This window comes from Candidatus Palauibacter polyketidifaciens (assembly GCF_947581785.1).
Taxonomy (GTDB): Bacteria; Gemmatimonadota; Gemmatimonadetes; order Palauibacterales; family Palauibacteraceae; genus Palauibacter; species Palauibacter polyketidifaciens.
The window spans coordinates 1-56988 of record NZ_CANPVO010000036.1 but is presented as its reverse complement, the minus strand read 5'-3'; the positions used below and the strand labels follow the sequence as shown (position 1 = coordinate 56988).

Sequence of the window (56988 nt, the reverse complement as noted above, 5' to 3'; positions counted from 1 at the left end):
GCCGCGGGATCTTCGCCGGCTCGGCGTTCACGCCATCGTCCTCCTTCAGGCCTTGGTGTTCGCCATTCTGCCAGCGGTGGATGCGGTGCTTGAAGCCGAAGCGCCGAGCGCCGTCGTGCACGTTGAAGGGGAGCACGAAGAGGGCGACTCCGGGCACAACCACCTGCTGTGCCAGTTGGCCCGTACCGTGTCGCCGGGGTTTCCTCCCCTGATACCGATCGAGCTGTCGGCGGTATCCGAGACCAGCCCCGACACCCCGACCGCGAACGTCTGGCAACGCCGCCCGACACCGCCCGGCGGGAGCGGTCCCCGAGCCCCTCCTCGAGCCTGACCCGCTTCCGGGCCGTCGTCCCGGAAGCCCCCCGATCGTCCCGTGGGAGGCGGATCGCAAGTCTCCCGAAACACCCGTTACCCGCAGAAGCGTTTTCAGCGAGATGCACCGCGCCGCTCCAGCAGAAGCGGTTGCCGTTGCGTCTCGAAGAAGGCTGTCCATGGTGACAAGGCGTCTGGCCGGTCTGATCCCGGCCGCATTGGCAATGGCTGTTGGAGCCACCGACTCGTCCGCGCAGGTGGAACACGCGGGTGAGATCGAGGGCATCGTGCGCGATGCCGACTCCAACGAGCCTCTCGCCGGCGCCATGGTCTCCATCGCTGCTTCGGGTGGCCGGGCGGTCTCGCACGGTGACGGCACGTTCCACCTCCCGGTGCCGGGCCCGCGAACCTACACGGTGCGGGTCGAACGGCTGGGCTACCGCACGGTCGCGCTGGAAGTCGATGCATCGGCGGAAGAGATCGTACTGGTGACGATGGAGGCCAATCCCATCCCGCTGCCGGACCTCGTGGTCACGGGGTCGGTCGTGGCCCGCGCGGCGAACGAAGTGCTGCGCCCGACCAGCGTATTCGCGGGAGAGGATCTGCAGCGTCGTCTGGCCGGAACCCTGGCGGAGACGTTGTCCTCCGAGCCGGGGCTGGCGGTGAGCACCATGGGGCCGGCCTCTGCGCACCCGGTGATCCGGGGGCTCAGCGGTGACCGCATCCTGATGCTCGAGGATGGGGAACGGGTCGGCGACGAGTTTGCGAGCGGCCCCGACCACGCCACGGCGATCGATCCATCGTCGGCGCGCCGCGTCGAGGTGATCCGCGGACCGGGTGCGATTCTGTACGGAAGCAACGCGCTGGGGGGCGTCATCAACGTGGTTCGCGACGATGTGCCCTCATCCGTGCCGCACCACCTTACGGGCGCCTTCACCCTCCAGGGACAGAGCGTCAGCAACGCGGCGAGCGGAAGCCTGAATCTCACGTATGGCGTGACGGACCATATCCCGGTGCGGTTGGAGCTCTCCCGTCGCAGCAGCGGCGATCTGGAGACCCCGGTCGGACCCCTGCAGAATACGAGTACGGATATCCGGGAGATTTCCGGCGGAACCTCGTGGGTGGACGACTGGGGACATGCCGGCGCGACCTTCCGCTACTACGGCAACGACTACGGCATCCCCGGAGGATTCGTCGGGGGTCACGACGCCGGGGTGCGCGTCGAGATGGAGCGGACCGCGACCAGGCTGCGCAGCGTACTCCGGCCCGCCGAGGTTTTCGAGAGCATCGAGGTCGACGCGGGACACACGTGGTACGAGCACCGGGAGATCGAACCCCCGGACATCCTGGGAACGCTCTTCGAGCGCCAGACGGTGAGCGGCGAGGTCCTCGCCCGCCACAGCGGCTGGGGCCCCTTCTCCTCGGGAGGGGTGGGAACGCGGGGTTCCCGGGAAGACTTCGGATTCGGAGGCGCCCTCTTCACGCCGAACTCGACGCAGACCTCCTTTGCCGTGTTCGTGCTGGAGGAGGTCGATCTGAATCCGATACGCGTGGAGGCGGGCCTCCGCTACGACTGGGTGCGCGTGCGGCCCGACCGGGAGGATCCCTCCTCCGACATCGGCCACATCCGCGAGAGATCGTTCGGTGCGGCATCCGGGTCCCTTGGGGCCCTGGCGCAGCTCACGCCGAGCTTCACGGTGGGTGCTTCCGTCGCCAGGGCGTTCCGCACCCCCAGCGTCAACGAACTCTTCTCGGAGGGTCCCCATCTGGCGGCCTACGCCTTCGAGGTCGGGAACCCGTCGCTCGAGGTGGAGCGCGGGACAGGGATCGACGTGTTCATGCGTCTTGTGGGTGACCGGCTGAACGCCGAGGTGACGTGGTTCCATAACGCCATCGCGGACTACGTGTTCCCGCTCGAGACGGGAGAGTTGAGCCGCGTGCGGTTGCCGATCTTCCAGTTCCAGGGAGAAGACGCGGTGCTCACGGGATTCGAGAGCGCGCTCGAGTGGGCGCTGGTCGGGGACCTGACCGTAGAGGCCGTGGCTTCGTACACCCGGGGCAGGATCGTGGAGACAGACGAACCGCTTCCGCTGATCCCGCCGCTGCAGGGGCACTTCGCCGTCGGCTACGCGCCTCGCAACTGGTTCGTCGAAGCGGAAACGCGGGTTGCGGCTGGCCAGGACCGGACGGGTCCCTTTGAGAGCGCAACTGACGGATATACAGTGTTCGATCTCTCCGCCGGCATCCGGATCACGGTTCTTGGGCGGCTGAACGTGATCACCGTACGGGGGGAGAACCTTGGCAACGCAGTGTACAGAAACCACTTGTCGCGCGTGAAGGAGATCATGCCCGAGGCCGGGAGATCTGTTAGCGTGGCTTATCGCGTCGTCTTCTAGAGCGAGCCATACGAAGCCGCAAGCGGAGATGCTTCGTGACGGGAGCGACCGGAACATCAACACAACGAGGTGAAGAAAGATGAGACATTTTCAGCCGAAACGGCCATTCGCCCTGCTGACCGCGGGACTGCTCGTCCTTGCCGCCTGCGGCGACAGCGCCATGGAACCCCACGATCATGACGATGAGGAAGATCATGCCGAAGAAGTCGAGGGCGTGATCCTGTCGCTGAGCGGCCAGAACATCGCCGCCTACAACGGAGACACCGGACAGTGGACGGGAGAACTCGAGGTCGAGCCCGGCGAGGAAACCGCCCATATCCAGGTCATGTTCGTAGATCACAACGCGCAGGCGGTCACGCTCGGCAGCGACTTCTACCTGATGGTCGAGGTCGAGGACGAATCCGTCGCGGAGTTCGAGCAGGACACCCCCGGCGAGTTCGGAGGACACCTGCACGGAGTGGCGGAGGGCGATACGGACGTGACCTTCAGCCTGATGCACGGTGCGGTCGGGTCGGGGCACGCGGACTTCGTGACCGCGCCGCTCCACGTTCACGTCCACGAGCACTAACGACGGCTAGCCGGGCTCGGTCGTTCGCAGCAGTCCCGCAAGCCCTCCCCGGATCGATTTCTCGGGGAGGGCTTGCCTTTGCCCGCAAGGCGGGCGGCTCCAACGCAGGAATCTCCGTGCGGCCGCAGCGTCGCAGGAGGGGATCGGAGCTTGACCACCGAATTGGGGGCGGCTCATGTTCAGCGCCCGCCAGCCGCCGCCCGTCGGCGGCCGCGTCGATCATCTCCCCCGTTCAAGAGGTCTCGATGAGCAGAGTGCGCTCTACATCCCATGCGCCGCCATCCATGTGGCGCCGCATCTCCGTCCTGCTCGCGTTCGGCGTCGCCGCCGCGGGCTGCGCCGAAGGTGGCGGGGGCGCGGCCGACGGCGCCGAGTGGAGGAACATCGCGGGCAACGACATGGGCCAGCGCTACTCGTCCCTCGACCAGATCGACGCGGAGAACTTCGGGGATCTCGAGATCGCGTGGGTCTGGGACGGGTCGGACTACCCGGCCGTTAACGCGCGCGCCACGCCGATCTACGTCGACGGGATGCTGATCTCCGTGGCGGGCGAGAAGCGGCACACGTACGCGATCGACGCGGGCACCGGGGAGAAGATCTGGGAGTACGTCGAGCCCGAAACCTTCCGCTGGGAATACTCGATGCGGAAGAACCACGGGAAGGGCGTCGCGTACGGGGAGATCGACGGTCGCGCGGTCGTCTACATGGTGAGTCCGGCCTTCTTCCTGCACGCGCTGTGGGCCGACACGGGCGAGCATGTGGAGGGCTTCGGCGGGCCCGTCAGCGTCCCGGGCTTCCCCGAGTCGGGGGTCGTCGACCTGCTCGCGGGGCTGGGGCACGAGTTCGACCCGTACCACGGCATCCCGCTCGAGACCGGCTACATCACGAGTTCGTCCCCCCCGATCGTCGTCAACGGCGTGATCGTGGTCGGGAACTCCGCCGAGCAGGGCTACAACCAGTCACGGCGCGAGAACGTGCCGGGCGACATCCTCGGCTACGACGCCCGCACGGGCGACTTCATGTGGAAGTTCAACGTCCTCCCCGGCCCGGGCGAGTTCGGACACGAGACCTGGGAAAACGACGCCTGGGAATGGACGGGCGACATCTCGTCGTGGGCGCCGCTCTCGGCGGACGAGGAGCGGGGCATCGTCTACATCCCTACCAACGGGGCCACGATGGACTTCTGGGGGGGCTTCCGGCCGGGAGACAACCTGTTCTCCACAAGCTTGATCGCGCTCGATGTGCAGACGGGAGAACGGGTTTGGCACTATCAGCTCGTGCACCACGACATATGGAATTACGACACGCCGCAGATCCCCGTGCTGATGGACGTGACCGTCGATGGCAAGGACATCCCAGCGGTCGTGCAGGTCACGAAGCAGGCCTTCGCGTACACGTTCAACCGGGAGACGGGCGAGCCGATCTGGCCCATCGAGGAGCGGCCGGTGCCGGAGGGTCTCATGCCGGGCGAGGCGCTCTCGCCGACGCAGCCGTTCCCGACCTGGCCGGCGCCGTACGACATGCAGGGGCTGACGCACGACGACCTGATCGACTTCACGCCGGAACTGCGGGAAGCCGCGATCGAGGCGCTCGACGACTATGTGATCGGGCCGCTGTTCACGCCGCCGCTGCACCGGGACAACGATCTCGGCAAGATGGCGTCGATGTGGTGTCCGGGAGACGTGGGCGGCACGAACATCGACGGGACGCCGGCGGCGGATCCGGAGACGGGCATCCTCTACGTGACGTCGCAGAAGGGGTGCGGGTCGCGGATCATGGTGCCGGGCGAGGAGCGTGACGCCCGGGAGCCCGCGCAGACGGGGACGACGATCACGAAGTTCGCGGTCGGCGGGTTCGCGGGGGTTCGGCGGGTGCAGGGGCTGCCGCTCTTCAAGCCCCCGTACAGCCGGATCACGGCGATCGACATGAACACGGGCGAGCACCTGTGGTGGATTCCGGTGGGAGACACGCCGAACAGCGTGCTCGAGCATGACGCGCTCCAGGGCATGGACATCCCGAACACGGGCACGGGACGGCAAGCCGCGCAGATCGTCACGAGCACCCTGCTCATGTACACGGGGGAGGGAAGTGACGGGACCTCCTACCTCTTCGCCGTGGACAAGGCGACGGGCGAGCGGCTCGGACAGGTGGAGCTGCCGGCGCTGCCGCGGTACGGGATGATGACGTACATGCACGAGGGACGTCAGCACGTCGTCATCCAGGCGCCGAACACGCTGATCGCGCTGCGCCTCGCCGATTGACCGCCGGCCTCCGGCGGTCCGGATTGGCGCCGATGGCGGCGCCTCGCGACATTTTGGCATGAGGCTGCTACTGCTCGCGATGGCCATCATCGCCCCGGCGGTCGCTTCGCCCGCTGCCGCCCAGCGGATCAACGGCACGGTACGCGAAGCCGAGGGCGGACCGCTCATTTCGGGCGGTTTCGTCAGCCTTCTGGACGCGGCCGGCGAGGCCGGGCAGGCCGATTTCACGGCTGCGGACGGCCTCTTTTCGCTGACGGCGCCCGGCCCTGGGCAGTACCGCATCCGCGTGCAGCGCATCGGATACGCGAACTGGGTCACCGAGGCCTACGAAGTGACGGCGGGGCAGACGCTGACGGTCACTGTCGAAGTCCCGCCGCGACCGGTGCGGCTCGTGGACCTCCGCGTCGAAGTCACCGCGGCCTGCCTCGACGATCCGAGCGAGGGAGCGGCGCTCGCCACCGTCTGGGAAGAGGCTCGCAAGGCGCTCGAGACTGCGGTGTGGGCCGAAGACCGGGGCGAGGTGACGTTCACGGTCACGGAATACGAGCGCACGCTGGATCCCGAATATCTCTCGACGCTGGAGTCCGAGAGCCGCGTCCGCCGACATGTGCGTCTGCCGCCGTTTCGGAGCCTGCCGGCGCGCCGGCTGACGACGTCGGGCTACGCGCTCGTGGACCCGGATTCCTCGGTCTTCTACGCGCCGGACGCGAACGTGCTGCTGTCCCGGGAGTTCAGGAACACGCACTGCTTCGGGCTCCGCCGCGATGAGGTGGATGACGAACCGATGCTCGGCGTCACGTTTCGCCCGAGGGATGATCGGGACGTCATCGATATCGAGGGTACGCTCTGGCTCGACGAGGAGAGCGCGGAACTCCGTCGCGTGCAGATCCGGTACCGCAACGTCCCCCTGCCGCAGGGTGCGCGGCGTCAACTCGTCGGCGCGGACCTCACTTTCGACCGTCTGCCGGAAGGCCCCTTCTACGTCCGCGACTGGTGGCTGCGCTTCCCGGTCGGGGGCTACTCCCGGCGCATCGGGACCGCGGGCCTCTCGACTCGTCGGCGGGCCGTGCTCGTGGCGTACCGGCAGACCGGCGGAACGGTGTCCGACGCGTTCGTCGGAGGCGTCTCGTTCGAGGTGGGAGAAGGCGTCGTGGCGGGCGTCCTCGGAGACAGCGCGAGCGGCGAGCCGCTCGGCGGCGCGGACGTCGTGCTTCGGGACTGGGATGACGCGGCAGCGTTCGTGCCCCGGCCCAATGCGGCCGACGCCCCGTTCAGCGCCGTCACCGATCACGCCGGCCGGTTCCAGGTGGGCGGGCTCCCGGACGGCGCATACGCGCTGGGCGTGGACCATCCGAGACTGCGTGCCGCCGGCGTGCGGATGAACGAGATCCGCGTCGTGGTCGACGACCGGGTCAGCGAGCCCCTCGAGCTGTGGACGCCGTCCGCCGACGCCCTCTTCGCGCGCATCTGTCCCCGTTCGTCGCCCCGGGGGAGTACGGGTGCCGTGGTCGGGATCGCACGCGATGCGGACACCGGGCTCCCGGTGCCGGATATCGAGATCGAGGTCGTGTGGCGGGTGCGCCGGCTTCAGGGCGCGGCGCGGACCGCCTCGGTGTCCGAGCAGTCGGAATACGCCGGCGGGGCGTCCGACGAGCGAGGCCGATTCGCGATCTGCGGCGTCCCTCTCGGCGAACCGGTCCTCCTGCGGCCGCGGGGCGTGGACGAGGGCGTGGAACTCGAACTTGCGACGCGCCTCGCGTGGCGCGACGTGTTCGTAGAGCCGTAGCCCCTGGCCGCGGCTCCCGCGGCTCCGACGGTCAGTCGGTGGACGGGCGTCGCGACTTCAGGTAGTCGAGGAGCAGGTTCGACATCGCGCGCATCCCGATTGAAATCGAGGCGTCGTCGGCGCGGAAGTCCGGCGTGTGGTGGCCGCCCGAGCCGAGTTCGGGGTTCACCGAGCCGAGCCGGTAGTAGAAGCCCGGCACCTCGTTCGCGAAGTAGGCGAAGTCCTCGCCGCCCATCGTGGGATCGATGACGTGCACGTTCGCCTCGCCCACGATCTTCGCCAGCGTCGGCGCCATCTCGGCGGTGAGACCGCGGTCGTTGATCGTGGCCGGCGTGCCGCGGTCGTAGTCGAGCACGTAGCTCCCGCCGCCCGCGCGGGTGATGCCCTCGAGGATCTCATCCATCCGCCGTTCGACCGCGTCCCGGACATCGGGGTTGTACGTGCGGACCGTGCCTTCGAGCCACATCTCCTGCGGGATGATGTTGAAGCGCTCGCCGCCCCTCATCACGCCGACCGTGATCACGCTGGGTTCGAGGGGCGACAGGTTCCGCGAGCGGATGGTCTGGAAGGCCGTCACCGCCTGCGACGCCATCACGACCGGGTCGATGCCGCTGTGCGGCTGCGCGCCGTGCGCCTGTTGCCCGATGATCCGGATCTTGAAGTGGTCGACCGCCGCGAAGGCGGGGCCGGGCGTGTAGCCGAGCGTCCCGACGTCCATCGAGGAGAAGGTGTGGAGTCCGAAGATGGCGGAGGGCACGACGCCTTCCAGCGCGCCTTCGCGAACCATGAGATCCGCGCCGCCCTCCTCGCCCGGAGGCGGTCCTTCCTCCGCCGGCTGGAAGATGAACTTGATCGTGCCCGGGATCTGGTCGCGCATCGCGGCGAGGACCGAGGCCACGCCGAGTTGCACGGCGGTGTGCACGTCGTGGCCGCACGCGTGCGACACGCCGACTTCCTGTCCGCCGTACTCGGTGCGGACCGTGGAGGCGAAGGAATACCCCGTGTTCTCGGTGACGGGGAGCGCGTCCATGTCCGCCCGCACGGCGACGACATCGCCGGGCAATCCGCCCTTGAGGATCCCGATCACGCCGGTGTGCGCGACGCCCTCGGTGACTTCGTCGAACCCCAGTTCCCGAAGGTGCGCCGCCACCATCGCGGCGGTCTCGAACTCGCGGTTGCCGAGTTCGGGGAACTGGTGGATCCGATGGCGCATGTCGACGATCCGGTCGATCACGCGGTCTACCGCGGCATCCACGGCGGGATCCTGCCCCGCCAGCGGCGTGACGAGCGTTCCGGCGAGCCATGCGAGGGCAAACGGAGTTCGTCGAGTACGCATGCTTCTTCCTGGTCGCGGATTCACACGAGGGACCGTTGCGGCGAACGGTCTCGACTGGGCACGAAACGTGGGCCGCCGGGGTCCGTGCAGGCAACGGTGCTGGGGCCGGCGATAGCGGCTGGCGGCGGCGGCCGGTTGAGGCGAGACTTCGACTCGTTGCGTCCTTTCGCCGTCTCGTTCGTCTAACAGGATGAGAAGAAGAAGTGGAGGAACGACGAGCCACGAAACCGGAGAGAAGGATCCATGCGACTACAACTTGCCCTGAACGTGAGGGACATCGACGAAGCGGTGGACTACTACCGCAAGCTCTTCAACGCGGCGCCCCACAAGCGCCGCGCGGGCTACGCCAACTTCGCCATCGACGAGCCGCCTCTGAAACTCGTGCTGTTCGAGAACCCGGACGCGGCGGAACGCGTGAACCACCTGGGCGTGGAAGTGTTCGACGACGCGCGGGTCCGCGAGGCCGGCCACCGGCTGGAGGCCGCCGGAATCCTCAGCGAGGTGGAAGAAGAGACGGTGTGCTGTCACGCGACCCAGACGAAGGTCTGGTCCGACGAGCCGCAGGGTCTGCGTTGGGAGTGGTACCGCGTCACCGACGATACGCCGGACGGCGAGAAGCTGATCGCACCGTCCGCGACCGCGCCGTCGGCGGCCGCGTGTCTCGACGAGTCCGAGACCTGCTGTGCCTGATCGCTCGGCGCGGGCCATGCCGGCATGGTCCGAGTTTCAACGACGCATGCGGCGCTACGTGAGCGGGCGCGTCGAATCGGCGTGGGCCGATGACGTGACCGGCGACATCTTCCTGCGGCTGCTGCAACGTCAGGACAGTCTCGCCGAGGCGCGGGATCCGCTCGCGTGGACCTACCGGGTCGCGGCCAACGTGATCGCCGACCATCACCGGCGCCGGTCTGTCGAACGGCGGACCCTGGAGCAGCTGGGTGCCGAAGCCCAGGCGCCGGATCCGGGCCTGAACGGCAGCGACCATGAAGCGCTGCGCCGGGATCTGGAGGCCTGTCTGCTGCCGTTCGCGCTCGACCTGCCGCCGAAGTACGCCGAGGCGCTGCTGCTGACGTACTTCCGGGGATTGAGCCAGGTCGAGGCGGCGCAGCGGCTGGGACTGAGCGTCTCCGGCATGAAATCGCGGGTGCAGCGGGCGCGAGCGATGCTTAGGCGACAGCTCATGGACTGCTGCGACTTCGAGATGGACCGGCGGGGCGGGGTGATCGACATGCGGCCCCGCGAAGCGGGCCGCGACGGAAACGCTGCCCGCGGGAGAGCCGCCGGGTGAGAGTCGCGGTCATCGGCGGTGGCGTCATCGGGTTGTGCGTCGCGCACTATCTCGAGCGTCGTGGAGCCGAGGTCGTGCTCGTGGAACGAGACGAGATCGGCGGCGGGTGTTCAAGAGGAAACGGCGGTTGGGTATGTCCCTCGATCTCCCGCCCCCTCCCGGCCCCCGGGCTGACGCTGACCTCGCTCTGCTGGATGCTCCGCTCCGACAGCCCCCTCTACATCAAGCCGTCGGCCATGCCCAGGCTCATGGGCTGGCTGTGGGCCTTCCGCCGTCACTGCAACGCCGAGAACTACCGGGCGGGGGTCGCCGCGCTGGCGGCGCTCAACGCGGCGACGAACCGGCTCTACCGCGGTCTCGCGAACGAGGGCATGGCATTCGAGCGCGCGGCGAGCGGGACCATCCTTGCCTACGACGATGAGAGCGAACTCCGACAGACCGAGGAGTTGCTGGCACGGCTGGGAGAGGACCGGGTGGGGCCGGTGGACGTTCTCGACCGCGAGGCCCTCGCGGAGGCGGAGCCGGATCTCGGTGGCAGCCTGATCGGCCTGCGGGTGCGCGGGGACACGCATGTGCGCCCCGAGTCCCTGTGCGCCGAGATTGCGGCGAGCCTGGAGGCACGCGGCGTCGAAATCAGGACCGGAGAGCGTGTCGTCGGCTTCACGCCCGCGCACGGCCGCGTCCAGATGGCGCTCACGTCGACGGCGGGGAACGACGCCGCAGCGAACGGGGAACCGGCGAGGGTGGGCGCGGATGCTTTCGTGCTTGCCGCCGGGGCCGAGACCGCTGCCCTTGCGGCGACGCTCGGGCGGAAGCTTCCCGTGGAGGCGGGGAAGGGCTACAGCATCACCGTCAGGAACGCGCGGGTCCGGCTCTCGCAGCCCCTGCACGTGACTCCCGCGAGAATCGGCTTCACCCCGTTTCGCGGGGCGGTGCGCACGATCGGCACGATGGAGTTCTCCGGCGTCAACCTGCGCCTTGACCGCCGCCGCATAGCGATCCTTGAGCGGGCCGCGCGGCGTTACCTGCCCGGGGCGCTGGAGGGAGCGGAGCGCGTCGACTGGGTGGGCATGCGGCCCGTGACGCCGGACGGCCTCCCCGCCGTTGGCTGGCTGCCCGGTCTCCCCAACGTGTGCGTCGCCACGGGACACCAGATGCTCGGCGTCACGCTGGCCCCCTCGACCGGCCACGCGCTCGCGCAACTCGTGCTCGACGGTCGCTCGGACATCGATCTCGCGCCCTTCGATCCCGCGCGCTTCACCTGACGCCTCGGGCCTCCGGGGTGTCCGGATTCGTTGCGGCCGGGAACCGGCGGGCGCATCCTGGGGCGCGTCGCCCATGGTGGTCGACGATACGGGGCTGGATGAGCGATGGCACCTTTTCGACTCCGCACACAACCCGGGCCGCGAGCGCCGCATCCTCGCCGTTGTCGGGTCCTGCTCGTCGCTCCGCTGCTGGTTCTGGGGTGCGGAGATGGCGACCCCGGAACCGCACCGCCGGGCGCGCCCGTACCCACCACACTCGCCATCACCCCCTCGTCCGCGGTCTTGGCCGCATTGGGACAGACCGTACAACTGACGGCGACCGTTCGCGATCAGACCGGCACGGTCATGTCCGGCGTCGGTGTGAACTGGGCGAGCAGCGACGGCGGAATCGTGACGGTCGATCCCGCCGGGCTGGTTACGGCGGTAGGCAACGGAGCCACGAACGTCACGGCCACCGTCCAGGGCGGCGGCGCCTCTGGAGGCGCGGCCATCACTGTTTCCCAGACGGTCACCGCGCTGACGGTGTCGCCCGATCAGGCCGCGATTGACGCGCTGGAAACGCTTCAACTGACCGCACAGGCTCTGGACGCGAACGAAAACCCGGTCGCCGGCGTGGACTTCTCGTGGCTCTCGCATAACGAGTCGGTGGCTACGGTAAGCACCGCTGGCCTGGTGACCGCGGTGGCACCGGGATCGGTAGTGATATCCGTGCAGGCGTCCGGAACCGGCCTCAACGCGACCGCGCGGATCGTAGTGAACGTGTCCGAAAGGTTTGCCTTGGTGACGCTCTACAACGCGACCGGCGGCCCGCGCTGGACGATGAGCGACAACTGGCTGACGGACGCGCCGACCGGCCAATGGCACGGAGTGACGACCGACGCGGAGGGCCGGGTAACCGGACTGGAGCTCCCAGGCGTCGGGCTTGAGGGCCGCTTGCCGCAGGAGTTTGCGCACCTCACGAATCTTCGGCGTCTCAACCTGTCATACAACCAGTTGACCGGTGACATTCCGGCATATCTGGCGGAGTTCACGGAGCTTGAAGAACTCAGCCTCGCCGTGAATGCGCTCGCGGGCCCGATCCCGGTCGAGCTGTCCGGTCTCACCCAGCTGAAAGTACTGGACCTCTCCAACGATCTGTTCGCGGGTCGGAACCGGCTCACCGGGCAGATTCCGCCCGAACTCGTCCAACTGGGCCATCTCGAGGTGCTGAACCTCGCCTTCAACAGCTTGACGGGACCGATTCCGGCTGAGCTCGCAAGCCTGCGCAGCCTCACCGTTCTCGACATTGAGCAGAATGACCTGAGCGGCACTATTCCACCGGGTCTGGTCAACCTCTCGGGTCTTGAAGTTCTCTCGCTCGCCGGTAATCGAATCACCGGCGCCATTCCTTCGGGAGTCGGAGACCTTTCCAATCTCCGCGACCTGAAGCTCCACATGAATCAGCTGTCCGGGCCGATCCCGCCCAGTCTGGGGAGACTGGGCAGGCTGGCCCGGTTGTCCCTGTGCTGTAATGCATTTACGGGTCCGATTCCGCCCGAGTTGGGCAACCTTTCGTCCGTTGAGTTTCTCGGACTTCAGGTAAACGAACTCTCCGGGTCCGTGCCTTCCGAGCTTGGAAGGCTTTCCGCGCTCCGGCACCTGTACCTTTTTACCAATGCGGATCTGCGCGGGCCGCTTCCGCAGGAACTCGTGAATTTGCGACTCACCACGTTCAACTGGATCCTCACCGGCCTGTGTTCTCCGCCCAACGCCGGATTTCAGAATTGGCTCCGGAGCATTCCGCGCTACGACGGCGGAGGCGTGTGTTCGGAATGAGCAAACTCGACGATCTTCGCGCCCACCTGCGGGCGATCCGCACGCTCACCAAGGGCGTGACGCACGGCCTACCGGTACTCGAGGCGGCGGAGGACCCCTATGATTTGTTCAGCGACTGGTTCCGGGATGCCGAGGCCTCGGGATTGCTCCTGCCTGAATCGATGGCGCTCGCCACGGCGACCGCTGACGGCCGGCCTTCGGTGCGGATGGTCCTCCTGAAGGGAGTCGGCCCCGCCGGCTTCCGTTTCTTCACCAACTTCGGCAGCCGCAAAGCCGCGGAACTGGACGACAATCCGCGGGCGTCGCTCTGCTTCCACTGGTCGGTGCTCGAGCGGCAGGTACGCGTTGAAGGACGTGTCGAGCGTCTCTCCGCGGAAGACTCGACGGCGTACTTCGCGACGCGCGACCGCGGGAGCCGGATCGGCGCGTGGGCGTCGGCGCAGAGCCGGCCGATCGCCGATCGCGCGGCGCTCGAAGCCCAGGTGGTGGAGGCGGAGTCCCGTTTCAGGGGGAGGGATGTCCCGCTCCCCGACTTCTGGGGCGGTTATCGCCTGGTTCCGGATCGCTTCGAGTTCTGGCAGGGCCGCGCCAACCGGCTGCACGACCGCCTCGAATACACGCCGCGCGCCCGGAGCCTCGACGGGGGCCGCGAAGCCGACGACCATTGGGAGGTCACCCGCCTCCAGCCCTGATCGAGCGGTCTCGCGATCGCCGCCCGCACGCAGCTGGAGGTTTGCCGCTAGCTCAGAAGGCCGAGTCCCGCGAGGACGACGAGACCCACGGCGACCGGGACGAGGAAGCGCATGACCGGGCCCCAGGCCGCCGTCACGCGGAAGCGGCCCGCGCCGGCGTTCGTTTCCGTGCGGAAGCGTTCGAACCCCCAGACGGTCGCGACGTAGAGGGAGATCGTGAGCCCGCTCACCGTGAGGAAGATGTTCCCCGATACGTAGTCGGCGAGTTCGAACAGCCCGCGGCCTCCAACCTGTACCGCGGCCCATGGCCCGCCGCCGAGCGCGAGCGGGACCCCCGCGAGGATGGTGACGCCGAGCACGACCCAGAGCGATCGCCGGCGGCTCCAGCCCAGCGAGTCCATGGCGCTCGCCGTGAGAGCTTCGAGCAGCGCGAGGCACGACGTGAGTCCCGCAATGAACACGAAGAAGAAGAAGAACGCGGCGGCCACCTCGCCCGCCGGCAAACGGCCGAAGAGCCCCGCCATCGTGATGAAGAGGAGGCCCGCGCCCTGGTCGGGCTCCATGCCGAAGGCGAAGAGGGCGGGGAACATGACGAACCCGGCAAGGACGGCGGCGAGCGTGTCGCAGGCCACGATGGAGGCGGCGCTCCCGGGGACGTCGCTCCGGCGCGGATGCAGAAAGCTCCCGAACACGAAGGCCCCCATCATCCCGACCCCGATGGAATAGAAGGCCTGCCCGAGCGCCGCGAGCCACGTCTCGGGACCGATGGCCGAGAAGTCGGGCGCCAGATACCAGCGAACGCCCTCCCACGCCCCGTCCAACTGGAGCGAGACTATTCCGAGTCCGATGAGGAAGAAGAAGAGGATGGGAATCAGGAGTCGTGCCGCGCGCTCGATCCCCCGCCGCAACCCGCGGGTGATGATGAGTCCCGCCAACAGCATTACGGGAATCGTGTATGCGAGAACCTCCCCGGGGCGCGCGGTGAAGGCCGCGAACGACTCCGCCGCGGCCTGCACGCTTCCGGCATCGTAGCCTCCACGGAACGCGCGGACGAAATAGGCGGCGATCCAGCCCATGATGAGTTGGTAGTAGGACATGATGAGGAATGCGGCGCCCGCGCCGAGCCAGCCGATCGCGCGGAAGGGGCTTGGTCCCGCGAGCTTTCGCATCCCGGCCAGCGGCGTCGCCTGCGCCCTCCGCCCGAGGCTGATCTCGGCGGTGAAGAGCGGGATTCCGATCAGGACCGCAAGCAGGATGTAGATGAGGAGGAACGCGCCTCCCCCGTTCTCGCCCGCTAGGTAGGGGAACCTCCAGATGTTGCCGAGCCCCACCGAAAACCCGGTGGTGGCGAGGATGAAGCCCAGCGGGCTCCCCCAGCGTTCGCGCGGCGTGCTCATCCTCCAAGAGTTGCCGGGGGACGCAGCGCCGTCCAGAGTAGGGCACCGAGGAGGGAGGTGAGGATGCCGGAACGGCTCAGTCAGTGAACTACGATCTGAAGACCTTCCGCGGCGACGTTTTCGGCGGCGTCACGTCGGCCGTCATCGCGCTCCCGGTCTCGCTGGCCTTCGGCGTGGCCTCGGGCCTCGGAGCCGAGGCTGGCCTGTACGGCGCGATCGCGGTCGGCTTCTTCGCCTCCGTATTCGGCGGCAACCGGTTCCAGATATCGGGTCCCACGCCGGCCATGACCGTCGCCATGTCGGTCATCGTCACGACGCACGCTTCGACGCTGGGCGAAGCTTTCACGGTGGTCGTGCTGGCCGGGCTTCTGCAGATCGCGCTGGGCCTGTTGAGGACGGGCCGGTTCGTCGTGTACACGCCTTACGCCGTGATCTCCGGGTTCATGTCGGGGATCGGCGTCATCGTCATGCTGATCCAGATCCTGCCCTTCCTCGGCGCGCCCGCGGCGGAGGGCGGCCCCATGGCCGCGGTGCGGGCGGTCCCGGAAGCGCTGGCGAACCTGAACGGCAGTGCGTTCGCCATCGGCGCGGCGACACTCGCGGTGAGCATCTTCTGGCCGCAGCGGCTTTCCCGGCTGCTCCCCGGTCCTCTCGTCGCCCTGATCGCGGGAACCGCGCTGGGCGTGTTCTGGCTGACCGACGCGCCGATCATCGGCGCGATCCCCGCCGGTCTGCCGGAACTGCAGCTGAGTCTGCCCTCCGCCAGCTTCCTCGCCCGCGCCTTCCATCCGGCGCTCGTTCTCGCCCTCCTCGGCTCCGTCGACAGCCTGCTCACGTCGCTCGTGGCGGATTCGCTGACCGGTACGCAGCACGACTCGAACCGCGAACTCGTCGGCCAGGGCCTCGGCAACACGATTGCGGGCCTGTTCGGGGGATTGCCCGGGGCGGGGGCCACGATGGGGACGGTCGTCAACATCCGCGCCGGCGGTCTCACGCGGATGTCCGGCGCCCTCCGTGCGATCCTGCTGCTGGGCGTCCTGCTGGGCCTGGGCCGGTTCCTGGAACCGATCCCCCATGCCGTGCTCGCCGGCATCCTGATCAAGGTCGGGTGGGACATCATCGACTGGCCCCTCCTGGCCCACCTTCACCGCATTCGGCGCGACCACCTCTTCGTGCTGGTGCTGACGCTCGCCCTCACGGTGTTCGTCGACCTCGTGACGGCCGTGGCCATCGGGCTCATCGTCGCGGGCATGGCGCACGCGCGGCAGATCGAGAGCCTCGAACTCGACAACGTGCTCTCGGTGCCGCTGCTGGACCGGGTGTTCTTCGAGGGTGTCGAGGATACGGCCACGATGGACGACTATTCGGCGCGCGTAGGCCTCGTCGCGCTCCGCGGGGCGTTCACCGTCGCGTCGTCCCACAAGCTGGTGAACGTGATCGGGAAGGATATCAAGGACCACGAAATCGTCATCTTCGACTTCTCCGACGCCACGTACCTGGACGACAGCGCCGCCATGCTCATTCGGCAACTCCTGGATGTCGCCGCAAAGAGCCGCACGCACGTCATCGTGATGGCGGTGTCCGGCTCCGTCGAGAAGACGCTGCTCACGCTCGACATCCTCGCCAGGCTGCCCGCGGAGCATGTCGTCGAGACCATGGATCAGGCGAGAGAAGTCGCGCTGGACCTCCTGAAAGACTGATCGGGATGTCGAAGTTCGGTGAGGCGGGACGCGGGCCGGGTCAGTGGGGCGGGGCCACCCCGACGGAGAGCGTGACGGCGCTGGCGGAGTACCCGTAGTCGAGGAGGACGCCGGGTATCTCTACCGTCCACTCCGTGAGGGAACGCGAGTAGCCGATGCGCACATCTACGCTCCAGCCGCGGTCGAGCAGCAACCCGACGCCGACCGTCGCCGGGCGTCGGCTGCGTTGCTCTCGCCGCTCTCCGCGTTCGCCGTCTGCCGGGTTGACGCCGCTCGTCGCGAATTCGCTCCACATCCGACGGATCCCGCCGAACACATAGCCCTGTGTCGATCGGTCTGCGGAACCGAGGCCGAGGAGCAGGTTGACGCCGACTCCGAACCGGTCGCGGAGGTCCCACTCGCCGGGCCACACGTCGTGTGGTTCGCCGTTCGGCGTGGGCTCGATCGTGCCCTCGATCATCCCCCGATTGGCGAGAACCCCCTCGAACTCCACCCCCGCGAGCACGCCGCCGAGGACGTGTGTGCGGAGCCCTAGAGAAGGGTTGACCGCGAACGTCGGACCCGAGGCCGTCGTGGCGCTCTCGCTCGACCCGCCGCCCGCCGTCACACGCTTGGAGTGTTCCGCCGAGAGCCAGCTCGCCTCGGGCGCCAGCCGAAGGGTTAACTCGGACTGGGCGCGGGCCGGCGGCGTGGCCGGTAGGGAGAGGCAGACGAAGAGGGTTGTGCGTACGGCGAAGCGGATCACCGAGGCGCCGATCCTCCGGTCGACGCGACCACGCCGCAGTTGGTGAGCAGACGCTGCGCGTCCGCCTTGCCGGAGTCGGAGGGGCCGAGCTGGTTCTGGCCCTGCTCCTCGTCGTCGTCGAGCCCGGCGATCAGGCCGATGTCGTGGTCCGCGACCCTCGAGGCGACGACCCTGATGTGCGTGTTGCCCGTCGCGGGATTGTCGAACACGCTCGCCGTGAGCACGTCGTGATGGGCGGCCCCGGTGATGAGTTCCTGTACGACGCCGGAAGTCTGCCGGCGACCGCGCACGAACCCGGCCTCGAGGTTGCCGTCCTCGATCGTATAATCCATCAGGTTCAGCTGCGCGACCGCGCATTGGTAGGCCGTTTCCAGCTCGGACGGCGCGACGCCCTGGAAGGAGACGGGGGCCGTGGAGCACCCGGCGAGCAGTACGGTGAGGACGACCGGTGCGATTCTGTTCATGGCATCCAATCTTCGACGCTTGCGGGTCTGCCGCCAGTTATTGACCCTTCGTTCCCATGGCCGACCTCATGACGACTCGAATGCGGGCGCGGTCACGCGAGGTCCCGGCCGCCCTGCTGCTGCCGCTGGTCTGCTCGATCGCGCTGGGGCGGAGGGGCGTGCTCGCCATCCCCGGACACGACCACCTGGGCGTCCCGGCCGGCCCCGGCGCGGGACTCGACGGGGAGCCGCTCTCCCGTGTCGGCGACGACCCGTAGACGAGAGCCTCCGCTCCCTCGGCGCGGACGTGTGCCGGGCACCCGCTCGAACGCTGGCGGGAGGCACCGCTGTCGCGACAGTTTGAGTGCCAGGAAGACTCACACCAGCCTACGGGGGTCGAGATGTCGGAGATGAATCGTCGTGGTTTCATCGGTCGGGGATTGAGCCTGGGTGCCGCGGCGGCGGTTGCAGGTGCCGTGCCCGCGCGCGCTTCGGTCCGCGAGGGACGGCCGGCGCTGGCGTCGAGCGGGCGAGCGATGACGCCGATGATGATCACGAGCCATACGAACGACACGGGACGCCGGGCCGCCACCGCGGCGTGGCAGATCCTGTCGGGCGGCGGCGCGGCGATGGACGCCGTCGAGCGCGGCGCGAACATCATCGAACTCGACCCGGACGGGACGAGCGTCGGCTGGGGCGGCCTGCCCAACGCCGACGGCGTCGTGCAGCTCGACGCGTCCGTGATGGACGGAGCCACCTACAACGCTGGCTCGGTCGCCGGGATCGAGGGCATCCGCACTCCCGCCTCGGTGGCCAGGCTCGTGATGGAGCGCACGGATCACGTGATGCTCGTCGGCAAGTACGCGCAGGAATTTGCGATCGGCTTCGGCTTCGAGGTTCAGGATCTGATGACGCCGAAGTCGCGGGAGATCTGGCTCCGCTGGCGCGAGGGTCTGTCCGACACGGACGATTGGGGTCCCCCGGACCACCTGCGGCGCCCGCGCGGCGGCTCCGACGGCGGCTCCGACGGCGGCGGACTCTCCCGCGCCGGATCCGGCGAGGACGCCGTGAGGCGCGAGGCCGAGGAGTGGGCCGAACTGCTCGACCTGCCCGGCCGGGACGGCCCCGACCGCGACTACGTGCTGGCCGAGGCCCTCATCCACCGCTACGGAACGACGAACGTGCTCGCGGTCGACGCGCAGGGGAACGTCTCGGGCATCACGACGACGAGCGGACTCGCCTGGAAGGTTCCCGGCCGCGTGGGCGACTCGCCGATCATCGGCGCGGGCCTGTACGTGGACAACGACATCGGCGCCGCCGCGGTGACCGGACGGGGCGAGGACGTGATCAAGTCGTGCGCGGGGTATTTCATCGTCTCGCGGATGGGCGCGGGGCGCACGCCGCAGGAGGCCTGCGAGGACGCCGTGGCGATGATCCGCCACAAGTACCGGAACGTGAATCCGGAGTTCATCCCGTCTGAGAAGTTCGTCGCGATCAACAAGGACGGGGACCATGGCTGCGCCTGGATGCCCTTCCGCGATACCCCGCCGCGCATGACGGTGGCGAACGCGGACGGGATCCACACGTACGAGGGGGTGAGCGTCGCCGACTGACGGCGCGCCCGACCCGGACTTCGCGTCCGCCGTGTCCGAAGTGACCGTGGTCGTCAGGGAAGCGGGTCTCGAAGATGTCGACCGCCTCGCGCCCCTGTTCGACGGGTACCGGCAGTTCTACCGCCAGTCGGCGGATCCGGAGGGGGCCCGCCGGTTCCTGGCCGCACGTCTCGGAGCCGGCGAATCGCGCGTCTTCGTGGCGGAGACCGAGGACGGATGGCCCCTGGGGTTCGTGCAACTCTTCCCGTCCTTCTCCTCCGTATCGCTGAGACGGCTCTGGATCCTCAACGACCTCTTCGTCGCGCCGGACGCCCGTCGGTCCGGGGTCGCGCGCGCCCTCATGGACCGCGCGCGGGCACTCGCGATCGAGACCGGCGCCAAGGGCCTCATCCTGGAGACCGAGACCCACAACGCGCCCGCCAAGAGACTGTACGAAGAGCTGGGCTGGGCGCTCGACGGTACCGACCACTACGAGTTGCTCGTGTGAGCCCCCGCGTGAACGCGTCGGTGCGCGCGGTGGCTCCAGCGGTATTGCCGCTCGCGCTGGCGGCCTTCGCGTGCGCTTCCGGATCGGCGGAGGGACCCGCGGCAGGGGAGTCCGGCCGGGAGTTGCGACTGTCGCTGTCGACCGGCGAAGCGTCGCCGGAGGCCGCCACGCCCGTCGTCCTCGAACTGACGGGCACGAACGACGGACCGGCCACGCTCATCCTCGATTTCCCCGACGGCCAGCGCTACGACTTCGAGGTGATCTCGGAGGATGGGGCCGTCGTCTGGCACTGGGCGGAGGGCAGGTTCTTCGCCCAGGTGCTGGGACGCGAGACGCTCGAACCCGGCGCCTCGCTGCGCTGGACCGGGAGGATCGAAGCCGGGCTGCCGGCCGGCGTCTACCGCGTCATTGCCACACTCACCACGGTGGAGCCTCACGCCATCGAGGCCACCCTCACCGTCCTTCCCCGGAGCTAGCGACCATTGAACAATATGATTCCGGCGGGGCTCGCCACGGGCCCCGACGCCCTTGAACCCGACCTCCTGCGCGCCGTTTCCTTCGATGCCGGGTGGTCCCTCCTCGAACGCTTCTCGACGCTCGTGCGCGAGTCCGGGAGCGACGACGAACACGTCGCGGCCGAGTACATCGCCGCCGAACTGAGCCGGATGGGCGTGCCGTTCGAGATGCACGAGCCCGATCTCTACCTCTCGCTGCCCCGCGAGTCCTCGGTGGAGTGGAACGGCGGGTCGATACGGGCCAAACCGCCGTCCTTCGCGGTGCCGACGGCGGAGGGCGGGCTCGAAGGAGAACTCGTCTTCGTTCCGGCCGCGGCGGCGACGGGGCAGCGAGACCTGTTCGCGAGGCGGCTCGGCGACGACCTGCCGGACATGGCCGGCAAGATCGTGCTCAGCGAGGGATTCGCGATGCCGGGCATGGTTTCCGCCTTCGAGGCGGCGGGGGCGGCGGGGCAGGTCTTCATCAACCCGGGAGGGAACATCCACTGGGGGATCTGCACGTCGATCTGGGGCACACCGACGACCGCGAACCTTGCCACGAAGCCCCGGACACCCGTGGTCGCGGTCAACAACCCCGACGGAGAGCGACTGAAGGAGGCGGTGGGCGAGTCCGTCCGGCTGGAAGTTCGACTGGAGGAAGGCTGGTACCCGTGCAAGCTGCCCGTCGCGCACATCGCCGGCGCGTCGGAGAAGTTCATGCTCGTGCACGGACACTACGACTCGTGGGATGTAGGGATCGGCGACAACGCGGTCGGCGATGCGACGCTGCTGGAACTCGCCCGGATCTTCCATGCAGAGGCGGGGCGGCTGCAGCGCTCGCTACGGATCGCCTGGTGGCCGGCGCACTCCACCGGGCGCTACGGCGGCTCCACCTGGTATGCCGACACGCACGCGCTGGAACTCCGCCGGCGTTGCGTGGGCGCGATCAACATCGACTCGCCGGGCTGCTGGCATGCGACGGAGTACGACGACGTGATGTGGATGGCGGAGGCGGGGCCGCTCTGCGCGCGTGCGATCGCGGACGTCACGGGGAAGACCGCGAAACGGCTGCGGCCGCTGCGGGCCGGCGACTATTCCTTCAACCAGATCGGGCTCACCTCGTTCTACATGCTGCTCTCGAACATCCCGGCGGACGAGCGCGCGGCGCTCGGCTTCTACGCCACGGGCGGCTGCGGAGGCAACATCGCGTGGCACACCGAGGACGACGTCATGGCCGTCGCCGAACGGGAGAACCTCGAGCGCGACCTGGGCGTCTACGTCGCCTCGATCGCGCGGGTGCTCAACTCGCGCATCCTGCCGTACGACTTCCGCGAGACCGTCTCGGAACTCGCGGGATTCATCGACGGTTACGTGGAGGCGGCCGGGGGCCTGCTCGACCTCGGCGCGCTCCGTGCCGAACTCGAAGCGCTGGGAGCCGCGCTGAACGACCTGTACGCCGTGCTCGGGCGGAGTCTGCCGGATGCGGCGGCGGTCGGAGCCGTGAACGAGTTGTTCCTCGAGTTGTCGCGGATCCTGGTGCCGATCGGCTACGCGGAGGGAGGGCCGTTCGACCACGACCCGGCGTTGCCCAGGACACCGATCCCGCGGCTGGCCCGGGTGGCCGAGTTGCCGGGCCTCGCGGAAGCCGGCGCCGACATGCTGCCCTTCCTCGTGAACGAAGTGCGTCGCGAGGCGAACCACGTGGCGAACGGGTTCCACGAGGCGGCCCGGGCGGTGCGACGCGTGCTGGCGCAGTTGACGGCTTCGGCACCGGCGGGCTGACGGCCGTGCGACGCGCGAGGCGAGAGCCGGGGCGTGCGTCCGCGCCGGGGGCACCGGCGCTGTTGGCGGCGCTGGCCGGCCTGTCCGTCGCGGCGCCGGTGCAGGCGCAGACGACGGACACGGTGTTCGTCCGGCTGGACGCCGATGGCGCGGCCCACGTTCGACAGAGTCTCCAGCCGGAGGACGGCGCGGTTCGGGCCTTCGCCATCCGGATCGAGCACCAGACGCTGTCGCTGGCGGAGATGGAAAGGGGCGGCGCGCCGCTGCCCGTCGCCGATGCCGCGCTGACCCCGGTCGACGGGGCGTACCGCATCGATGTCGCCTCCGACGCGCCGGTCGTCGTGTCCTACACCGTCCGGAACACGGTGCGCGGGCGGCTGGACCGGGTCCCCTTTTTCGTGGCCGGCCGGGAGGCCGAGGAGACCGTGGTACAGGACGTCACGGCGCCGTGGCTGATCCGGCTGGAAGGGGATCCCGACGTGCTCGATGCGCTGGATCTGTCGACCAGCCTGCCGCGCTTCGTCCGGGCCGGCGATGATGTCGTGACGGCCACGCTGTCGAGCGTGCCGGGGATGCTCCGGCTATCCCGCGGGGGTGCGCTCTCGTTCGCGCGCATCGCCGACTTCGCCGTCCTCGCACTCCTGCTGGCCGGCGCGATCTGGACGTGGCGGAACGCGCGGGTCCGCCGCGAGGGCGGGAGGGCCGCCCCATGACACCGGTGGCGATCCTCCTGATCGCGGCGGGCTTCTTCGCCCTCGGCATCACCATGGTCCTTCTCTTCCGGAAGACTATCAGCGCCGACGACGAACTGGACCGCCGCTGGGCCGAGGTCGTCGCACCGCGCTCCCGGCGCGGCGCCTCACCCTCTGCGCCCTCCGCGCGCGCGGAGACCGAGGAACCCGACGGCGCCGAACCACCCGGTGCGCGGACATGAGCGACGTCTTCTTCGTCGTCCTCGGCGTCTACGTGGCCATCATCATGGGCATCGCGATCTGGAGCTACTTCCGGACCGAGACCGAGGTCGACTTCCTCGCCGCCGGCCGCTCGATCGGCCCCATCGTCGGCGGCGCCGTCCTTGCGGCCACGCAGATCTCCGCCGGCACCTTCGTCGGCACCGCGGGCCGCCACTATCTGGCCGGCGTCTCCTGGGTCTTCCCGTGGCTCGGCCTGTGGACGGGGTGGCTCGTCTGCGCCTTCTTCGTCGCCCCGAAACTGCGGCGGCTCGGCGCGCTCACCGTCCCCGACTACATCTCCGCCCGCTACGGCAGCCCGAAGGCCGGCGCCCTCGCGGGCATCCTCATCGTCGTCGCCTACACGATCTATCTCGTGGCCCAGTTCCAGGCGGGCGGCGAGATTGCGGAGGTCGTGTTCGGGATCCGTCCGCTCACGGCGATGCTCATCATCGTCGCCTCGACCGCGCTCTACACGCTTCTCGGCGGCGTCCGGTCCAGTTCCTACATCGATTTCCTGCAGACGCTGATCATGGTCGCGGCGCTGATCGTCGCGGTTCCCGTCCTCCTCAACCAGGTGGGCGGCGGCAGTCCGGTGGCGGCGGTCGAGCGGTCGCTCGACTTCCTCGACACGCTCGACGACCGTCTTGTGGGCTGGTACTACTCGCCGCGTGAACTCCTTGCCTTCGCGATCGCGTTCGGACTCTCCATCGCGGCGGCGCCGTACGAACTCACCCGCTTCTACTCGATGCGGGACGAGCGCACGGTGCGGAAGGCGATCTTCGTGGCGATCGGCTTCCAGGTCGTGATCGCTACGAGCATCATGTCCATCGGCATGCTCATGCGGGTGCTGTTCCCGAACCTTCCCTCACAGGATCAGGCCACCGCCACCATGGCGCTGCACGTCCTGCCGCCCGTGGTCGGCGCGCTGCTGCTCGTCGCCATGCTGTCGGCGATCATGTCGACCGTGAACTCGATCCTCCTCGTCACCGGTGCGGGCGTCGCCCACGACCTCTACGGGAAGTTCATCCGGCCCGACGCGAGCCAGAAGCACCTCGTGAACGCGAACCGGGTGGCGATCGTCGTCCTCTCTCTCATCCCCCTCTTCTTCGCGCTGCAGAAGCTGGGGGATGTGCAGGGCATCGTCCTCGAGCAGGCGAAGTTCATCGCCTCCTTCTTCTTCGTCCCCATCGTCATCGGCCTCAACTGGCGACGGGGGACGGCGAAGGGCGCAGTCGCCTCCATGATCGGGGGTTTCCTCGCCTGCCTGGTGTGGACGCTCTGGTTCCAGGAACACTACTTCCCTCTCTACGGGATAGATTCCGTCGAGCTGGGCGTCGGTGCGAGCCTCATCCTCTTCATCATGGTTTCGCTGATGACGAAGCCGAATCCGGGGCAGACGCTGGAGCCGTTCTTCGGGGACAAGTGATCCGCGGACCGCAGCCTCGCCCGCGGGTCGACCAACCACAGGGAGATTTCGAATGTCGGACGTACTGAACCGCCTCGTGGAGGAGTTGAACGCGGGCACCGTCCGGGTGGTGGACCTCACGATCCCTCTCGGCCCCGATACGGTCGTCATCGATCTTCCTCCGATGTTCGCGCCGTCGAAGGGAGTGACGATCGAGCAGATCTCGAGGTATGACGACGACGGGCCGGCCTGGTACTGGAACAACCTCACGCTCGGCGAGCACACCGGGACGCACTTCGACGCCCCGATCCACTGGGTGACGGGGAAGGACGTGCCCGACGGGACGACGGACACGATCCCGCCGCGCAAATTCGTTGGGCCGGCGTGCGTCATCGACGTGGAGGCGGAGGTGAACGCGGATCCGGACTTCCTGCTCACGCCCGCCGGGCTCGAGGCGTGGGAGGGGGAGCACGGACGCGTGCCCGAGGGCGCCTGGGTCTTCCTGCGCACCGGGTGGAGCCGGAGGGAGGGGAAGGAGGCGTTTCTCAACGTGTCGGACGATGGCCCGCACTCGCCGGGCTTTCACCAGGAGACTTCGGCCGTGCTGGCCCACGACCGCGCGGTGCTCGGGGTCGGAGTGGAGACGGTCGGCACCGACGCGGGTCAGGCGGGAGGGTTCGATCCGCCGTTCCCGAACCACGGGATCATGCACGGGGCGGGGAGGTTCGGCCTCGCGAGCCTGTGCAACCTCGACCGGCTGCCCCCGACGGGCGCCGTCGCGATCGCCGCTCCGCTCAAGATCGTGGGCGGAAGCGGGAGCCCGCTGCGCGTGATCGCGCTGGCTCCGGCGTAGCGGGCGGGGGAGGAATCCGCGATGGACGCCGAGCGGCAGCGGTCCGCCTATGGAGAACTCCTGACCGCGCTGGACGAAGCGATCTTCTGGCTGGCGCGCGTGCCCGCCGCCGAACCCCATGAATCCGGCGCCGAGCGGCAGGGGACGTTTCGGCTCGGAGAGGCGGGCGGGATCGCCTTCTCCGCCCACTTCCCGGGCATGGACTCGGAGGCACTGTTCGACGACATCTCCGATGCGGTGGAGAGGGACGATCTGGACGCGGTGCGCCGGGTCCGGAGCCTAGTCGAGTCGAGACTGCGGTCGGAAGACGACGGGACCGGGGGCGAGGAGACGGCGGGCGATGCGTTCGACTGGGACGCGGGCTACCTGCAGATCCTCGGCGTCCTGAATGAAACGCGGCGTGCCCGGGACGACGGAGACGCGCATCGATACTGGATCATGGCGGGTTTCCTGGCCGGCCTCCTGCACTGGGACGAGCGACCCGGGGAGCACGAGCCGGGAGAGCTCCACGACACCGTGATTGCCGCCACGAGCGATGGCTGGGGGGAGAACCTGTGGCTGGAATGGGAGGCGCTCCGGGACGAGTGGCTGGCCCGCCACGCGCCGGAGGCGCCGGAGGATCCGGAGCTTCTCTTCAGCTGGTTGGGCCTCCGCCTCGCCGCCGCCGACGTGGTGACCGACTCGCTCTCTTCCCGCGGCGCCCGGCGGCCGGGTGACCAACCATCCGACCCGGAGTCGGAAGAGGTCTGCTTCCTCCGGTGCGAACGCTCGACGTGGCGCGCGCAGCACTTCGGGCGGAAACTCGCCGATCCTCGCGACGAGGGAGGCGGTCTGGCCATCGACGGATGAGCGGCCAAGGTTCAGGAATCGGCCCGGGGCCGGACCACGTACTTCCAACGCGAGGAGCCTCCAGTGGCGAACAACGGAAACGCAGGCAAGGCCGTCAAGGTGGCGTCGATTCTGCTGGCGCTGCTCTTCCTTCTGAACGGCGGGATGAAGGTCGCCGGGATGATGGTCGACCAGTTTGCGCTGTGGGGCTACCCGGCGTGGTTCCAGTACCTGATCGGCGTCGTGGAGGCGCTGGCGGGAGTCGGCTTCCTGCTCGGCAGGATGCGGTTCATGGCGGCGGTCGTTGTGGTGCCGATCATGGCCGGCGCGATCTACACGCTCGTGCGGGCGGGCACGGTGCCCCAGGCCGCGGTTCCGACCGTGGCTCTGCTGCTCGCGCTCTTCGTGGCGAAGAAGTCGCGCTAGCCCGGCGCTCGGTCAGCCGCCCTCCGCCGCTTCCAGTGGCTGGTCGCCGACGAGGCGGACGACGCGGACGCGCTGGATGCCGAGTTCGTCGGGCTCGATGTAGGCCAGGAGGCCGTCCGGCCCGAACGCGGCCGGGATGCGAACCCCGTCCGGAGCGATGGTGCCGAAGTACTGCCCGTCCGCGGTGAGGATGTCCGTGGGACCGGGTTCTCCCCGCAGGGCCGAGCGCTCGACCCAGATGCGGTCGCTCCGGTCCACGGCCAGCCTCGAGATGACCGGCACCTCATCTGGAAACACCATGTCCGCGATCCGGTCTTCCCTCATGCGGCGCATCGCCTCCGGATCGGGACCGCTCGGCCTTCCGGAGCCGGTGCTTCCGCTGACCGAAATCGTCCGGGTCATGAAGACGGTGCCTCCACCGCCTCCGCTCCCGCCTTCCGCCACAGCGGCGAGCCGGCGCTCGCGCTCCGAGTCCCGGATCTCGTCGGTGACCGCGACGGGCGAGATCGGCCGCTCGAGCGTGCCCGTCACCTGCCCCGAGGCATCGAGGATCTTGACCGTGTAGCCGACGGAATCGGCGAGGGCGACGCGGCCATCCCGAAGCACGCCGAAGCTCAGGGGAAGGGGAAACGCCTCCATCCGCGACATGATGATCCGCATGTTTCCGGTCTGCGTCTCGGCGTCTTCCACGGGCGGTCCCGCCCAGGCCAGGTGGAACTCCTCCTGTGTGCCGTCGAGCCGGAACCGGCCGATGGGCCGGCCTTCGGGCTCCTCTTCTTCCTCCCCTCGCATGAGCGCGGTGAGCGATCGGCCGGCGAGTCCCGCGGAGAGGAGGCTGTGGTCCGGCATGGCGTGCATCTCGGCACCGGGCATCCCGGTCTCGAAGGTGAACCCGGCCTCCTGGAGCGATTCGCCATCGCGGTTGAAGACCTTTATGCCGCGACCCATGTCGTTGACGGCGATCCGCCGATCACCGAGCACGGCGAGTCCCAGCGGCTGGTTGAGTTCTCCGGGCCCCTCGCCTTTGTTCGAAATCGTCCGCTCGAACTCGCCGCCCGGGCCGACGACGACGATGTGGCCGGCGTCATTGTCGAGGATGAAGAGCGAGCCGTCCTCGTCGAAGGCGACGCCCATCACGCTGCCGAACATCTCCCACGCGGCCCCGTCCATCACGCCGACGGTGTACACCTCCTCCACGCTGGGCGCGAGAGAGACGTCGGGGCTGTCGAGCCCCGCGTCGCCCGGTCCGGCGTCGCCCCCGCAGCCGATGGCCACAATCGGGAGGGCGAGCAGGGCGAGATGACGCGTGCGGTACGTACGGCAAGGGATCTTGCGCATGAGGTTTTCCCCAGGTTGACGCGGGCGACCGGCCGGACACCGGCTGTGACAGTGGAGACCGGACCACGGTTGCCCGCCGCGCGCGTTCGTGCCCATGTCTATCGAGCGCCCTCCAGTTGTTCGTCCGCCATGAGCCGGACCACCAGGACGCGCTGGATGTCGAGGTCGTCGCGCTCCACGTAGGCGAGCAGGCCACCCGGGCCGAAGGCTCTGGGGATTCTCAGGCCGTCGGTGGGGAGCGAGCCGAAGTACCGCCCGTCGGCGCTCAGGATGTCGATCGTACCGGTCTCGCCGGGGAGGGCGGAGCGCTGCACCCAGATGCGGTCGCTCCAGTCCACGGCAAGATTCGTGATCACCGGCATCTCCTCCGGGAACCTCAGATCCCGGATCTGATCCTCGCGGATCCGGCGCAAGGCCTCCTGCATACCCTCCGAATCCATGGGGTTCCCACCGCCGCTCGATCCGGCCGCTGCGGTGATGCTCAAGGTCATGATGCCGCCGCCTCCACCGCTTCCACCGGACTCGAGGCTTGCGAGACGACGTTCGCGTTCGGCCGCCTCGATCGCGGGCGTCACGGCCACCGGCGGCACCGGGCGCTCAAGGGTCGACAGGCGGCCCCCCGCCGCATCGAGCAGCTTGATGCGGTAGCCGACCGAGTCGGCGATCGCGACGCGGCCGTCACTGAGCACGCCCAGCGCCAGCGGCAGCGGAAAGGCCTCTCCGGCCTCCATCTGTATACGGATGTTCCCCGCCTCCGCTTCGTCGGTTCGGGTTTCGCGCGGCGGAGGCGCCCAGGCCTCATGAAACGGGTCCGTGCTTCCGTCGAGCCGGAAGCGCGTGATCGGACGGCCCTCTTCCCGGTCCATGATCCCCTCCGGCGAGAAGCTCATCCGGCGGGCCGGCGCGATGAGGCTGTGATCGGGCAGGGCGCGGAGTCGTCCAGAGGGGACGGCACCCTCCGGATCGATCCCGACGTCCTCGAGAAACTCTCCCTCGCGGTCGAAGAGCGCGATGCCCCGGTTTCCCATGTCGCGCACACCGATCCGTCCGTTGCCAAACACGATGAGGCTGGCTGGGAAGCGGAGCTCGCCGGGTCCTTCTCCCTTGTTGGCGATGGTGCGGACGAATGCTCCCGCGGGATCGATCACGACCACGTGTCCGGCGTCGCTGTCGAGGATGAAGAGAGTGCCATCCGCGTCGAACGCGACATCCGCGACCCGGCCGAACATTTCCCATTCCGCCCCGTCCAGTACGCCGACGGCGAAGAGCGTGTCCGTCGCGGGAGAGATCGTGACGTCGGGACTGTCGAGCCCGCGGGCCGCGGATCCCCCGTCTCCACCGCAGGCTGCGGCCGACAGAAGAACCGGGGCGAGTACGGCGTGGACGGTATGGCTGTGCGAGCGGCGCATCGGTTGTTTCTCCTTGCGCGGGGGGGAGTTGACGGGGTTCCGACTATGAAGATAGTTGAGGCGCGTCCCCGTGGGAACGTCCTCGGTCATTCCGTGCCGGGAGTCTCCAGCGGCTGATCTCCGGCGAGGCGGATGACACGGATGCGCTGGATGCCGAGGGGATCGGTCTCGATGTACGCCAGCAGTCCGTCCGGCCCGAAGGGGGCCGGGAGGCGCAGTCCGTCGGGGGCATGCGTTCCCAGGTACCGGCCGTCCGCGGTGAGGACATCCCTGGGACCGCTCTCGCCCGGCACCGCCGCGCGCTGGACCCGGATCCGGCCGCTCCAATCCACGGCGATCCTTTCGATGACCGGCATCTCCTCAGGGAAGACCAGGCGTTCGATCTGTCGCCGATAGGTTCCGCGCAGGGCCGCTTCCATGGCGGCCGGATCGGGGGGGGGCCGGAAGCCCCGCTCGGTGGGCGGATGACCACCATCGCAATGCCCTCCGTGAGCACGTCCTGCAGCGCCCTTCGGAGTCCTGCAGCGCCAGCCGCCGCGGACGTTTGGCGTCGCGGACCCGCCCCGTTACCCGGACGGGAGCTACCGGGCGCTCGAGCGTGGTGACTTGCTTCCCTTCCTCTCCCTCCGGGCCGACGATCTTGATCCGGTTGCCGACCGAGTCGACGATGGCGACCCGGCCATCCCTGAATACACCCAGTTCCAGCGGAGGGGGGAAGGCCTGGATCGGGCGCAGTTGCATGAAGATTCCTCCGGACTCCACGTCTTCCAGTCGCGTGTCGTCAGGCGGAGGGCCCCGCCACACCGCGTGGAACAACGCGCCACTCCCGTCGGGACGGAAGCGCACTCGCCGTCACAACACTGTGGTCGGGCATCGCATGAAACGGAATCCCCGGGATCCCCGCCTCGGTCGCGAACCGGATCCCTTCCAGGAACGTGCCGTCGCGGGCGAACATCTGAAGCCCGACCTTCGCGAAGTCCATGACGCCGATGCGCCCGTCGGAGAACACCGCCAACCCTTCGGGCCGGTCCAGCTCGCCGGGGCCCTCGCCTTTCCTCGAGATCGTCCGCACGTGCCGGATCGCCTGGTAATTCCACTATCAAGTTAGTAGAACGGGAAGCGTGGCAATCGGGGCCCTGGGGCCATCAGGCCTTGGACACAGGTCGGGGGATCAGCGCCGGCGTGGTGGCCTGGTAGTCGCGGTATCCGGGGTATTTCGACGCGGAGATCGTTTCGGTGAGGCGCATCGACGGAATTAACAGCGCGGTGAGCAGGATGAAGCCGAGGCCCGTCCAGTGGAGCCATTGACCCGAGGCGGAGACGGCGAACAGGTAGAACACCCACCACATGCCCAATTCGCAGAAGAAGTTGGGATGGCGGCAATAGCGGAACAATCCGGAAGTCATGAACGGCTGCGCCACATCTTCTCTGGCCGCGATCCGCCGCTTCTTGTCCTGCTGAAAGCGCCACATCTGCTCGTCGGCCACGGCCTCGCCGACGAAGAGCACGAGGAACACCGCGGCGGTCAGGAGATCCAGCCATCCGAGCGGCGTCTCGCTCCACACCGCAGCCTGGTGCACCGGGGAGGTGAACCACCAGATCAGCAGCATCTGCCCGAAGCTGATGAACGTGAGGTTGAGGACCTGTATGCCCACCGGCCCCGCCTTCTCCCGGACGATGGCCCAGCGGTAGTCCTCGCCGCCCGGCTGGTATCCGCCCTTGCGCGCGAAGTTGAAGGTCAGACGCGCGCCCCAGAGCACGACGAGGAACGTCATGAGGTTCACGCGGGGCGACGCGAAGTTCGTCCCGAAGGCCACGATGAGGCAGTACGCGCCCGGGCATATCGACCACAGGCGGTCGATCCACGAGAACTCGCGGGTGACGACGCCCAGGAGCCAGACCAGCGCGGCGAGGATCAGGCACAGGTCGAGCGCCGTGCCGAAGGCCGTACCCCTCAGCGGGTGAGCGATGAGATTGATGTCGGGCATGCGCTATCTCAGGTTGCGGTCAGCCTCCTGACCAGCGTCTGCAACCAGTCGCCGACCTCGCTGACCTCCTCCTGGAGCTCCTCGTGGCGCTCGTATGCGTCGGCCCCCGGCGCCTGGTCGGCCCGCCCGGTCATGCCGGCGAGATAGTTGAGCTGGCTCAGGAGCATGGGGCGCGGATAGCTGCCCGCCGCGTCGTTCACGCGAGCGTCGAGTTCGGCGAGTTCCGCGGCGAGTTCGTCGAGCGTCTCGTTGCGACCGCCACCGGCGTCCGCGCGCGCCTCCTCGATCTGATCGCGCAGGCCGTCGATGCCGTCCGCGACCTCACGGGCGTCCGCCATCGTCTCCCGCACGGCGAGGTTGAACCGGTACTGCTCCTCGAGGTCGGCGACGGTCACCCCCTCCGCCGCCACCCGCGGGTCGATCCGCAGTTCGAGCCCTGCCTCGACCGTCATGTTGCCCGCCGAAAGGCGGACGGTGTACTCGCCCGGCGGCACCATCGGCCCGCCGCGGCCCTCGCCCTGCGAACGCAGATCCCAGCGCAGCCGGTGCACGCCCGGCGCCGACGAGACGCCTCGCATGGTCCCGCCGCGCGGCGCCATGCGCTGCATCGCCGGTCCCCCCGCCCGGCCCGCGCTGCCGCCCCCGCCGCTGGCGTAGGTCCGGATGACCTCGCCGTCCGCGTCGAGGATCTCGACCCGCACCGTCTCGTCGGGTCCCAGCTCGGGCGAGATCCAGTAGTTGATGTCCGCACCCCCGCCGCGGTAGTCCGGCCGCGCCGTATTCGAGGCCCATTCGAAGCCCGAGTTCCGTCCGGGCCGCGTGCGGTACTGCGGCCGTCCCTCGAACAGGTGGGCCCCGCCTCCCGCCGCGACCGACCCGTCCGCGCCGATCTCGTGCAGCGGCGTGACATCGTCCAGCACCCAGAACCCCCGGCCCATCGTCGAGAGCGCGAGGTCCTGCCGGTACACCTCGATGTCCGTCACCGGCGTCAGCGGGAGGTCGAGCTGGAAGGACTGCCACGTCGCCCCGTCGTCGAAGGAGATGAAGAGCCCGAACTCCGTCCCCGCGTACAGGAGGCCCGCGCGGTCCGGATCCTCGCGCACGACCCGCACGGGCACGTCCGCCGGGATCCCGTTCGTCCCGTCGGTGAGAAGCGTCCACGTCTCGCCCGCGTCCTCCGTCCGGTAGACGTACGGCCGGAAGTCGCCGAGCAGGAAGCGGTACCCGGCCACGTACACCTTGTCCGGATCGTGCCGGGAGATGTCGATCGAGTTGATGCGGCCCTCGGGCGGCATGTCCGCCGGCGTCACATTCTCCCAGGACGCCGCGCCATCCAGCGTCACGTACACCGGGCCATCGTTCGCACCCGTCCAGATCACTTCGGGGTCGTGCGGCGAGGCCTCGATCACGTAGAGCGTGGAGTAGTGCTCCTCGCCCGTCGCGTCGCGCGTGATCGGCCCGCCCGACACCATCTGCCGCTCGGGAGGGAACGCCGTGAGGTCCGGCGAGATCCGCTCCCACGTGCGACCCCCGTCGCGCGTGCGATGCACGTACTGCGAGCCGTGATAGACAAGGTTCGGGTCGTGCGGCGACACCTCGATGGGCACGACGCGCTGGAAGCGGTAGGGGAGGTTGGCGGGGTTCGTCCCGTACATGTTCACCGCGCCGACGTAGTACTGCTGTTCCTGCCCGGTACGCTGGTTGTAGACCCCGAAACGCCCCTTGCAGTTCGCGTACACGACGTCGGGATCGCCCGGCTTCGGCACGGCGGGACCCGTCTCGCACCCGCCCGGCGAGCGCCAGTACGCGTCGGGACCGCCCGGCGCGGAGAGGGAGGGCTGCCGGCTCGGCACCGCGACCGTATAGGCATCATCCTGCTGTCCGGCGTAAAGCCAGTACGGGAAGCGGTCGTCCACATCGACCTGGTAGAGTTCAGCGGTGGGCTGGTTGTTGACCGGCGACCACGTCTGACCGCCATCCAGCGTCACGACTCCGCCGCCGTCGCTCCCGTGCACCATGATCCGCGAGTCGTCGGGGTTGATCCACAGATCGTGGTCATCCCCATGGACGTTCGGGATCGTGCTGAAAGTCTCTCCGCCGTCCGTCGACTTCCAGGTGGACAGATTGAGGACATAGACGACATTCCCATCCATCGGGTCCGCAATCACGTTGGCGAAGTAGAAGGGCCGGTGCATGAGCTGGTTCCGCGGGTCGTCGTTGACCAGCTCCCACGTCTCGCCCGCGTCGTCCGAGCGGTACAGGCCCTCGATCGGTTCGGGCGCCTCCACGAGCGCGTAGACCCGGTCGGGCATGTCCGCCGAGACGGAAAAGTCGACCTTGCCGATGAGGCCGTCCGGGAGCCCGGCCGTGATCCGCCGCCACGTGTCGCCCCCATCCGTCGTCTTCCAGATCCCGTCTTCGTCGCTCGCCCCGGAGATGATCGACCACGGACGCCGCTGCGCCCGCCACATCCCGGCGTAAATGACATTGGGGTCCGCCGGATGAAACTCGAGATCCACCGCCCCGACGGAGTCCGAGGTGAAGAGGATGCGCTCCCAGTCGAGGCCGCCGTTCGACGAGCGATAGACGCCCCGCGTCTCGTTGTTGATGAACGGGTTACCCATCGCGGCCGCATAGACGAGGTCGGGATTGTCGGGGTGGGCCTTCACGGAAGCGATCTGGCCGCCGTCCTCGAGCCCGACGTGGGTCCACGTTTCTCCCGCGTCCGTCGACTTATGGATGCCCTTCCCGATGATGATATTCGAGCGGATGCCGTCCGAGCCCGTGCCCACATAGATGATATTCGGGTCCGAGTCGGCCGCTTCGATATGGCCGATGGAGGGAGACCGGAAATATCCGTCGGAGATATTCTCCCACGTCATCCCGTAGTTCGTCGTCTTCCACACGCCGCCGCCGGTCGCCCCCTGGTAGAAGGTGTGGGGATGGGACCGGTGCCCCTCGACCGCCGTGACGCGGCCGCCGCGCGACGGGCCGACGAAGCGGAAGGAGAGGCCGCCGAAGAGACTTGGATCGACCGTGTCCGCAGACGGGGCCGGGTTTCGGACGCCGGCGGGAAGTTCACCCGCGCTCGCGCCATCCTGTGCGACGAGAGGCCCCGCGAGGGCGGCGACGGCAACCAGAGGTGCGAGAACGGTTCGTGTTCCGGGAATCGCGGCGGAGAATCGCATGCCTGCTCCTGAGTTATCGTGCCTTGACGAGCGCTTCGCCTGCGAGGGCGTCCGTGAAGCGGCCCCCGTCGATCGCGAGCGTACCATTGACGAGGGAGTACTCGACCCCCTCGGCGAGACCGTGCGGGTCGTCGTATTCGGCGGTGTCGCGGAACCGCTCGAGGTCCACGACGATGACATCGGCGACCGCGCCTGTTCGGAGCACGCCGCGACCTTCGATCCCGTACACGCGGGCCGGGAGCGCAGTCATGGCGTGAATCGCCTGTTCGAGCGTGGTGACGCCTTCCTCCATCACGTACTTGCGGATCCGCCGCGGGAAGGCGCCGAAGCCGCGCGGGTGAGGGTGTCCTTCGCCCGGCACCCAGAGCGAACCGTCGGACGCGGTCATCATCCAGGGCTGCGCCATGAAGCGCTCGATGTCCTCGTCGTTCATGTTGAAGGAGGTCAGGCCGGTGCCTCCGCCGCCTCCGCGCGCCTCCACGAGCAGGGCGAGCGCGGTCTCGATCGCGTCCACCCCGCGCTCCTCCGCGACATCGGCCAACGTCCGGCCCCCGTGGGGGCCGCCCTGGAGCATGAGCCGGTCGGCGCCGCCCCGGCGGTCGAGGTTCTCCCACATCTCCGGCACGAGCCGGGCGCGTTCACCGGGATCCTCGATGCGCTCGTACAGGTCGCCGCCCTCGCCGGCGAGCGCCCAGCGGGGGACCAGGGCTCCGATAATGCTCGTGCCGGAGGCCCCGTAGGGATACTGGTCCGCGTAGACCGGGAGACCTTCCGCCCGGGCGGCCTCGATGCGGCGGACGACCTCGGCGGACTCGCCCCATACCCGGGGACCGAGCGCCTTGACGTGAGTGACGACGCCGGTGATGCCGGAGCCCCGCGAGATCTCGATGACCTCGTCGACGGCCCCGAGCAGGCCGATCGAATAGTCCGACTCGTCGCGGATGTGGCTCTGGTACACGGCTCCGTACCCGGCCGCGATCTTCGCGAGTTCGACGACCTCGCCGGTGGGGGCGTACGACCCCGGCGAATAGTAGAGGCCGGAGGAGAGCCCGAAGGCGCCCCCGTCCATCCCGTCGCGCACGAAAGTCCGCATGCGGTCGAGTTCCTCGGGCGTGGCCTCGCGCGCCTGCATCCCGAGCACCGCGCGGCGGACGCTCCCGTGCCCGATGAGTTGCCCCACGTTCACCCCGACGCCGGGGGCCCGAATCCGCGCCCGCTGGTCGGCGAGGTCGACGGTGCCGCCGCCATCGGGGTTCGCGAAGATCGTCGTGATCCCCTGCGCGAGGAGGGGGCGCGCCGTCCGCAGTTCGTCGCGCAGCAGCGCCGGCATGGCGTGGGAATGCGTGTCGATGAAGCCGGGGAAGATGTGCAGGCCGTTCGCGTCAATGACCCGGCCGGCGGTGGCCGCGCCCAAGTCGCCCACGGCCGCGATCCGGTCCCCGTCGATCGCGACGTCGCCGGCGCGCGGCGGCCCACCCGAACCGTCCACGAGGGTGCCGCCGCGGATGACGAGGTCGTAACTCTGGGCTGCGGCGGGCCGGGCGGCGGCCGTCCCCGCAAGCAGGCCCGCCGCGGTGAGGACGGCCGGGAGCGCCCGTCCGGCGTGGCGGCGCGGGGTTGGGGAAAGCATGTTGTCGTCCATGCGCTCGAATCTGTCGGATCGCACGCGACCCGCACAAGAAAGCGGTGCCCGAAGCGGGCCCGCACGGAGAAGGTTCCCGCAGGCACCCTCATCGGAGGCACTCATGCGCCGGTATCGTTTTCCGCTCTCGCTCTCCCTCCCGCTGGCCGGGTTCGCGGCCGCCGTCTTCTTCGCGGCCGGAGTCTCCCTCGCGAAACCCGTCGCACTCGAAGCGCAGGCGTTCGAGGACGCGCGCGGGGACATGTCCATCGCCCTCGCGGGCGACGCGATCATCTCCCGGAAGATGTCTCCGTACCGGGAGCCCGAGTTTCTCGCGCTGCGCGACATCATCCAGAGTGCGACCACCGCGTTCGTGAACCTCGAGATCCTGTTCCACGACTACGAGGACGACGTGATCCCGGCGGCGGCGAGCGGCGGCACCTACATGCGGGCGGAGCCGGAAATCGCGCACGAACTCGCCTGGTTCGGGTTCGACATGGTGAGCCTCGCGAACAACCACACGATGGACTTCGGCGCCGGCGGGGCGAGGCGCACCGTGGCGGCGGCCGAGGCGGCGGGACTCGCCGTCGCCGGCTTCGGCGAGAACCTCGCGCGGGCGAGGGCCCCGGCCTACGTGGACACGCCCGGCGGCCGGGTCGCGCTGATTTCGATCGCCTCGACCTTCGCCGACGCGATGCGGGCCGGCCACCAGCGGCCGGACGTGCGGGGGCGGCCGGGGCTGAGCCCGATCCGGTACGAGCGGCACGTGACCGTGAGCGCCGATCAAATGGCGGGCCTCCGCGACGCGCTCTCTGTGGCGGGACGGAACGGCGGTTCCGGCTCGACGCTGAACTTCGGCGGCATGACGTTTGTGGTGGGCGACAAGCCGGACGTGAAGACGGTGCCGCACACCGGGGACCTGGCGGAGATCATCGAAGTCGTGAAGGAGGCGCAGCGTCAGGCCGAGTGGGTCATCGTCACGAGCCACTCGCACGAAGGCGCGGACCGCCGCGAGGTGCCGGCGGACTTCCTCGTCGACGTCGCCCGGGCGACCGTCGACGCCGGCGCGGACATGTTCGTGGGCCACGGCCCCCACATCCTGCGGGCGGTCGAGATGTACCGGGGAAAGCCGATCTTCTACTCGCTGGCGAACTTCGCCATGCAGAACGAGACGATCGAGTTCCAGCCGCAGGACAACTACGAGGCCCAGGGGCTGGGGTACCAGGACCTTCCGGGCCGGTTCCAGGATGTGCGGATCGAGCGGGCCGGCGCCTCATCCTTCCCGGCGGGGAAGGGGTTCTGGGAGAGCGTCGTCCCCGTCGTGGAGTACGAGGGCGGGAAGCTGAAGGAGGTCCAGCTCCACCCGATCACCATGGGCTGGCAGTTGCCGCGGCCGGTGCGGGGGCGGCCGATGATGGCCGACGACGCGCACGGGCAGGAGATCCTCGAGGGTCTCGCGAAGCTCTCCGCCGAGTTCGGGACGACGATGACGATCGAGAACGGCGTCGGCGTCATCCGACCCTGACGCCGGCTGTCGACCGGACGGGCGCAGGCTAGACGGGGGCGGGCGAGATCTCCTTGCGGGGCGGGGGATAGGCGCGCGGGGACGGCCGGAGGCCGGTGGCGGCGAACGACTCCGCCGCCTTTAGCGCCGCGAGGACGGGGTTGATGACGGGCACGCCGAGGCGCTCGGAAAGCTTCCGGGCCACGTCGAGGAATCCCATCGTCATGCAGCCCAGCACGAGCGTGTCCGCGCCGGCGCGCAGCGCCGCGTGGGCCTCCGTCTCGAGCGTCTCGAGCACCTGATCCGCACGCTGCCGAAGTTCGAGCACCGGTACGTCGACCGCCCGGATGTCCGCCACCAGTCCTTCGAGCCCGTACCCCCGCATCTGGCGGCGAATCGCGGGCACGACTTCGTCCACGACCGTGATGATCGCGAAGCGTTGCCCCATCTGCGCCGCGGCGAGCGCTCCAGCCTGGCCCGGGCCGATGACGGGGAAGCCTACGAGTTCACGGGCCGGCGCGAGGCCGGGGTCGCCGAAACACCCGATGATCATGGCGTCGAACCCCTCCGCCTCGAGACGCGGCGCGGCGTGCAGAATGCCGGGGACGGAGAGATATTCTTCTGCGGAAGACTCGACCGATGCAGGGCCGTCGTCCGTCTCCCGAACCTCGACCTCGGTGCCCCCGAAGGCTGCGGCGTTGAGAAAGGCTTCGCGCCGGACGAGTTCCGGCGGCCCGAGGGGACCGCGGGACATGGGACCGGGAAGGAAATAGACTATGCGCATGGTCTCGCCTGCCGTCTGGAGCCGGTTCTCGATCATGATCGTCTCGCTCGCGCCCGGAATATAGCAGCGTGACGAGCGTTCGTCTGGACGAGCGGGATCTTGCGTTCCTGGCGGGAGATGAGGGGGAGGGGGCCCGGCTCGCGATGTCGATCCTCGCGCGCATGGCCGACGTGATCGGGGCGCGGGAACTGCTCGACATCACGGCGGCGCATATCGACTCGTCGCTCTATCAGGGACCCGCGACGCTCGAGTTCGCGGAACGGCTGGCCGATGGCGGTGCGCGGGTGCGGGTGCGGACGACGCTCAACGTGTCGGGCGTGGACGAACACGGCTGGCGCGAGTGGGACGTGGACGAATCATGGGCGGAACCGGCGCGGCGCCAGATGGAGGCGTACGAGGCGATGGGTTGCGAGCCCACCTGGACGTGCGCGCCGTACCAGACGCAGGCGCGTCCGGGGATCGGAGAGCAGGTCGCGTGGGGCGAGTCGAGCGCGATCGTGTTCGCGAACTCGGTGCTGGGCGCGCGCACCGAGCGCTATCCTGACCTGCTGGACATCTGCTGCGCGGTCACGGGACGGGCCCCCGCCGCCGGGCTTCATCTGACCGGGAATCGCGCGGGGCAGGTGCTCGTCGATCTCTCCCGCGTCCCGCGGCGGCTCGCGGATGAACCCTCCCTGTATCCGGTGCTGGGACACTGGGTCGGGCTGCGCGTGGAGGGGCGGATCCCGGTGCTCGACGGGCTCCGGGCACGGCCGGGGGAGGACGACCTCAAGGCGCTCGGGGCCGCCATGGCTTCCTCGGGCGCCGTGGGCCTGTTCCACTGGGTCGGCCTCACGCCCGAGGCGCCCGATCGGGGCGCGGCGTTTCAGGCGAGGGAACCGGCGACTCGGCTGCGTCCGGGCCCGACCGAGTTGCGGGAGGCGCGGGACGAACTCGGCTCGGGGCTGTCCGACGCCGACGGCCTTGACCTCGTCGTGCTGGGGAGCCCGCACTTCTCGCTGTCGGAGTTCGCGGCCCTGGCGCGGCTCGTCGACGACCGGCGGCTCCACCCCGGGGTGCGCCTGCTGATCACCACGGGCCGCGCCGTGCGCGCGCTCGCGCGGGAGGCCGGATACCTCGACGCGATCGAATCGTTTGGAGGGGAGCTGACCGTCGACACCTGCATCCTGACGACGCCCATGCTGCCGGCGAGCATCCGGCGGCTCATGACCAACTCCGCCAAGTACGCCTGGTATACGCCGGGCCTGCTCGAGCGCGCCGTCGCCTTCGGGAGCCTGGCCGACTGCGTGGAGTCGGCCGTCGCCGGCCGCGTCACGCGCGACGACGGCGCGTGGACCGCCGAGCCGTGAGCGATCGACCCGCCGCCCCGTCGGGCTTCGGTCCGCTGACCGGCAGAGCGCTCGTCGCGGGCGCCGCGGAAGGCGCCGTCCTGTACTCCTCCGAACCGCTCAGCTTCTGGGGCGGCTACGACGCGGAGACCGGAGAGATCATCGACCGGCGCCATCCGCTGGCCGGCGAGGTCGGCGCCGGCCGCATCCTCGCCATCCCGGCGACCCGCGGCTCCAGCACGACGACCGCCGTCCTCCTCGAGGCCATCCGGCGCGGCACGGCCCCGTCGGCGCTCCTGACCCGCGGGCCCGACACCTTCCTCGCGCTCGCCGCCATCGTCGCCGCTCAGCTCTACGACCGCGCTCCGCCCGTCATCGCTCTCGCCGCGGAGGACTTCGAGATCCTGCGCCGGATGTCCCGCGCCCGGGTCGAGCCCGCGGGTACGGTGCGGGTCCGCTGACGACCCCCCCGGAACCCGCCCGCCGTCGCTCCGGACCGCGGCCGGATACGGTGTCGGGCTGGTGACCTGCGCTCCTGCTCATCATTCTAAGTCTTCTATCGGCCCGGGCGGAGGCCGCCCCCCGAGTCGTCGTGAATAAATGGAGCCGCGGGTAGCGACGCGGCGCTGACCAGCAACCGTTTTTCGCGATGGAGGGAATCACGATGGACATGGATTGGGACGCGATATTGCTTGAGCCGATCCGCGCCTTCCTCGATCAATTGGTCGGGTTTCTGCCCAACCTCGTGGCTGTGGTGGCGATCCTGGTCGGTGGCTGGATCGTCGCCAGGCTGATCAAGACGGCGCTCATCCGGCTGCTCCGGGCCGTGAAGGCGGACAGCCTGGCCGAGAGGATCCAGTTGGCGGAGATGCTGGCCAAGGGAGGCATCGAACGCACGTTCTCCCAGTTGGTTGCAGCCCTGGCCTACTGGATCGTCATGCTCGTCGTGCTGGTGGCGGCGCTGAACGCCTTACAGCTCACCGCCACGGCCGAGTTGCTCCAGCGGCTCGTCGGATTCCTGCCCACGATCGTGACGGCCATCGTCGTGTTGATCCTGGGGATTCTGGCTGCCGGCTTTCTGGGGGCGACCGTCCGCGCCGTGGCCAGCAACGCGGGTGTCGTGCAAGCGCAGGTGCTGGGGCAGTTCGCACAGGTCGTCGTGGTCATCTTCGCCGTGGTGGTGGCCCTGCAGCAGGTTCAGGTCCAGTTCGTGGGCGATGCCTTCCTGATCATCCTCGCGTCCATCGGCTTCGGCCTGGCCCTCGCCTTCGGGCTCGGATGCAAGGAACTGGCGGGCCGCTGGATGAACGACCTCGTCGACCGCCTCTCGCCGCGAAAGGACTAGGCCGGAAACGCTACCGGCGGTAGTCGAGGGGCGGCGGGCGGTCGCCCAGCAGTGCGGAATACTCGAAGTCCGCGCCGCGGTGCGCCCGGAGTTCCTCCCACGCGGCGGCGATCACGTCGGGTGACTGAAAGAGTTCGATCGTCGTCAGGGCGAGCGTCTTCGCCGCGACGATCATCCCCTTCGTCCCGATATCCGTGCCGCCGGCCGCGACCGCCTGCCAACTGTGGGCCGAGGTCCCCGGCACCCAGGTGGCCGTCGACAGCCCCGTCGTCGGTACGACCCAGCTGACGTCGCCGACATCGGTCGATCCGCCGCCCGCGGGGTCGACCCCGAACTCCTCGATCTCGGCCTCGGAGCCCAGCGGCCAGGCCGAGCCGCCCACGAACGAGTCCTGGATCTTCATGGCGAAGGCCCGCTCGGCCTCCGTGTACTCCACGCCCCCGACCTTGCGCAGGTTGGCGTCCATCACCTTTCCGAGGGCGACGTTGGGCACGAGGTCGTACAGCCCGTGGATGACCTCGTACTCCATCCCGGTCCCGGTACCCATCGCCGCACCCTCGGCCGCGCGCGCCACGCGCTCGAACAGCCTCAGCACGGTGGGGGCGTCGGGGTGCCGCACGTAGTAGTAGACCTCCGCGAAGTCCGGCACGACGTTGGGCGCGAAACCGCCCTGCGTGATCACGTAGTGGATGCGCGTCTCCTGCGGGACGTGCTCGCGCATGAGGTTCACCATGTGATTCATCGCCTCGACCCCGTCGAGCGCGCTCCGTCCCCGCTCCGGCGCGCCCGCCGCGTGCGCGGAATAACCCCGGAAGCGGAACTTGGCGGACTTGTTGGCCAGCGAACGCCCCACCCTCGCGCTGTTCCGCGCGCCGGGATGCCAGTGCAGCGCCACGTCCACGTCTTCGAACAGGCCCGCGCGCACCATGTACACTTTCCCCGCCCCCCCCTCTTCGGCGGGCGTCCCGTAGAGCCGGATCGTCCCCTCGTGTCCCGTCTCTTCCAGCCATTCCTTCACCGCAATGGCGGCCGCCACGGAGCCCGCGCCGAACAGGTGGTGCCCGCACGCGTGGCCCGCGCCGCCGATGATGATGGGCGAGCGCACGGGGACGGCGTCCTGCGAGATGCCCGGCAGGGCGTCGTATTCGGCCAGGATCCCGATGATCGGGCCGCCGGAGCCGTAGCTCGCCACGAACGCCGTGGGCATGTCGGCGACCCCCGATTCGATCGAGAACCCCGCCGCCTCGAGTTCACCCTTCAGCAGCTCGGAACTCTTCTCCTCCTGATAGCCGACCTCGGCCCACTCCCAGATCTGGCGCGCCACGCTCCCGTAGTGGTCGCTACGCGCGTCGATCGCCGCGACCTGCGCGTCCTGAGCCGCCGTGAGGGGAAGCGGGAACAGGACCCAGAAGGCGCTGGCGAGGAGTCGGCGGCCGGAGAGATGCCCTCTTTCGGTGCGGTACCTGGCTGATATGGACATGCGCTTGGAACTCCTCGAAGGGGGACGGATAGAACGGTCTTTGGAAGCTGGCCCGGCGCAGCGCGTCTGGCTAGCCTTGGTCGCCGTTTTGCGGCGCCACATGGGTATCGATCACGGTGGTTTGGGAGGGCAGCACATGACGTCGTTCGCGAGGATGGAGGTGAGGTGGGGGGCCACCCGCGGGATCATGCTTCTCCTGGTCGCCGCGGCGGCTGCGGCGCCCGTCGCGTCGCTGCAGGAAGAACTCCAGGAAGAGCTGCCGGAAGAGGCGGAGACCGTCTGGTCCTACAACGCTGAACTGAGCCTGCTCTTCACCTCGGGGAACTCCACGGTGCGCACGTTCGGCCTCGGCGGCGGCGCCCGGCGCGAGTGGGGCGGGGGAGAACTGTCGCTGAGCGCGGGAGGTCTCCGAACCGAATCCGGCACGACCCGGCGCATCGCCGTGGGAACTCCGGACCACTTCACCGTCACGAGCGACTCCGATCCGGAGCCGACGGCCGAGAACTACTTCGCGCGGGGCGAATTCGAGCGCTCATTCTCGGATCAGGTCCACCTCACGGCCGGCGCCGGCTGGGAGCGGAACACCTTCGCCGGGTACGAGAGCAAGCTCTCCTTGGTGGGCGGCATCGGTAACACGTGGATCGACAACGAGAGGACACGGCTCAAGAGCGACTACGGGATCACGCTCACCTCCCAGAACGATGTCGTCGTCGACGCGGACAGGAGTTCGACGTTCGGCGGCATCCGGGTCTCCACCAACTTCCGGCGCCAGTTGACGGAGACGGCCAACCTCGAGAGCACGCTGACGCTGGACGAGAACCTCACGGACGCCTCGGACCTCCGCGCCGACCTCGCGAACTCCCTCGCGGTCGACATCAACAGTTCGCTGGCCGTGAAAACGGGCCTGCGGCTCGCGTGGGACAATGTGCCGGCGCTGACGCGCGCACCGCTGGAAGAGCCCGCGGGGACTCCGACCGGGGAGACGGTCCTCGTCCCGCGCCACAAGCTCGACTCCACGCTGACGATCGCGCTCGTCGCCAACTTCTAGGGACAACGCCGCAGGGGCGGAGGCATCGGCGTCAGAAGAAGCCGAGCTGGTCGGGGGGCGCGTCGCCCACCGCGGGACGCTCGCGCCAGCCCGAGGCTTCCCGGATCGGGGCGCTCCGCGGCTCCGCGCAGGCCGCATCATCGTCGGCGACGCGATTGACCCGGCGGCTGACCGCGAACACCTCCAGCGCCTCCGCGTCGAACGGCTGAAGCGGATCCATGGTGCGCTCGGAGATGTCGAGGTCGAGCCACATCTGCGCGCCCACGCCCTCGAGGATGACCGGCATGCGATCGTGCAGCGGTTCGAGCAGCTCGTTCGCGTCCGTCGTGATGATCGTGCAGGAGGGGATCCGGCCGTCCGGTCCCCGCCACACGTCCCACAGGCCCGCGAGCGCCATCGGTCTCCGGTCCCGGCGGCGGATGAGGTACGGCTGCTTCAGGCCGCCCTCCTTCCGCCACTCGTAGAAGCCATCGGCGAGGACGGCACAGCGGCGGTCGATGACGAGGTCTCGAAACGCACGCCGGGTTTCGAGCGACTCGGAGCGGGCGTTGATCATCGGCGGGAGCGAAGTGCGATCCTCGGCCCAGTTCGGGATCAGCCCCCAGCGAAGGGGAACGAGTTCCCGTCCGCCGGCGCTCCGCCGCAGCGTGACCACCTCATCGGTGGGCGCCACGTTGTAGCGGGCGGACCATTCCTCGAGCCGCGAAGGGTCGGCCTCGAAGAGTTCGGCCAGCTCCGGAACCGGGGTCTGAAGGCTGAATCGTCCACACATGCCGCCAAGGTAACGCGCTCCGCGAGCGATGGCCCCGTTGCGGGTCCCGGCGCGGGCCCCGAGAATCCCCCGACCCCGCCTCAGGCGGCCGTCCCCCCGAACCGGGCATACACGAGATGAAGATCGCGCTTGTTCAACAGTCCGCGGGACCCGCCCGCACGCGCAACCTCGAACGCGCGCTCGACGCGATGGGGCGTGCCGCGTCGGAGGGCGCCGATCTCGTGGCGTTCCCCGAACTCGCGATCGACCGCTTCTTCCCGCAGCGGCCGGACGATCCCGGCGCTGCGGCGCTCGCGGAACCGATCCCCGGTCCCACCTGCGACCGAATCGCCGCGCGCGCCGCCGAACTCGGGCTCGTCACGGTGTTCAACCAATACGAACTCGGGCCCGACGGGCGGTGCTACGACAGCACGCCGGTCTTCGACGCGGATGGCTCGCTGCTCGGCGTGACGCGGATGATGCACATCACCGAGTACGCGTGCTTCCACGAACAGCACTACTACGCGAAGGGCGACACCGACGCGCTCGTCTACGACACCGCCGTCGGACGCGTGGGTGTCGCGATCTGCTACGACCGCCACTATCCCGAGTACATGCGGCGTCTGGGAGAACGCGGCGCGCAACTCGTCGTTATCCCGCAGGCGGGCGCGGTCGGTGAGTGGCCCGAGGGGCTCTTCGAGGCCGAGTTGCGCGTGGCGGCCTTCCAGAACGGCTACTTCGCGGCGCTGGCCAACCGCGTCGGCGCGGAGCCCCGCCTCACCTTCGCCGGAGAGTCCTTCGTCGTCGATCCGGAGGGCGTCGTCCTCGCCCGGGCGCCGGAAGGAGAAGAGGCGATTCTCTACGCCGACGTGGACCTCTCGCGGTGCGAGACCTCCACCGCCCGCCGGCTGTTCTGGCGCGATCGCCGCGCCGACGTGTACGCCCGCTGGGGCGAGCGCCTCGCCACGACGTCGTCCGTGCCCGGCCGCTGACTCCGACCGTCCGCCGCCGCCGACTCCCGCTCGTGGAACTCCTCATCGTCGTGGTCGCCCTCGTTGGTCTGATGGCCGTCGTTCGTCTCCTGATGCCGCGGATCGTCCCCTTCTTCGTCTTCTATCCGGAAACGCTGCAGCCGCACGAGACGCACCCTCGATACTGGGGGTTTCGGCGAGCCACCGAGGTGCGCATCCCGACCGAAGACGGCGTGGAACTGCACGCGTGGTGGTTTCCCGCGAACCCGCCGGAGTCCCGGAGCGGGACCGCGATCTACTTCCACGGCAACGCCGGGCACCTGGGAGATCGCGGAGCCGTGGCGGCGGCGCTCTCAAACCTCGGACTCGACGTCCTCCTGCCCGACTATCGAGGCTACGGAGCGAGCGAAGGGAGGCCCTCGGAGGAGGGTCTCTACGCCGACGCGAGAGCGGCGTACCGGTGGCTGGTGGACGAGCGGGGCGTCGATCCCGGGCGTCTCCTTCCCCTTGGGAACTCCCTCGGAAGCTCCGTGGCGGCCGAACTCGCGGTGAGTCGGCCGGTGGCCGGCGTCGTCCTCCTCGGGCCGTTCACGGATACCGCGGCCATCGCCCGGCACCGCCTGTCGTGGCTCCCGGATTGGTATCTGGACTGGGTGCACAACCGTTTCGACACGCTGGAGCGGGCGCCGCGCATCGAGGTGCCGACCTTCGTGGCCGCTGGCGAGGAGGACCGGGTCATTCCGCCCGGCCAGAGCCGGGAGGTCTTCGAGGCGCTGCGGGGGGCGCGCCAGTGGCTCGAGATCCCGGGGGCGGGGCACAACGACATCTTCTCGCACGAAGTACTGTGGCGGGAACTCCACCGCTTCACCCGCAACGTCCTGGGCAGCGGCGCCGCGGACCTCCCCCGGGGAGATCAAGGGGGCTGACGCCGATCGGTCTACCGAGGTCGAAAAATCGTGGCCCCCGCCGTCTCGCCCGCCCGGCGAAGCCGACGGTCGAGCGATGCCAGCGGCAACGAACGCCGAAGGGCAGTCTCCACGTAGGCGGCGTCGTAGGCTGAAAGTCCGTGCCTCGCCGCCACGTGAAGGATCGCTCCATCGCTGTGGTCATCATCGACCAGAATCCGCATTCCCTTCAGATCTGCGAGCGTGGCCGAAGCATCGGCCGACGTCATGCGTCCCCTGCGCCGATTGACCGCGAGAGCGTTCAGAACTTCGTACCACCAGATCCGCGGGACGATGGCGAAGTGCTCCAGCGTCAGTCGCATCGCCAACTCCGCCAGCGGATCATCTTCATCCGCGAGACACCAGGAAAGCGCAACTGATGCGTCGATCACGAGCGACATCAATGCCTGTGCCCTTCGTGGATCGTATCGATCAGTTCGGAGATGGACACGCGCTGCGGCAGGCGCTTTCGGCGTTCGCGGATGCGGCGGGCCGCCGCGTAAGCGCGAGCGCGATCGTCCTCGTCTACGGGGACGAGTCGGGCGACCGGACGGCCGTGGCGGGTGATCGTGAGGCTCTCGCCGTCGGCCACACGGTCCAGAAGCCGCGGCAGGTGGGTCTTGGCTTCGTACGCTCCAATGTGATCCATTACACTCTCACCGGTTAGACCAGACGATACGACCAGTCTGATTCTAGCCGACGGTCGGCCTCCCGGGAAGTAGCGGGACTGGTCCTGTGTCACGCCGGAGCGAGGATCCAGGCTGCCGCGGCGGCCAGGTCGGGGGCGATGTGCACCGGGTCGGCGTCGTCGGGTCGGGACTCGGCCTTGCGATTGACCCACACCACCGGGATCCCGAGCGAGGTGGCGGGGACCACGTCGTGGAAGAGGCTCTGCGCCACGTGCAGCCAGCGGTCGAAGCCGGCGGCCCACTCCCGCCCGCGCTCGAAGTGCGGCGCGGCCGGCTTGTAGCTCCGCAGCCGCTGGGCCGTGCCGAGGAGGCTGAATTCCACGTCGAAGTGCTTCAGCGTCCCGGCTAGCAGGTCGTCGTCGATGTTCGACAGGATGCCGAGCGTGATCCCGTCGTCTGCGAGACGTGAGAGCGCCGGGTTCGTGTCCGGGAACGGCTGCCAGGAGGGGATGCTCGCGGGGACTCCGGCCGCGAGCTCCTCCGACGTATCCCATCCGTTCGCGCGCGCGACCTCCATCGCGGTCTCGGTGAGCAACTGCCGGTAGGGACGGTATTCGCTCGTCTTGAGCCGGTTCTGGGCCGCATGGAATTCGGCCAGGAGCAACTCATCCTCCGCGGCGGCCGCCTCCGCGTGCGCGGTCCGGAGCGCCGCGAGAATCCCGCCCTCCCAGTCGATCAGCGTGCCGTAACAATCGAACGTGAGGAGGGTGCCCCATCCCGCCGTTCCCTCGAAACTGTGCATGTTCTCCCTCAAAACCGCTACGTTTCCCCCATGTCGGCCGGCGAGATCTTATCGGGCGTGGCAGGGGACGGCCACCGGAGACCGAACCCCTTCGCGGGCGGCGGCCTCGACCGTGCCACGCACCTGCGGGCCGATCCCCGGTGGCTCTCCGACCGGTTGTCCGATCCCGCCTCGCGCGTCGTCCCCGTGTGGCGCGAGCGCAGCCTGGTGTCCCAGCCGGCGCGGCACGTCGCGAAAAAGGCGGACGGCTCGGCCTATGAGCCGGTACTGCTCCCGCCCGCGGTCGCAGCTTCCGCCTCGGAACCACCTGCGGACTGGATCTTTCTTGGACTCGACGGGCGACAGGACGGAGGCCGCGCACTGTTCGCGGCCGACGTGTCCGCGAAAGAGGATGTGTCCGGGGAAGAGGAGAGAGCGGAGCCACCGTCTGCTGTCACGCTCGACGGAGCGGGGGAGTTCCTCGATCTCCGCGGGGTGGGGGCCATGCTGGGGCAGGGGGACGGCGCGCTCCTGGCCTACGCCCGGGCGATCGTCACCTGGAGTCGCCGGCACCGCTTCTGCGGCACGTGCGGCTATCCGACCCGCCCCGAGCAGGGAGGACACGTCCGGCGCTGCGCCGACGAAACGTGCGGGGCGGAGCATTTTCCCCGCACGGATCCGGCGATCATCGTGCTCGTCACCGATGGGGACCGCTGCCTGCTCGGGCGGAAGGACATCTGGCCGGAGGGCGTCTACTCCACGCTTGCGGGATTCGTGGAGCCGGGCGAGAGCCTCTCCGAAGCCGTCGTCCGCGAAGTTCGCGAGGAGTCGGGGATCGAGGTGGGCTCCGTCCGCTACCGTTCGTCGCAGCCCTGGCCCTTCCCCGCGTCACTCATGCTTGGGTTTCGGGCCGAACGCGTGGGCGGGGAGCTGAGCGTCGCGCGCCAGGAGCTAGTCGACGCGCGCTGGTTCGACCGCGCCGACTTCGCCCGCCGCCGGGAGATCGGCCTTCGGCTCCCGGGTCGCGTCTCGATCTCGCGCCGACTCATCGAGGACTGGCTCGCGGGATAGCTTTCGAGGCCCGCCGGGAACCGGTGGGTCGTTCAGGACTCTCCGTCCGGGTTGGCACCGGTGCTCCCGCTGGCGAGCGCGACGACCTCGATGGCGGCCTCACGGAGGGTAACCGCGAGCGTGCGTCCGTCGGGGCTCACGCTGGGCTGGAGCGCGCCGAGCGCGCCGGTCGTCACCTGTTCCGTCGCGCCGGTGGCGATATCCACCCGCCACACCTGGAAGGGCCCGGAGGCGTCGTTGCGCGAGTAGAAGAGCGACGCGCCGTCGGCGCTCCACTCGGGCGCGCTGTACGGCTCGCCATTGACGAAGGAGAGGACCGCCGTCGGGGTCCCTCCCGCGGCCGCCACCGTGTAGACGGTGACGCGTCCGTCCTCCAACGAGCGTCCGTAGAAAGCCAGCCGCTCGCCGTCCGGCGAGAAGCGGGCTCCCATGGCGTAGCCCTCGAACCCGTCGAGCGGGACTCGGAGAGGGTCGGCGGCCGCGGACCCCGTCGCGGGATCGACAGCGACCGTGTACACGGACCCCGGGTTCCCCTCGGACGGCGGGCCGTGGCTGCTGAAGGCGAGCGCCCGCCCGTCCGGGCGCCAGTCCGGCTCGCCGGTGTCGGCGCCCGGTCCGAACCGCGTCAGTCGTGTGGGTCGCACGCTGCCGTCGACCGGGACGAGCCATATGTCGTCGCTCTGCTCCAGGTGCCCGTGGAAGGCGAGCCACCGACCGTCGGGCGACCACGCGGCTCCGTAGTCTTCGTGTTCCTCCGAGAGTAGCACTCGGGGTGCGCCGGCCGGTGCGCCAGCCGCGTCGAGGTCGAGGACGCCCAGGTCGAAGTCGATGGGCATGCGGACGCGCCGCCAGGAGAAGGTGATGAATCCCAGCGCCCCTCCATCGGGGTGCCAGGAAGGCAGGAAAGCGCTCGTGGACGCTTCCGGTAACGCGGCGGTGGGTTCCCCGCCGGTCACCGGCACGAGGCCCACGGTAGTGCGATTATGGTACACGCTGAGGGCGACTCGGCCGTCGGCGAGCGGCGTGACCGCGAGCACGTCGCGGCCGCCGTGCTCCAGCCTTTCGGCCGGGCCCCCGTCCAGCGGCACGCGCCAGGCGACGAAGAGCGAGTCGCCGAGTCCCGCTGCCGCGAGATGGAGCGCGTCGCCGGTGGGGGACCACTCCACGCGGCGGTCCCAGTTGAGCTGGAGGCCGTCGGCGAGCGTGCGCGTCTCGCCCGTCGCGATCTCCGTCACCGCGAGGTCCGAGCGTCTGCCCGCGGCGCGAAGGTACGCGACCGTGCGCCCGTCGGGAGATTGCGCGGGCGCAACCCATCCCCCGGCACGGTCGACGATCACGGATGCCGCGCGGCCGGGTCCCGGCGCATACGCGACCCATGCGGTATCGGCGCCCGCGTATCGAAGCGCGGTCACGGTCCCGTCGGACTGCAATCGCGGATAGTCGAGGCGGGCGTCCCCGGGATCCACGATGCGCGACTCCCGGCCGGTCGTCGGATCCAGCGTCCAGACTCCGTGACGATCGGACTGGCGGTCGACGTAAACGACGTGCGAACCGTCGGGCGACCAGGTCACCCTCGTCCGTCCCCCCGGGGTGCTCGTCACCGCGCGGCCGACCCCGGTCGCCACATCGTAGACCGTCAGCGATCTCTTGTCCGCGGCGTAGTCGGCGAATACGACGCGGTCGCCGGCAGGCGATGGAATGCCCGGGTAGGCGTCGTAGAGGTCCGTATGGATGTGTCGTGCGAGTACGACGTCCGAGACCTCTTCGACGCGGGTTTCGCACGCCGCCGCCGCGAGGAGCGGCACTGCCACGAGAACAAGCCTGAACCTGCCGCCACGCCGTCGATTCGACGGAGACCTCATCATCGTCTTCATGGGGTGAGGGACGATATTCATTGTGAGTTGCGACGGTCAACGTACGTCGCAATTGTCACCGCCGAACCATGGAAAGCAATCTGACTCCACCCGAAGCGATCGACCGAACGGTCGAACTGGACGCCTCGCCCGCCCGCGTGTGGGTGGCGCTCGCCGATCCCGATGGACTGGCCTCGTGGTTCCCCGACCGGGTCGTGGGACTCGTGCCGCAGGAGGGGGCGACGGGCTGGCTCGTGTGGGACCGGCACGGCCGGTACGCGATCGCGGTCGAATGGATGGAGGCCGGGCGCCGCCTCGTGTGGCGCTGGGCCCGAAAGCCCGAGACCCCGCTCGACGGCGGCTACAACACGACCGTCGAGTGGACGCTCACCGAACGCGAAGGCGGCGGGACGATCCTGCGCCTCGTCGAGAGCGGCTTCCGGACCGAGAGCGACCGCCAGGACAACGTGGGCGGCTGGGAGCACGAACTCGGCGAACTCGCCGACCACCTCGCAACCGCTTGACCGCACAGCCGGCCAGCCCCGGCTCCGCTCCCCTCTACGACTTCGGGATGTCCTTACCGGGATCCACGAAGGGGCGGGGGACGACGGTGGCGTCGCGTTCTCCGTCCGGCGTCGTCACGCTCATCCGCGTGCCCAACTCCCCTGAGGCGGCGGGCACGAGGGCGTAGCCGATGTTCCGCCCGAGACGGGGCGAGTGGACGGCGGAACTGACGAAGCCGATCTCGTCTCCGTCCCGGCTCACGGGCCAGCGGTCCATGTTCAGGTCGAGCGGGGCGCCCGAGATCTCGATGCCGGCGAGGAGCCGCCGGGGGCCCTCCTCGGCGATCCGGGCCAGCGCGTCGCGGCCGATGAAGTCGCCCTCCTGGTCGAAATCGACCTGCCACCCGAGCCCGACCTCGTACGGGTTCGTGTCCAGCGTCATGTCGATGCCGTAGTTGAGGATGCCGGCTTCGATGCGGCGGATGTCCGACGGACCGGTGGGGGAGATGCCCAGATCGCGTCCCGCCTTCATCACGCGGTCCCACAGTTCGACGCCCCGGCTTCCGTCTCTCAGGTAGATCTCGTAGCCGACCTCGCCGCTCCACCCGGTGCGGGTCACGACCACCGGGATGCCGTCGACCTCCGTCTCCAGGAACCAGTAGTAGCGCAGCTTGAGAACCTCCTCGCCGAAGAGCCGGCGCACGACCTCCTTCGACTTCGGGCCCTGCACCTGCATCGGCGAGACATCCGGCTCGCGGATCTCGACATCGAGACCCGCGTTGAGCGCGATGCCCTTCGCGTACAGCAGGACATCGCTGTCCGCGAGCGCGAGCCAGAAGTGGTTCTCACCGAGGCGCAGCAGCACGGGATCGTTCACGATGCCGCCGTCCTCGGCGCCGATGAGGACGTATTTCCCCTGCCCGACGGCGCACTTCGACAGGTCCCGGGGTGTGAGCAGGTTCGTGAACTCGAAGGCGTCCGGCCCGGTGATCTCCACCTGCCGCTCGACGCTCACGTCCCACACCGTGACGCCGGTCAGGAGCTTCTCGTATTCCGCGTGCAAGTCGTCGTACCGGGTCGGGAGAAACATGTGGTTGTAGACCGTATAACTCCGGCACCCGTCCCGGAGCGTGGCCTCGAAGTAAGGCGAGCGGCGGAGGCGCGCCCCGCGCTGGATCAAGGCCATGTCAAAGGTCTCGGTCATGAAGGTCTCCCCTCCGGTTTACGGGTTGGGTCGGTGTCCACAGGATGGAATCGGATGGTCTGCCGGCATCCGGTCAGGCGGTATCCGTGCCGGTGTCGAGGGATGCGATGCCGAACACGGAACCCTCCAGTCGGGCCGCCGCCACGCGCGTCCGGGTCAGCTCCGCGGCGTCAGGCTGGGATGCCGTGCTTCACCGCTCGGGTCATCGCGTCCACGAAGCGGTCGAGCTCCTCAAGCGTCGTGTACGTGGACGGCGAGATGCGGAGTCCCGTGAACTCGGCGTGGTTGATGCCGACGGTGAAGATCCGGTGCTTGTTCCACAGCCAGTTGCGGAGCGCGCTCGTGTCGATCTCCTCGACCTGGACGTTCGCGATCCCGCACGCGAAGCCGGGCTTGAGGCTCGTGTTGAGCCGCACCCGGTCGTGTTCCAGGAGCTGCTCGGCCCAGTAGTTCCGCAGGTGAACGAGCCGCGCCTCTTTGCGTTCGCCGCCGACGAGCTGGTGGAAGGTTAGCGCTTCGCCGATGGCGAGGAAGTTGGCCTCGGGGTGCGTGCCGATCGCCTCGAACTTCCGGATGTCGTCGTTGCTGCTCTCGGGCGCGGCCTGCAGCGGCCAGATGTCGGGGATCTTCTCCTTCCTCACGTAGAGGAGGCCGGTGCCGACCGGGGCGTGCAGCCACTTGTGCAGGCTGACGGCGTAGTTGTCGCAGTTCAGCTCGGAGAGGGTAAAGTCATGGTGTGCCATCGAATGTGCGCCATCGACGATGACAGGGATGTCGTAGCCGCGCGCCATCTCCACGACCTCGCGCACGGGGAGGATCTGCCCGGTGATGTTGATCATGTGGCACATGAGGATGAGGCGCGTCCGGTCGGTGATCTGCTCCTCGAAGAGCCGTACGATCTCCGCCGGGTCCTCGGCCGGGACCGGGATCTTGAACTGCTTCATCACGATCCCTTCGCGGCGTTCGCGCTGCTGGAAGGTCGTGATCATGCGCCCGTAATCCTGCGTCGTCGTCACGACTTCGTCCCCGCGCTGGAGGTCGTAGCCGTTCTGCAGGATCTGGAGGCCCTCCGACGCGTTGCGCGTGATCGCGACCTCTTCCGGGTCCACGTCCCATTGCCGGGCGAGGCGGGCGCGGACGCCCTCCCGCTGCGGCTCCAGGATCTGCCATCCGTTGTAGACCGGGATTTGATTGGCGAAGTCGAGGTCCCGCTTCATCGCCTCGAGCACGTGTGCGGGCGTCGGGCTCACGCCGCCGTTGTTGAGATTGACGAGGGAGCGGTCGGTCGTGAAGGCCTTCTGGATCTCGAGCCAGAATTCCTCGTCGCGCGCGATCTCCTCCGGGGAGCCGAGCGTGCGCGACGCCTCCCGGGCCGCGGCGATGGCGGTGTTCCACTTCGTGGGAACCATGGTCATGGCTCCGGCGGCTGCGGCGGAGCCCCCGAGGCGGGCGAGGAATCGTCGGCGGGTCGGCATGCGGCCTCCTGGCTGGATCGGTACCGGTCCGGCAGTCTGTCAAATAGACCGTCTTCGGCGCCGCGAGCAAGTCCGGTGCCCGACGCGCCCGGCGGCCCGACGCGTCAGTCCGGAGCCGTGATCAGGGCCAGGATCGGGTCGATCGCCTCGTCCGCGAGCGTCTCGAGTTCGGCGGCGGTGCGGTTCTGGATGGGGTGCGGGACCCAGACGATGGCGGGCTCGAACCCGAGCGAGCGCGACTGGCTGCGCGCGGCCTCCTCAAACTCGGTCGTGACGACGAAGCAGCCCGGGATCCCGCGTTCATCGAGGTCTCTGAGGTCGTGCAGACCGCACGACGTGCAGGACCCTCAATCGGCCAGGGCCTGCACCACCACGTCGGCCTCCGTGGCGATCCGTTGCAGCAGCCCGGTCGGCGCCCGCCGCGCGTTGGTCGGCTTATCCGTGCGGATCGTCGCGATCCCGCGCGCTTCGAGGCGCGTCTTCACGTGGTCGAGGAACTCGTCGCTGCGCTGCTTGCCGATCCCCTGGAGCGCCACTACGCGTCCCTGGAGCGACGGGGGAGCCGCGCGCCGCGGGCGCATCTCCGGGGCGAGTTCCGAGGTGGGGTCGTGCAGGACGGCCGCCGGGGTAGCGGGGCTCGCCGCGGTCGAAACGGTCATGATTCGATCTCTCTCGTGATGGGGTGTGAGTGCTGCCAGGCGCGGCCGCCGGGCCAGCCGGCCAGGATCGCGGAGTACAGTCCGGCCGCGCCGCCGGCCCGGACGAGGAGCAGTCCTCCGGGCGGGAACTTGGGCACCTTGCGGCGCGCCTCCGAGTCGGGCACGCCCTCCGCGAGGCCTCCCGCGCCGCGCGCCACCTCGCTCCGCGGCCGCGTCGTTGCCTCCAGCAGCGCCTCGGTGACCCGCGCCCGGCCCCAGCCCGCCTCCCGGTAGATGGCGTAGTGCTCGGGCGAGAGGAGGAGCACGGCGTGCGCCCACTCGCAGATCTTCGGGTGGCAGACGGCCAGCAGGCACGCGGCCAGGGACGCGGTCAGCTCCTCCGGCGTGCGCGAGCGCTGGTCCATGATCCCCTGCACGCCCTCGCCCTGGAAGAGCGTGACGGCGCTGGCCCCGCGCGGGAGGCCGCGCGAAACCGAGAGCGGCTCCCACTCCTCGTCCGATTCGTCTTCCGCGAAACAGAACGTGTACTTGCTCGGTGCGCCGAAGGTCGCGCGGTCGATCTCGCCCGGGCGGCCGCCGCCGACGTTGCGCACGATCAGGTTGAGGGCGCGTCCGATGGTCGCGTTGGCGCGGTTGCCCTGCCCGAGGACGTTGAGCCCCGCGTTCATCCCGATGCGGCCCGCGACGGGGCCGTTAACGATGATGAGAGGCGCGGTGAAGCACGTGCTGCACAGGATCCCGTGCAGCGTGAAGCCGGGATCGAGCGCCGCCTCGAGCGCCGCGAGCAGGACGGGCATGTACTCCGGCTTGCAGCCCGCGAGCACGGCATTGATCGCCACTTTCTCCACCGTACACTCCGCGTAGTCCGGAGGGACGGCGCCCACGACCTCCCCCGGAGTCCGGTGCGTGCCCGCGAGCATGCGCAGGATCCGCTCCGGGGTCGGCGGGACGACGGGCAGCCCATCCGTCCACCCGCGCTCGAAGCACGCCTCCACGGCGTCCGCATGCGGCTCGAGCGCTACCCGCCGCGCTGCGATGCCGGTCTCCCCGAAGCGCGCCCGCAGGCGCTCCGCCGCGCCGGGTGCGACGGACCGGGAACCGCAGCCCGGCTGGAACTCGGGCAGCTCCGCGCCCAGATCGGGCATCGACGTCAGCTCGCGCCAATCCGCTCGGTTCCAGCCCACCGCGCGACCCGCCTCCTTCCCGCCCTCGAAGCGCAGCAGCGTGGGAACCGTCTCGATCCCGAGGCGGAAGGAGTGTTCAAGTTCGGTATCGTCGACGACACCCTGGACGGCGGTGGGGAAGCCCGGGTCGTCCTGGCTCAAGACCGCCAGCCCGCCGGGCCCGTCGGCGAGCCGCTCGAGCACGGGTTCGACCAGCCGACACGTCGGGCAGTCGCGCTTCACGACGACCGCGAGTCCCTCCTGCGGGAGCGGAGTGCGTTCCATGTCCCAACCGTAACGCGCCGGTCGCCTTCATCCAAATCCAGGCAGACACCCGGGCTGAGACCCCCGCCGCCCCGCCCAGGACCTCCTCGCGACCCCCCGGAATCGGGGACGCGCGTGCGGGCGAATCCTGGCTGGGCGCGACGGTTCAACTGTCGATGGAGGCAGAGGTCAGTGCAAGTCGAGCCACGTACAGCCGCTTGCGTCGATCCGGTAGACCCGGACCCAGGTCATCAGGTCGTCCTCCGCCTCATTGAGGCGTCGGTCGAGGAGGAAGAGTGTGTCTCGCGCCACAGTGTGAACGGGGCGCATTTCGTTCGAGTAGGGCACGGGAGCATCGACGCAAGCGGTCGTCCGATCGGGGGCGATGATGCTCAGGTATACTTCCGATGTGATGTTCCCCAAAGGCAACTCCCCTTCCAGTGAAGAGTCGTGGTGCAGGACGACTGTGCTGCCATCTGACAAGCGGTAGAGTCCGTGCATCGACGAAGCCGCCTCGAACATCTCCGTCATCGAGCTAAAGGATTGCAGGTCACCGAATAGCTCCTGGACGTCGGGCCGAACGCCTCGGCGCGTCGTGTTGGGAAGAAGGAGCGTGTCCAGAAGCACGCCATCCATCGTGGAGAGGTAGATCTCGTTCAGCCCGCTCATTCCAGACAGCAACGTGTCGGACCAGGCCACGACACTGCCGAACGACTGAAACGCCGCGAACCTGCCGAGGCCTGCGATCGACCTCTCGTAGGGCTCTGGCAGGGGAACAACGTAGTCAATCGTCGCTTCGGGATAGCGCCAGACCGCCGCGATCGTCCGGTTCGGCAAGTCCC

Annotated in this window: 54 protein-coding genes (1 of these 54 only partly in view); 30 read left to right on the top strand and 24 right to left on the bottom strand. The window is 69.1% G+C overall.

The window, feature by feature from the left end; genetic code table 11:
* A protein-coding gene (locus RN729_RS09445; RefSeq protein WP_310784085.1) for a hypothetical protein crosses the window boundary here: on the bottom strand, positions 1-136 show its start. It extends 161 nt beyond the left edge of the window; 136 of the gene's 297 nt are visible here — the first part of the coding sequence; the start codon lies at positions 134-136; its stop codon lies off the left edge, out of view.
* A 355-nt stretch (positions 137-491) separates the two neighbouring features.
* Here RN729_RS09445 and RN729_RS09440 point away from each other — a divergent pair, with 355 nt between their 5' ends.
* From RN729_RS09440 to RN729_RS09425, 4 genes are all read left to right on the top strand, one after another.
* Entirely contained in the window at positions 492-2708 is a 2217-nt protein-coding gene (locus tag RN729_RS09440) for a TonB-dependent receptor (RefSeq protein ID WP_310784082.1), read from the top strand.
* A 79-nt stretch (positions 2709-2787) separates the two neighbouring features.
* Positions 2788-3276, top strand: coding sequence for a hypothetical protein (locus RN729_RS09435; RefSeq protein ID WP_310784079.1), 489 nt, complete (start codon positions 2788-2790; stop codon positions 3274-3276).
* A 245-nt stretch (positions 3277-3521) separates the two neighbouring features.
* Positions 3522-5537 (top strand): hypothetical protein, encoded by a 2016-nt coding sequence (locus RN729_RS09430; RefSeq protein ID WP_310784076.1) that lies wholly within the window; start codon positions 3522-3524, stop codon positions 5535-5537.
* A 58-nt stretch (positions 5538-5595) separates the two neighbouring features.
* Positions 5596-7323: a carboxypeptidase-like regulatory domain-containing protein gene (locus RN729_RS09425; protein ID WP_310784073.1), complete on the top strand. Its 1728-nt coding sequence runs from the start codon at positions 5596-5598 to the stop codon at positions 7321-7323.
* A gap of 31 nt (positions 7324-7354) precedes the next feature.
* Here the strand turns inward: RN729_RS09425 and RN729_RS09420 are convergent, their stop codons facing one another.
* Positions 7355-8659, bottom strand: coding sequence for an amidohydrolase (locus tag RN729_RS09420; protein WP_310784070.1), 1305 nt, complete (start codon positions 8657-8659; stop codon positions 7355-7357).
* Between the two features lie 243 nt (positions 8660-8902).
* Here RN729_RS09420 and RN729_RS09415 point away from each other — a divergent pair, with 243 nt between their 5' ends.
* The 5 genes from RN729_RS09415 (at position 8903) to pdxH (ending at position 13719) form a co-directional block, all read left to right on the top strand.
* Complete coding sequence (locus tag RN729_RS09415; protein ID WP_310784068.1) at positions 8903-9349, top strand: ArsI/CadI family heavy metal resistance metalloenzyme; 447 nt, start codon at positions 8903-8905, stop codon at positions 9347-9349.
* Complete coding sequence (locus tag RN729_RS09410) at positions 9342-9947, top strand: sigma-70 family RNA polymerase sigma factor (RefSeq protein ID WP_310784065.1); 606 nt, start codon at positions 9342-9344, stop codon at positions 9945-9947. The genes RN729_RS09415 and RN729_RS09410 overlap by 8 nt, the downstream gene beginning before the upstream one ends.
* Positions 9944-11212: an FAD-dependent oxidoreductase gene (locus RN729_RS09405; protein WP_310784062.1), complete on the top strand. Its 1269-nt coding sequence runs from the start codon at positions 9944-9946 to the stop codon at positions 11210-11212. The genes RN729_RS09410 and RN729_RS09405 overlap by 4 nt, the downstream gene beginning before the upstream one ends.
* A 105-nt stretch (positions 11213-11317) precedes the next feature.
* Positions 11318-13027, top strand: coding sequence for an Ig-like domain-containing protein (locus tag RN729_RS09400; protein WP_310784059.1), 1710 nt, complete (start codon positions 11318-11320; stop codon positions 13025-13027).
* Positions 13024-13719: a pyridoxamine 5'-phosphate oxidase gene (gene pdxH / locus RN729_RS09395; RefSeq protein WP_310784057.1), complete on the top strand. Its 696-nt coding sequence runs from the start codon at positions 13024-13026 to the stop codon at positions 13717-13719. The genes RN729_RS09400 and pdxH overlap by 4 nt, the downstream gene beginning before the upstream one ends.
* Positions 13720-13766: 47 nt before the next feature.
* Here the strand turns inward: pdxH and RN729_RS09390 are convergent, their stop codons facing one another.
* Positions 13767-15116, bottom strand: coding sequence for a sodium-dependent transporter (locus RN729_RS09390; RefSeq protein WP_310784055.1), 1350 nt, complete (start codon positions 15114-15116; stop codon positions 13767-13769).
* Between the two features lie 83 nt (positions 15117-15199).
* Between RN729_RS09390 and RN729_RS09385 the strand changes: the two genes are divergently transcribed.
* Positions 15200-16816: a SulP family inorganic anion transporter gene (locus RN729_RS09385; protein WP_310784053.1), complete on the top strand. Its 1617-nt coding sequence runs from the start codon at positions 15200-15202 to the stop codon at positions 16814-16816.
* Between the two features lie 40 nt (positions 16817-16856).
* Here the strand turns inward: RN729_RS09385 and RN729_RS09380 are convergent, their stop codons facing one another.
* Together RN729_RS09380 and RN729_RS09375 are read right to left on the bottom strand one after the other, a co-directional pair.
* Positions 16857-17561: a hypothetical protein gene (locus RN729_RS09380; RefSeq protein WP_310784050.1), complete on the bottom strand. Its 705-nt coding sequence runs from the start codon at positions 17559-17561 to the stop codon at positions 16857-16859.
* Positions 17558-18025 carry a hypothetical protein gene (locus RN729_RS09375; RefSeq protein WP_310784048.1) on the bottom strand — a complete coding sequence of 156 codons (468 nt, stop codon included), beginning with the start codon at positions 18023-18025 and terminating at the stop codon, positions 17558-17560. The genes RN729_RS09380 and RN729_RS09375 overlap by 4 nt, the downstream gene beginning before the upstream one ends.
* A 68-nt stretch (positions 18026-18093) precedes the next feature.
* Here RN729_RS09375 and RN729_RS09370 point away from each other — a divergent pair, with 68 nt between their 5' ends.
* From RN729_RS09370 to RN729_RS09320, 11 genes are all read left to right on the top strand, one after another.
* On the top strand, positions 18094-18282 hold the full coding sequence (locus RN729_RS09370) for a hypothetical protein (protein ID WP_310784046.1): 189 nt from the start codon (positions 18094-18096) through the stop codon (positions 18280-18282).
* A gap of 132 nt (positions 18283-18414) precedes the next feature.
* Positions 18415-19617, top strand: coding sequence for a N(4)-(beta-N-acetylglucosaminyl)-L-asparaginase (locus RN729_RS09365; protein ID WP_310784044.1), 1203 nt, complete (start codon positions 18415-18417; stop codon positions 19615-19617).
* A 31-nt stretch (positions 19618-19648) separates the two neighbouring features.
* A complete protein-coding gene (locus RN729_RS09360) occupies positions 19649-20104 on the top strand; it encodes a GNAT family N-acetyltransferase (RefSeq protein ID WP_310784042.1) in 456 nt (151 codons plus the stop codon).
* Between the two features lie 29 nt (positions 20105-20133).
* Positions 20134-20580 carry a BsuPI-related putative proteinase inhibitor gene (locus RN729_RS09355; RefSeq protein WP_310784039.1) on the top strand — a complete coding sequence of 149 codons (447 nt, stop codon included), beginning with the start codon at positions 20134-20136 and terminating at the stop codon, positions 20578-20580.
* Positions 20581-20595: 15 nt separating this feature from the next.
* On the top strand, positions 20596-22380 hold the full coding sequence (locus RN729_RS09350; RefSeq protein WP_310784221.1) for a M28 family peptidase: 1785 nt from the start codon (positions 20596-20598) through the stop codon (positions 22378-22380).
* 5 nt (positions 22381-22385) lie between these two features.
* Complete coding sequence (locus RN729_RS09345; RefSeq protein ID WP_310784036.1) at positions 22386-23093, top strand: hypothetical protein; 708 nt, start codon at positions 22386-22388, stop codon at positions 23091-23093.
* Complete coding sequence (locus tag RN729_RS09340; protein ID WP_310784033.1) at positions 23090-23314, top strand: hypothetical protein; 225 nt, start codon at positions 23090-23092, stop codon at positions 23312-23314. The genes RN729_RS09345 and RN729_RS09340 overlap by 4 nt, the downstream gene beginning before the upstream one ends.
* Positions 23311-24759: a sodium/solute symporter gene (locus RN729_RS09335; protein ID WP_310784029.1), complete on the top strand. Its 1449-nt coding sequence runs from the start codon at positions 23311-23313 to the stop codon at positions 24757-24759. The genes RN729_RS09340 and RN729_RS09335 overlap by 4 nt, the downstream gene beginning before the upstream one ends.
* 52 nt (positions 24760-24811) lie before the next feature.
* A complete protein-coding gene (locus RN729_RS09330) occupies positions 24812-25591 on the top strand; it encodes a cyclase family protein (protein ID WP_310784026.1) in 780 nt (259 codons plus the stop codon).
* Positions 25592-25612: 21 nt separating this feature from the next.
* On the top strand, positions 25613-26440 hold the full coding sequence (locus tag RN729_RS09325; protein WP_310784023.1) for a hypothetical protein: 828 nt from the start codon (positions 25613-25615) through the stop codon (positions 26438-26440).
* Between the two features lie 63 nt (positions 26441-26503).
* On the top strand, positions 26504-26845 hold the full coding sequence (locus RN729_RS09320) for a DoxX family protein (protein WP_310784021.1): 342 nt from the start codon (positions 26504-26506) through the stop codon (positions 26843-26845).
* 12 nt (positions 26846-26857) lie between these two features.
* On the opposite strand, the gene RN729_RS09315 is transcribed toward RN729_RS09320, so the two are convergent.
* The 7 genes from RN729_RS09315 to RN729_RS09285 all read right to left on the bottom strand — a co-directional run bounded on the left by RN729_RS09315 (position 26858) and on the right by RN729_RS09285 (position 36434).
* Complete coding sequence (locus RN729_RS09315; RefSeq protein ID WP_310784018.1) at positions 26858-28183, bottom strand: hypothetical protein; 1326 nt, start codon at positions 28181-28183, stop codon at positions 26858-26860.
* A gap of 98 nt (positions 28184-28281) precedes the next feature.
* Positions 28282-29592 (bottom strand): 6-bladed beta-propeller, encoded by a 1311-nt coding sequence (locus RN729_RS09310; RefSeq protein ID WP_310784015.1) that lies wholly within the window; start codon positions 29590-29592, stop codon positions 28282-28284.
* A gap of 86 nt (positions 29593-29678) precedes the next feature.
* Complete coding sequence (locus tag RN729_RS09305; RefSeq protein WP_310784012.1) at positions 29679-30011, bottom strand: hypothetical protein; 333 nt, start codon at positions 30009-30011, stop codon at positions 29679-29681.
* Between the two features lie 362 nt (positions 30012-30373).
* Positions 30374-30664, bottom strand: coding sequence for a hypothetical protein (locus RN729_RS09300; RefSeq protein WP_310784009.1), 291 nt, complete (start codon positions 30662-30664; stop codon positions 30374-30376).
* Positions 30665-30737: 73 nt separating this feature from the next.
* Positions 30738-31580: a DUF1295 domain-containing protein gene (locus RN729_RS09295; RefSeq protein WP_310784006.1), complete on the bottom strand. Its 843-nt coding sequence runs from the start codon at positions 31578-31580 to the stop codon at positions 30738-30740.
* Positions 31581-31588: 8 nt separating this feature from the next.
* Positions 31589-34768: a hypothetical protein gene (locus RN729_RS09290; RefSeq protein WP_310784003.1), complete on the bottom strand. Its 3180-nt coding sequence runs from the start codon at positions 34766-34768 to the stop codon at positions 31589-31591.
* Positions 34769-34781: 13 nt separating this feature from the next.
* Positions 34782-36434, bottom strand: coding sequence for an amidohydrolase family protein (locus RN729_RS09285; RefSeq protein ID WP_310784000.1), 1653 nt, complete (start codon positions 36432-36434; stop codon positions 34782-34784).
* Between the two features lie 79 nt (positions 36435-36513).
* Here RN729_RS09285 and RN729_RS09280 point away from each other — a divergent pair, with 79 nt between their 5' ends.
* Entirely contained in the window at positions 36514-37914 is a 1401-nt protein-coding gene (locus RN729_RS09280) for a CapA family protein (protein WP_310783998.1), read from the top strand.
* Positions 37915-37942: 28 nt separating this feature from the next.
* Here the strand turns inward: RN729_RS09280 and RN729_RS09275 are convergent, their stop codons facing one another.
* Positions 37943-38713, bottom strand: coding sequence for an aspartate/glutamate racemase family protein (locus RN729_RS09275; protein WP_310783995.1), 771 nt, complete (start codon positions 38711-38713; stop codon positions 37943-37945).
* 32 nt (positions 38714-38745) lie between these two features.
* Between RN729_RS09275 and RN729_RS09270 the strand changes: the two genes are divergently transcribed.
* From RN729_RS09270 to RN729_RS09260, 3 genes are all read left to right on the top strand, one after another.
* On the top strand, positions 38746-40026 hold the full coding sequence (locus tag RN729_RS09270) for an aconitase X catalytic domain-containing protein (RefSeq protein WP_310783992.1): 1281 nt from the start codon (positions 38746-38748) through the stop codon (positions 40024-40026).
* On the top strand, positions 40023-40466 hold the full coding sequence (locus RN729_RS09265; protein ID WP_310783990.1) for a DUF126 domain-containing protein: 444 nt from the start codon (positions 40023-40025) through the stop codon (positions 40464-40466). Before RN729_RS09270 ends, RN729_RS09265 begins: the two co-directional genes overlap by 4 nt.
* A 203-nt stretch (positions 40467-40669) precedes the next feature.
* A complete protein-coding gene (locus RN729_RS09260; RefSeq protein ID WP_310783987.1) occupies positions 40670-41350 on the top strand; it encodes a hypothetical protein in 681 nt (226 codons plus the stop codon).
* Between the two features lie 10 nt (positions 41351-41360).
* Here RN729_RS09260 and RN729_RS09255 read toward each other — a convergent pair whose 3' ends face one another.
* Positions 41361-42830 (bottom strand): amidohydrolase, encoded by a 1470-nt coding sequence (locus tag RN729_RS09255; protein ID WP_310783985.1) that lies wholly within the window; start codon positions 42828-42830, stop codon positions 41361-41363.
* Between the two features lie 136 nt (positions 42831-42966).
* On the opposite strand from RN729_RS09255, the gene RN729_RS09250 reads away from it, so the two are divergent.
* Positions 42967-43878, top strand: coding sequence for a DUF481 domain-containing protein (locus RN729_RS09250; protein WP_310783982.1), 912 nt, complete (start codon positions 42967-42969; stop codon positions 43876-43878).
* 31 nt (positions 43879-43909) lie between these two features.
* On the opposite strand, the gene RN729_RS09245 is transcribed toward RN729_RS09250, so the two are convergent.
* Positions 43910-44650, bottom strand: coding sequence for an SOS response-associated peptidase (locus RN729_RS09245; RefSeq protein WP_310783979.1), 741 nt, complete (start codon positions 44648-44650; stop codon positions 43910-43912).
* A gap of 116 nt (positions 44651-44766) precedes the next feature.
* Between RN729_RS09245 and RN729_RS09240 the strand changes: the two genes are divergently transcribed.
* Both RN729_RS09240 and RN729_RS09235 read left to right on the top strand, forming a co-directional pair.
* The gene (locus RN729_RS09240; protein WP_310783977.1) at positions 44767-45621 is read left to right on the top strand and encodes a nitrilase-related carbon-nitrogen hydrolase; all 855 of its coding nucleotides are present in this window, start codon (positions 44767-44769) and stop codon (positions 45619-45621) included.
* A gap of 32 nt (positions 45622-45653) precedes the next feature.
* Positions 45654-46526 (top strand): alpha/beta hydrolase, encoded by an 873-nt coding sequence (locus tag RN729_RS09235; protein WP_310783975.1) that lies wholly within the window; start codon positions 45654-45656, stop codon positions 46524-46526.
* 11 nt (positions 46527-46537) lie between these two features.
* On the opposite strand, the gene RN729_RS09230 is transcribed toward RN729_RS09235, so the two are convergent.
* The 3 genes from RN729_RS09230 to RN729_RS09220 form a co-directional block, all read right to left on the bottom strand.
* On the bottom strand, positions 46538-46936 hold the full coding sequence (locus RN729_RS09230; RefSeq protein ID WP_310783972.1) for a type II toxin-antitoxin system VapC family toxin: 399 nt from the start codon (positions 46934-46936) through the stop codon (positions 46538-46540).
* 8 nt (positions 46937-46944) lie between these two features.
* Positions 46945-47193: a type II toxin-antitoxin system prevent-host-death family antitoxin gene (locus tag RN729_RS13990; protein ID WP_343218914.1), complete on the bottom strand. Its 249-nt coding sequence runs from the start codon at positions 47191-47193 to the stop codon at positions 46945-46947.
* Between the two features lie 89 nt (positions 47194-47282).
* Positions 47283-47975 (bottom strand): HAD family hydrolase, encoded by a 693-nt coding sequence (locus RN729_RS09220; protein WP_310783966.1) that lies wholly within the window; start codon positions 47973-47975, stop codon positions 47283-47285.
* 57 nt (positions 47976-48032) lie between these two features.
* On the opposite strand from RN729_RS09220, the gene nudC reads away from it, so the two are divergent.
* On the top strand, positions 48033-49025 hold the full coding sequence (gene nudC, locus RN729_RS09215; RefSeq protein ID WP_310783963.1) for an NAD(+) diphosphatase: 993 nt from the start codon (positions 48033-48035) through the stop codon (positions 49023-49025).
* Between the two features lie 32 nt (positions 49026-49057).
* Here nudC and RN729_RS09210 read toward each other — a convergent pair whose 3' ends face one another.
* The gene (locus tag RN729_RS09210; RefSeq protein WP_310783960.1) at positions 49058-50836 is read right to left on the bottom strand and encodes a hypothetical protein; all 1779 of its coding nucleotides are present in this window, start codon (positions 50834-50836) and stop codon (positions 49058-49060) included.
* 131 nt (positions 50837-50967) lie between these two features.
* Here RN729_RS09210 and RN729_RS09205 point away from each other — a divergent pair, with 131 nt between their 5' ends.
* Positions 50968-51402, top strand: coding sequence for an SRPBCC domain-containing protein (locus RN729_RS09205; protein ID WP_310783957.1), 435 nt, complete (start codon positions 50968-50970; stop codon positions 51400-51402).
* Positions 51403-51436: 34 nt separating this feature from the next.
* Here the strand turns inward: RN729_RS09205 and RN729_RS09200 are convergent, their stop codons facing one another.
* From RN729_RS09200 to RN729_RS09180, 5 genes are all read right to left on the bottom strand, one after another.
* Positions 51437-52585 carry a glycine cleavage T C-terminal barrel domain-containing protein gene (locus RN729_RS09200; protein ID WP_310783955.1) on the bottom strand — a complete coding sequence of 383 codons (1149 nt, stop codon included), beginning with the start codon at positions 52583-52585 and terminating at the stop codon, positions 51437-51439.
* 170 nt (positions 52586-52755) lie between these two features.
* Complete coding sequence (locus RN729_RS09195) at positions 52756-54060, bottom strand: aminotransferase class V-fold PLP-dependent enzyme (protein ID WP_310783952.1); 1305 nt, start codon at positions 54058-54060, stop codon at positions 52756-52758.
* 104 nt (positions 54061-54164) lie between these two features.
* Complete coding sequence (locus RN729_RS09190) at positions 54165-54719, bottom strand: UGSC family (seleno)protein (RefSeq protein WP_310783949.1); 555 nt, start codon at positions 54717-54719, stop codon at positions 54165-54167.
* Positions 54716-56167, bottom strand: coding sequence for a thioredoxin family protein (locus tag RN729_RS09185; protein ID WP_310783946.1), 1452 nt, complete (start codon positions 56165-56167; stop codon positions 54716-54718). Before RN729_RS09185 ends, RN729_RS09190 begins: the two co-directional genes overlap by 4 nt.
* Before the next feature lie 168 nt (positions 56168-56335).
* Positions 56336-56988 (bottom strand): hypothetical protein (locus RN729_RS09180; protein WP_310783942.1); only part of this gene is annotated, 653 nt, incomplete at its 5' end.

Coding starts and splice junctions, on each gene's coding strand:
- RN729_RS09440 (WP_310784082.1), top strand. CDS start 492: ATGGTGACAAGGCGTCTGGCCGGTCTGATCCCGGCCGCATTGGCAATG.
- RN729_RS09435 (WP_310784079.1), top strand. CDS start 2,788: ATGAGACATTTTCAGCCGAAACGGCCATTCGCCCTGCTGACCGCGGGA.
- RN729_RS09430 (WP_310784076.1), top strand. CDS start 3,522: ATGAGCAGAGTGCGCTCTACATCCCATGCGCCGCCATCCATGTGGCGC.
- RN729_RS09425 (WP_310784073.1), top strand. CDS start 5,596: ATGAGGCTGCTACTGCTCGCGATGGCCATCATCGCCCCGGCGGTCGCT.
- RN729_RS09420 (WP_310784070.1), bottom strand. CDS start 8,659: ATGCGTACTCGACGAACTCCGTTTGCCCTCGCATGGCTCGCCGGAACG.
- RN729_RS09415 (WP_310784068.1), top strand. CDS start 8,903: ATGCGACTACAACTTGCCCTGAACGTGAGGGACATCGACGAAGCGGTG.
- RN729_RS09400 (WP_310784059.1), top strand. CDS start 11,318: ATGGCACCTTTTCGACTCCGCACACAACCCGGGCCGCGAGCGCCGCAT.
- pdxH (WP_310784057.1), top strand. CDS start 13,024: ATGAGCAAACTCGACGATCTTCGCGCCCACCTGCGGGCGATCCGCACG.
- RN729_RS09390 (WP_310784055.1), bottom strand. CDS start 15,116: ATGAGCACGCCGCGCGAACGCTGGGGGAGCCCGCTGGGCTTCATCCTC.
- RN729_RS09375 (WP_310784048.1), bottom strand. CDS start 18,025: ATGAACAGAATCGCACCGGTCGTCCTCACCGTACTGCTCGCCGGGTGC.
- RN729_RS09370 (WP_310784046.1), top strand. CDS start 18,094: ATGACGACTCGAATGCGGGCGCGGTCACGCGAGGTCCCGGCCGCCCTG.
- RN729_RS09365 (WP_310784044.1), top strand. CDS start 18,415: ATGAATCGTCGTGGTTTCATCGGTCGGGGATTGAGCCTGGGTGCCGCG.
- RN729_RS09350 (WP_310784221.1), top strand. CDS start 20,596: ATGATTCCGGCGGGGCTCGCCACGGGCCCCGACGCCCTTGAACCCGAC.
- RN729_RS09340 (WP_310784033.1), top strand. CDS start 23,090: ATGACACCGGTGGCGATCCTCCTGATCGCGGCGGGCTTCTTCGCCCTC.
- RN729_RS09335 (WP_310784029.1), top strand. CDS start 23,311: ATGAGCGACGTCTTCTTCGTCGTCCTCGGCGTCTACGTGGCCATCATC.
- RN729_RS09330 (WP_310784026.1), top strand. CDS start 24,812: ATGTCGGACGTACTGAACCGCCTCGTGGAGGAGTTGAACGCGGGCACC.
- RN729_RS09325 (WP_310784023.1), top strand. CDS start 25,613: ATGGACGCCGAGCGGCAGCGGTCCGCCTATGGAGAACTCCTGACCGCG.
- RN729_RS09315 (WP_310784018.1), bottom strand. CDS start 28,183: ATGCGCAAGATCCCTTGCCGTACGTACCGCACGCGTCATCTCGCCCTG.
- RN729_RS09310 (WP_310784015.1), bottom strand. CDS start 29,592: ATGCGCCGCTCGCACAGCCATACCGTCCACGCCGTACTCGCCCCGGTT.
- RN729_RS09305 (WP_310784012.1), bottom strand. CDS start 30,011: ATGGAAGCGGCCCTGCGCGGAACCTATCGGCGACAGATCGAACGCCTG.
- RN729_RS09295 (WP_310784006.1), bottom strand. CDS start 31,580: ATGCCCGACATCAATCTCATCGCTCACCCGCTGAGGGGTACGGCCTTC.
- RN729_RS09290 (WP_310784003.1), bottom strand. CDS start 34,768: ATGCGATTCTCCGCCGCGATTCCCGGAACACGAACCGTTCTCGCACCT.
- RN729_RS09280 (WP_310783998.1), top strand. CDS start 36,514: ATGCGCCGGTATCGTTTTCCGCTCTCGCTCTCCCTCCCGCTGGCCGGG.
- RN729_RS09275 (WP_310783995.1), bottom strand. CDS start 38,713: ATGATCGAGAACCGGCTCCAGACGGCAGGCGAGACCATGCGCATAGTC.
- RN729_RS09260 (WP_310783987.1), top strand. CDS start 40,670: ATGGACATGGATTGGGACGCGATATTGCTTGAGCCGATCCGCGCCTTC.
- RN729_RS09255 (WP_310783985.1), bottom strand. CDS start 42,830: ATGTCCATATCAGCCAGGTACCGCACCGAAAGAGGGCATCTCTCCGGC.
- RN729_RS09250 (WP_310783982.1), top strand. CDS start 42,967: ATGACGTCGTTCGCGAGGATGGAGGTGAGGTGGGGGGCCACCCGCGGG.
- RN729_RS09245 (WP_310783979.1), bottom strand. CDS start 44,650: ATGTGTGGACGATTCAGCCTTCAGACCCCGGTTCCGGAGCTGGCCGAA.
- RN729_RS09240 (WP_310783977.1), top strand. CDS start 44,767: ATGAAGATCGCGCTTGTTCAACAGTCCGCGGGACCCGCCCGCACGCGC.
- RN729_RS13990 (WP_343218914.1), bottom strand. CDS start 47,193: ATGGATCACATTGGAGCGTACGAAGCCAAGACCCACCTGCCGCGGCTT.
- RN729_RS09220 (WP_310783966.1), bottom strand. CDS start 47,975: ATGCACAGTTTCGAGGGAACGGCGGGATGGGGCACCCTCCTCACGTTC.
- RN729_RS09205 (WP_310783957.1), top strand. CDS start 50,968: ATGGAAAGCAATCTGACTCCACCCGAAGCGATCGACCGAACGGTCGAA.
- RN729_RS09200 (WP_310783955.1), bottom strand. CDS start 52,585: ATGACCGAGACCTTTGACATGGCCTTGATCCAGCGCGGGGCGCGCCTC.
- RN729_RS09195 (WP_310783952.1), bottom strand. CDS start 54,060: ATGCCGACCCGCCGACGATTCCTCGCCCGCCTCGGGGGCTCCGCCGCA.
- RN729_RS09185 (WP_310783946.1), bottom strand. CDS start 56,167: ATGGAACGCACTCCGCTCCCGCAGGAGGGACTCGCGGTCGTCGTGAAG.